Source organism: Erysipelothrix sp. strain 2 (EsS2-6-Brazil) (assembly GCF_016617625.1).
GTDB classification, from domain to species: Bacteria; Bacillota_I; Bacilli_A; order Erysipelotrichales; family Erysipelotrichaceae; genus Erysipelothrix; species Erysipelothrix piscisicarius.
This window is the reverse complement of record NZ_SBAR01000001.1, coordinates 57,672-115,342: the sequence shown is the minus strand read 5'-3', so window position 1 is coordinate 115,342 and position 57,671 is coordinate 57,672. Positions and strand designations below refer to the sequence as shown.

Below are 57,671 nucleotides of genomic sequence, written 5' to 3'. Positions count from 1 at the left end.
AAACTTTTCCAATAGCCCCAATATTATACTCAATTTCTTGCTCATCAAGGAGCTCCTTAATGGTTGTTAATAAATATATATTTCTCCCCAATATTGCTATTTCTTCTAATGGGATTCCATCATTTTGTAACTGACATATTTTCTTAAGGATTTCATCAGCTTCTTCTTCTTCATTTTCATACTGATTAAAAGTTACTTCGCCTTCAATAGGGAATTGCGCAAGACTTTTATCTGCACTGCCATTACTCAATTTGTTAATCATATCAACAATTTTTTTTGCTGATCTATAGTTTTCATTCAACGAAATCACTGAAGCATTAAAATCCTTCCGGAATTGTGTTAACATAATTTCTTTAGACGATCCCATAAACCCGTAGAGAGACTGGTCAGGGTCGCCTATCAACATCACATCATCTACTAATTTTGCCACACTTTTAATTATTTCGTATTGAGCTAAGTTTAGATCTTGAGCTTCGTCAATATACAAGTGACCATAAAGTCTTCGATAAAGAGACTGAGTTTCTTCAAGATTCAAAATTTGATAGGCATAATATAATAAATCATCAAAATCGAAGAGATTTTGGTTAAGCATGCTATTAACATAGCCATCATACACTTCATAATAAATTTTAGAATGCTTAGAATCTGATTCTTTAAAATATTCAGGGGGAATAAATTTATTCTTCTGAGTACTAATAAATTTTGAAATTTTTGTTAACTCATCCAATGAAAAATCATTTAACTTTTCCAACAGGTATGGCGATGCATTAATTACCTCTTTTATTATAAAAAGTTTATCTCGCTCTTCGGAGATTATTCTTAAGTTACCAGGTAGACCTAATTGATAACCTCTATTTAAAACAATATCTTGACAGAAACTATGAATTGTAGTGGCAATTACATTAGTTTTATCGGTGATTCGCTCTTGTAATTCAACAGCTGCTTTATTACTGAAAGTTAAAGCAATTATTTTCTTATTTGATTCATTTTGAACTTTCTCTATTTTTTTTGTTAGCGTAAATGTTTTCCCACTTCCTGGTGGTGCATTCACAACTAAAAAGCCTCTATAATCAATTATGTTTTTTTGTAACTTTGAAGGTAGGTTCATTGTTATACTCTCCTTAATGTAGAAATTAGAAGGTCTAATGATCGGATATTAAAATTAACATCCATCTTCATTGCCAAATAGTGAGGATATTGTGATTTATTGCCTTTGAAATATGTCAAAACCTGATTTTTTAATCTGTCTTCTTTTTTTAGGGTATCGATGTATTCTGAAGGGAGTGCTTTCATACAAGCAAAAGCATTGCTGCAAAAATCTAACTGTTCTTCTATTAGTTCATATTCCATATCAAGTTCTTTGGTGAAAATTAAGTTACAGGTTGAGAGATTTTTGTGTTGTAATGCATTAGGTACTGAATCTCTCGCATCTCCATCTGCGAAAATGATATTTTTAATTGAGTGTAATTCACAAAACTGTCTAAATAAAGGCAGACTATCTTTGCTATTAGTAGCGACGATAGATATCCCCAATTCAAAGGGTTTCTTTTGTAATTTCATTTTTAGATACTCAGTAATTATTATTTTATCTGATATTCCCTCGACTAGAATGACAATATTTGAGAATAAAATTTCTGTATAAAAAGGAAGTATAAAATTCATTATTTTATACCTATCCGTTTGACTGATATCTTTATTTACAGTTTGTAGTTGAGTACTCTCGTCATTAGAAACTCTAAATAGTTGGTAAATACCCAACTCAGAAACTATATTACTAGAGTGTGTTGTTATAAAAGTTTGAGCACTTATTTTATCTAGTTGTGAAACAACTTTATTTTGTGCTTGGGGGTGTAAATGCGATTCAGGTTCTTCTAATAAAACGATGGGGAAATAAGGCAAATTTTCCAGTTCGAGTTGCTTTCTAGTAGATTCAATATAAGATGATAAGGTTAAAATACTAACCCAACTACGTGTACCGTCACCAAACACACTAATGGGCAGATTATTATTAGAGTTTTTAACTTCAATTTCGACACCTTTATCAAGATCATCAAATTTATTTGGAATTGGAATTATACGAAGTTCGTTGATGTTCTCAATTGTAGTTGAAATTTCTGATAAATTATCCTCTATTTCTGAAATGGAAGGTAGTTTTTTACGAATCATTCGGTTAACAATTTCTAGAGCCCTTTCGATATTAGAGGAATCTAGTTCGTTAAGTTTGTAATTTGAGTTTTTCATTAGTTTGCTAAAATTCGAATTTCTGATCCTAAGTTCATCAACAATATCTCTGCTAGAGTCCAAATAGAAACTACCAATACATTTACTTAAATTTTTGGGAAGTCTCCTATTAATATCGGTAAATTCTTGTGATTCCCAATTTAGAATTGGGAATCTATTAATTTCTATTCTTTTAGAGGTGTGATTTTGACTAATGACTGTTCTAATAGAAAAACTCTCTTGATGATACTCATTTTGTACTATATTCTCACCAAATAACATTAACCAGTCTATATCAAATTTATCATCAGTGTTTGGTATCAGCATTATATCGATATAACACACATCATCTTCTTTCATACCTGAATAAAAGTCGAACTCGGAAGGTATATATCGAGGATTAAATACACAATTGATTGCTTTGTTAATGTTTGATTTTCCTGCATTATTTTGACCAACAAATACAGTTTTTTCATTAGTTACTAAAAAATCCATAAATTGTATAGACTTAAAGTTGCTAATTCTAATTTTTTTAATTGAAATCATTTAATAATTCCTTTCTTTAGAATACAAGTTATAATTCAAAGTAATTACTCAAAGAAACGTTGTCTACTATTATTATAGCATTTTATTGGAAAAGTGTAAGTGCTTACGAACAATGCAAATCTGACTATTAATATATAATTGATTTTTATTAACGATTTCAGCACAACAATGATTTCAACACAACTAATACTAATTATTTTAGTTTTTATTTGAATACAAGAATGGTAAGAAAAATAATAAATTTATTATGCAATATTATTAAATATGATTTGTATCATTATATTATTAATGCAAATATTTGTAAAAGTAAGCGTATTTCTGCGGAGGTGGTTAAGTGGGAAAGGTTTATTTGTAGAAGGACGTTCACAATGCTGCTATTGAAAGGTTTGAAGCAATATTTTCGGAAGACTTTGTTGTTTATCTCTCTTTTTCTGGAGGAAAAGATAGTTCAGTGATATTGCAACTCGCGAATATGGTTGCTAAAAAGAAAAATCGAACCTGTAGGTCAAGATATTAGTATTGAGTTAAACATGAAACCAAATTCTTAGGATGCAATTGTCAATAAGGATGACCTTCCTACCAATACGGTTTATACATGGAAGGAAGAAATTGATACTACTACACCAGGAACAAAGTAAGGAACAATTGTTGTTGATAAAACACCAAAAAATAGCGTTGATCCAAATACGCCAGGAATCTATCCAGGAGTCATAGAAATTATCTATCCAGACGGATCCAAAGAAACTAAGAACATTGACATCGTTGTTGAGGAAACTAAGAGATCAGAAGGACCATCTGTATATAAATCTAAAGTTGATACGAATGTTGAAGCCGATAAATTAGGTAAAGATTCTTCAGATGGTGAAATTAATCCAAATGACAAGGATTCAGGGGAAAAACCTAACAACATGCCAGAGATGGATATGAAGGATACATTACCGCAAACGGGTGTAGCAATGTCGAATTCAATACTTTATGGATTTATGATGACTATAATTGGTTTTGTTACTTTAGTTACTAAGAAATCTATGAAGCCAGAAAAATAATCACCAGTTTGATTTTCACTTAAACGAAACTTTATCAATTACTCAGATGAATAGACAAGGCCGCCATTTAATGAGCGGCTTTGTTTTTATTTAATAAGTTTTAAAGTTTATCAAAAATTTGTTGAGAAGTAAAAAATAGGTAAAATAATGTAAGAAAGATGCTTCTTATATTTTGAATGCAAAAGAGGTGTGAGGAGGAATACAATGCGACATACTAAATTAAAAGAACTAGGAATTACCATCATATTTTAGTGTGTAGTTTCTAAATGGAATAGAAATATGTTTATAATAAATCATGACTTAGTAGTTAATCGTTAAATCTTATTAGATATTTTAAGAAAAGAATAGTAGATATAGATACGATAATTATAGGAAATGTTTTGATTTATTTTTTAGTGAAAATATAGGGCTAAATTTGATTCTTATAAGGGAGGTATTCAACGTGAAGAAAGGAATCTTTAGTAAAGTATTATTCATAGCATTGGGAGCCATAATGATGTTGAGTTTAGGATCATGTGCTTCAAATGAAAAAGAAAAATCAAAAGATAGTAAGGAAGTAGTGGTTGGTTTAGACAATACATTTGTCCCCATGGAATTTTTGGATGAACAGAATGAATTAATAGGTTTTGATAAAGAACTTGCCAAAGAAGCGTTCAAAAGAACAGGCTATAAACCTCAATTTGAAAATATTGATTGGTCCATGAAGGAACAATCATTAAACAATGGAACTGTAGATTATCTATGGAATGGATACAGTATTACAGATGAACGCATAAAAAAAGTTGCTTTCTCTAAACCTTATTTAAATAATAAGTAAATAGCAATAACAATGGCTGAGAAACCCTTTAAAAATATAGAGGATTTAAAAGATCAAGCGGTCGGTAGCCAAGCAGCTTCTTCTGTATTAGGAGCAATAGAGAAGGATAAAGAGTTCTTAGCGAACATAAAAAATAAGGAACCAATAACTTATGATATATATGATAAAGCACTTAGAGATTTAGAGATTGGAAGAACTCAGGCAGTGATTGGTGATGAAGTTTTACTTAAATACTATATTAAGCAGAGAAATCCATAGAAGTATAAAGTGCTCGAAGGAGATTTAGGTACTGAAAAATATGCCGTGGGGTTCAGGGTCGATGATATTAAATTAAGAGAAACGATTGATAAGGCACTTGATGAAATAAAAGAAGATGGAACTTTCCAACAATTAGAAGAAAAATGGTTTTAGTAAAGGTAAGCAAGAAGTGGTTGGAGGAAGTCAATGATTGATGGCATTAAAATAGTTATAAAGTTATTTGTTTTCACAACGTTATTTTCGATACCTCTAGGAATTGTAATTGCTTATATAAGAGTTTCAAAAAAGTAAAATCGCAAGAACGGTCACAAGTTTTTATATTTGGATTATGCGAGGGAGTCCTTTATTACTGCAAATGATGTTTTTATATTACGGACTACCGTTATTAAGTGAAAAACTCGTATTTGACAGAATGCCGATAGCGATAATAGCGTTTTCGGTAAATCATGCAGCATACTATGCTGAAATATTTAGATCTGGTCTAAAATCTATCGATAGAGGGTAATTTGAGGCGGCTTATGTTTTAGGTTTTGACAATATCACAAAGTATCGCAGAATCATCTTTCCTCAGGTTATAAAGAGAGTGATTCCTCCCATATCAAATGAACATATTACACTTGTGAAAGATACATCCCTGGTATATATTTTAGGACTTAATGATTTATTAAAAATCGCAATAGGGGCAAGTAATAGAGATCCAAGCTTGATGCCTTTTGTATCTGCTGGATTGATATATATCTTGATGACGGCAATCTCAACTCAACTATTATCAGTGGCTGAGAAAAAGTTTTCGTATTATAGTTAGAGGTGTGAAATATGTTAAAGGTAATTAATTTGAAAAAGAAGTTTAATAGTACAGAAGTCCTTAAAGGGCTATCATTTGAAGTTAGTATGGAAGAAATTGCTGTCGTACTTGGGAAATCAGGAGCTGGAAAAACAACACTGATGCGATGTATAAACGGGCTTGAAGCGTTTGATAGTGGAAAAATAATTGTTGATGATATAGAAATTAATACCAGTTCTGATTATAAAAAAAATAAGAGGACAAATTGGAATGGTTTTTCAAAATTCTAATTTGTTTCCTCATTTAACCGTATTAGAAAATATTATTGAATCACCGCTCAATGTTTTCAATAATGATAAGAATGAAATTGTTGAATTAGCTGAGAAGCTACTTGAGATGGTTGATTTAGTAGCCAAAAAAGATTCTTATCCATATGAATTATCAGGAGATCAACAACAAAGAGTTGTGATTGCGAGAAGTTGTGCTCGAACACCGAAGATTTTATGTTTTGATGAACCCACATCTGCTTTGGATCAAAATAATATTGAAAAAATTATAGAAATTATAAATGTTTTGAAAAGAAAGGGATGGCTATATCGATTATCACGCACGATCCAGTATTTTCAAGAAGAATAGCTGATAAAACTATAAATATAGAGAATGGATTAATAATTGATAAACCCATGAATCCATAATTATTATCCTGAAATAAATAATAGAAGTCAAATTTTATTAAAAGCAGCTCCTTGTGTTGATAATGAAGGAGTTTTTTTAGTCTTGAAGTTTCCATCCACAAACTCATTGTAGTAATGATAAAGATTGGATATGCAACTTGGATACAGTTATTCATTTTAGAAGATATTGAATAGTTGAAAGTGAAGAAATCTATCAGTAAAACGACTTAAAAATGAGCTATCGTCATATTTTGAAGAGTATCCAATATATAAAAATAAAAAATAATTTTTGTATATTGGATAAGTCGATGTTATTGTTTTGTATTAAATTAAAATAGTTTAAGAGCTACCACATCAATAAATGACATAAATAAAAAAAGAAATTTGGGTAAAATGATAAAGTGATAGTGGAGGTGTAGTGATGGAACAATTTGTAATAGATAGAGCGTTTATAGACCGTGTGACTTATGCATTAAGTTTGAGTGCAAAGCATAATGTGATTGGCTATGAACTTTTTTTATATGGTAAAACATTGTTATATTATTGTGATATAAATTTAAGCATTGATAAAGCAAGTTGGATAGAAAGAAAACGAAATTCTTGTATTCAATTTGAAAATTCTACATTAGATTTAAATATCAAGAATAAGGGGGATTTATCTGAGTTTTATGATAAGTATGGTCTCAATACTGAGCATTATTGTTTAACACCGGGATCGGTCCCAATTTTCAATGAACATAATCATTGTGTTGGTGCGCTCACAATCACGGGTCTCACACCTGAAGATGATCATAGAATGGCTCTTAAAGTATTAGGCATAGAAGGAGGTTTGTAATGTTTAAATATGCACAGAAAACAATTGTAAATTATGGTGTCGGCAGTTTAGCAGAGATTGGTAGTTTAATATCGCGTTACGGTAAACGTTGTTTATTTATTAATAATGGTGAGTTATTTTTAGAACCTGCTTATAAAACTGTAAGATTATCATTAGTAGAACACGAAATTAGTTTTGATGAATTTTCCAATATTCAAGCCAATCCAACCGTTGAAAATATCTTAGAAGGGATTGCTTTAACCTTAGAAAATGATTACGATGTTATCTTTGGTTTAGGTGGGGGAAGTGTCATGGATAGTGCTAAAGCCATCTCATTTCTTGCGAAAGAGAGCGACATTGATTGGGATAATGTCTTTGCAACTTACACTTCACCCCATGCAGACTACGAAGATAGAAAAAATGTACTCCCACTCATTCTAACACCAACCACATCAGGGACAGGCTCAGAAATTACCCAAGCAGCTGTCTTGACGTATGGTGATGAGAAATTAAGTATCTTCCACCAACAAATTTTAGCTAAGGAAACCTTAATCGATCCAACGCTAATGTTGACCTTACCGGCATCTGTAACGGCGCATAGTGGCTTTGATGCGTTTACCCATGCCTTTGAAAGTTATGTCAGTTTAAATGCCAATCCCTTAGCGCAACTGGATGCATTAAATGCCATGAAAAAGATTGTCGATACTTTACCTAATTTAATGAATGACCTTCATAATCTTGAACTTAGAGAAGCAATGACACTGGCTTCACTTATAGCCGGTCGTGCCTTATCTAATTCAGGAGCTTCGATTCCACATCCCTTAGCTGAAGTCGTGGGAGGCTATACAAACAGACCTCATGGTGCCATTCTTGCTTCACTATATCCTTCCTATATTCAAACCTGTCAAAAAGAAAACGAAGAAGATTTTAAAACTATTTCTAACTATGTATTTGGAAATGATGATTTATATGAAAATGTTGTGAGTTTTTTAAAAGAAATTCAACTTGATGACTCATTAATGGATCTGGTTGAGCATAAAGAAACACTAGAAAAAATATTAGTACACCCAATAATGGAACATTTATCTTTCGCTGATACATCAACACTGAGAACCATCATAAAAAATGCCTAACATTATAGCAATTGATTTAGATGGTACCTTACTTGATTGTGATAAAAATATATCTCGGAAAAATCAAGAAGCAATCGTAAAAGCGTTAGATGCGGGGTATCAGATCTATTTATGTTCAGGCAGACCGGCTGTGTTTGTATCAAGGATTAAATCACTATTGGATCAGCGATTAAATATAATTGCATTTAATGGCGCGTACTATGAAAATGAAACAGAAATAAAAACATATCCATTACGTAATGAGGATTTGATTAAACTGGATGCACTCATAAGTGAAGATACACCATGTTTTTTTAAAACACTTGATACAGTATATTTCACCCATGAAGACAATCGTTTTTTTTATAAAGGAATGACTAAAAAACAAATTAATAATGTTAAAGAATTAAAGTTTTATGAAATTTTAAAAGTAGTGATACTTATGCAAAACCATCATGCCCAAACACTCAGAGAATTTGTACAGGTTTATGAGTATGGTAATTTTGGTATGGAACTTTCTTGTAAAGAAGTAGATAAAACTCTTCACTTTCAACAAAACAATTATTATGCGATTGGTGATGGTGTGAATGATTTACCTCTATTTAAAAATGCGGCCTATAGTTTTGCTATGAATAATTCCGATGAACGTTTACTTGAATATGCTGATGTAACTGTTGAAAATAATACTTATGAAGGAGTTGCGAAAGCGATTGAAATAATTTTGAACTTACCGCATTAATGGAGTACCTTATTATATGATAATAAAATGAAGAGCGATTATAATAACTATGGAGGGATAATTATGAAACATATTAAAATTGCTGCAGGCTTAGCACATGTTGACTATGGCCACATTGCAGATATTGTCAAGGAAGTAAGTGATGCAGGGGTCGATTATATTCACTCAGATGCCGCTGACATGTACGATTTACAAAACATGAAATTAATGGGAGGACATCAAGTAATTGCTGGTATTCGACCATATACCCAAGCACCCATTGAATGTCATATCTATACGGTGACAATGGACCGCATGTTTATTGAACAAATTGCAGAGGCAGGGGCACAAATGCTCATTATTCCTGCAGAACATTTTATTGGCGCACAACTCGCTTATATTATCAATTGGTGCCGCGAATTTAATTTAAAAATTGGCTTAACCTTGGGTTGCTATACACCGTTATGCTTTGTTGAAGAATCAATTTATGATATCGATCGCTTGCATATTGTGACCCATGGTGTTGATGAAACAGATGGAAAAGACAACTGGGGCTGGCGTAGAAGCGTGACTGACCTGGTCAAAAGAGCACGCGTTATGATTGATGAGAAAAACCCTGACTGTGAACTTGCAATCGATGGTGGTTTACGCCAAGACAACATGGATGAATTAATTGCATGTAATCCTGATGTGATTGTTTTATCATCAGCTATTTTCAAAGATCCACAAGGACCAGCAGCCGGTTACAAAAACTGCCGAAGTGCCATTGATGCAGCTGCAAAAAAATTCAATCTTGAATAATATTAAAACTTACTCAAAGACACTGGTAGTAATTGTACTGATATCCTTACTTACCACATTTGCAGTCAATTTCTTTTTTGTCTTTGATAATCTTGCACCAGGTGGTTTGACGGGCCTTGCCTTAGTCTTGTCACAAATCATTAACTTACCAATTGAATACATGGTTTTATGCATCACAATTCCTTTGTTAATTCTAGGATCATTACGTTTAGGCGCCTCTTTTGGTGCTAAGACTTTAAGTATTAGTCTTTTAACGTCATTAATGATGAGATTTGTACCTAAAGTTAATATATTATATTCAGTTCGCGCTTTCTCACCTATGTTGGCATTTGCCTTGTCAGCCCTTATTGCCGGTGTTTTAATAGGATTATCGATTAGTATTTCTATTAAAAATAAAGCCAGTACAGGTGGTACTGATTTATTAGCAGCCTTAATTAAATCGTTTTTTCATAGTGATTTACCCACCGCTAAAGTGATTGCCATTATAGACTCAATCATTATTATTTTAACGGGTTTAATCAATTACAATATTACGGTTTCTTTATGGAGTTTCATTTCATTACAAATAATCGTAAAAACGATAGAAAAAACGACCTAGATTAAGTGATGTTTTCCGGGTCGTTTTTCTTATTATAATAATCCAATATTTCATTTCTAAGAAAGTCAAGATCATCTTTAGAAGGCAGGGCAGTAATGCTTAGCATTGGTGTTTTATATTGTTTCTCTTTGTTTAATTGTGAGTTGATAATCAGTAAATCAGCATCATAATCCGCGTCTTTAAACTCATTATAGGGAATGATTTTATCAATAACAATTTCTGGAATACTGTGTTCCAAACGATACTTTAACAATTGTCCACCAGACGGGGCAATGGTACAAATTAAGATTGTTTTTAAAGGTTTTTTAAAGCGTTCAATCGCGGAAGCGAGATGAAGTGCTAAAAATCCCATCTCATTTTCTTCCAGTTGATTCCAAAAAGGATTATTAATTAGCGCAATGCTCTCTTTTACAATCCGAAATGTATTTTGATATTGTTTTTCTATATCAGGTAAAAGTGGATTTTGAATGATAATGTCATGTGCCAAACGAATCGCTGTTGGTTTAAGATGATTTAAAAGGTTTTGTATCAACTGTCCGTCTGCCACAAAGGCATGTGGTAAAAGTTCAGTCCAAGTCACAATTAACTTATCGACAAATTGTTCTACTTGATAATCATTGTCTTCTTTAGTGTTTAGGTAAGCTAATAAATAAACTTGTAAATAAAAACATTCATGTTCATGATACTTTCTTTTTTGAATCTTTTCTAGAAGCGCGATGATTTGTCGTGCGATATCAAGATAGGGCTTCTTTTGTAATGCTAATTTGAAAGTCTCTGAAATCTCAACAGTGGGATCAAAATTTTGACGTGACATCGTAACGAGAATTCTAATAATAAAATGCGCATAATTATTGATTGAATCAAACATAACAGAAAAATCAGGTAACTGTTCAATAAGATCAGCAATCTCATCATCAGTCATATCAAAGCCGGGATGTAAAAGATCACCTCCACAAGCACCTTTTTCTTTTTTTATAATTTTAAAAAGAAGATGAAGGGTCCGTTCTTTAGCTAATAAATCAAATATAGCATTTCGCAAGGAACGTTCTTTACCGGTTAAATAAAAAGTCTTATCTTCATATCGATGTAAAGTGATGTTGTAAAATAAAAATAACTTTTCAATCGATTTAATATCGCTATAAACACTTGATTTTGAAATATAAAAAAGATCTGAAAGGGCGTCCATCGTGTAATCTGTTTCAGTTAAAAGCGTTAGAGCAATCGCATCTTGTCTTATTTTGGGAGTTAAATCCGAATCTTGATTATATGACTCTAAGAGTATTTTTAACTGATATCGTTGTTTTTCACTACAATTAAGTAAGATACCATACCCTGTTTTTCTTTCTAGTGTCACATTATATTGGGCTAAAAAGTGTTCGACTAAGTCTAAATCGTTTCTGACGGTTTTATTTGAAACATTTAATTGCTTTGCTAATTGATTACTGGAAATGTAATTGTTTTGATCACATAAAATATTGAGTAACTGTTTGCGCCGTTGATGCATCATGGAACCTCCTATTGTTGTATCACAAAACCTCCTATTATTAATCTAATTATATCATATGAAAGGAAAACTATTTATGAATGAAAAAGAATTTCTTAATGATTTAGAAAAACTTATTGCTCAAAAATCAGTCCGTGATTTATCAACCCGCACAAATCAAGCGCCTTTTGGTCAAGGTATTAGAAATGCGATGGATGTATTTTTAGATGTTGCACAAAGACTTGGTTTTGAAACGGGTGATGTTGATGGTTATGCTGTTTATGCAGAACTTGGTGATAGCAAGCACGAACTGGGCGTTTTAGGACACTTAGATGTAGTGGAAGTCGGTGATTTAAAGGCATGGCGCCATAATCCATTCGAACTGAGTCGAGAAGGTGATGTGTTAATTGCTAGAGGCGTTAATGATGATAAAGGACCTTTATTATGTGCGCTTTATGCAGCCAAAGAAGCGTTTTATAAAGCACGGGAACCCAAAAGACGTGTTCGTATTATTGCCGGAGGTGCTGAAGAAACAACCTGGGAATGCATGGAGCATTATTTCAAACACCACCGACAACCTGAACTCGGCTTTTCACCCGATGGTAATTTCCCAATTGTTAATGGCGAAAAGGGAATTCTTTGTTTTTCACTCAAGTTTAAAAATGAAGGCCATGACGACATAAGCGCTGCACCACGAGTGAATTATATTTGCCATGATCTCAAATTTAATAATAAAACATACACAGGCGCACAGATTTTATCAAGAAACCCCCAAAGAGGCGAAAATGCAATTGATAAATTGATTGATGATTTTGATAATACAGAAATAAACAAAAGAACCTGGGCACAATTCATAAAAGAATATTTCTATAAAAACCCATACGCAAGACAAACAGGATTCTACACAGAACATGAATCGATGGGAAAATTAAGTGCTTGCATGATGTCTTTAAATAGTGAGGCAGACTACGTGATTTTAAATATTGATTTTAGATATCCAATATCAACCAATAAAGAAGCAATAATAAAGAAACTTGAAACCTTGAAGTCACGGTATGATTTTGAATATGAAGTCATCCGCGAGAAAAAACCGTTATATGTCTCAGAAGAAAATGAACTGATTCAAAAACTGAAGAAAGCCTACGAAATTGTAATGCATGAAAAGGCAGATGTCTTAACAAAAGGCGGTGCTTCCTATGCTCGAGTCATGGACTGTGGTGTTGCTTTTGGTGCTTCTTTTCCTTGGGATGATCCCAAACCCCATATGCCCAACGAACAAATGTCAATTGACTCGATCAAAAAAGCTTATGCTATCTATGTCGAAGCCATAAGAACACTGCTTGAAATTTAAACGCTTCCTTATTGATAAGGTACATCAATAATTGTGAAAGGGAACACATAGATTTAAAATATAAGCGAAAGGGGAGGATATCATGAAGAAACTTCAAGCAAAACTACAAACATTTTCAGGAGCAATGATGGTACCAATTATCTTACTTGTTCTTGTTGGTTTTTTTGTAGGTATTGGAAGTGCATTCACGAATTATATTCTTACAGAAGGTACAGTTTTACATGGTCTTTTTAGTTTGATTACAAGCTTAGGATTTATGTTTATGAATAATTTACCGGTTTGGTTTGCCGTAGCAATCGCATTTACCCTTGCTAAAAAAGAAAAGGGTTGGGCAGCCTTTGCTGGTATCGTACTTTACTTATCCTATATGACAAGTATTAAAAACTTCGCTGGACTTCAAGGATGGACAGCCGAAAGCACAAGTATTGAAGCATTGCTTAGCCAAGGTTATACAGAATTAGAAGCAATGAATTTCAATAACTTATGGGGCACTTCATTGGGCATCTTCACTTACAATATGGGTATTTTCTCAGGAATTGTAACGGGACTTGTTACAGCAAAAATCCATAACCGCTTTGTCGATACAGAACTTCCAGCAATGCTTGGCTTTTTTGCTGGAACCAAGACAGTTATTATTATGGTTGTATTTGCCTCTATTCCACTTGCAATAGGAACTTATTATATTTGGCCATTTATTGCAAAAGGGCTTGCAGGAATTACTGGATTTATTGGTAAATCTGGCTTGCTAGGAACTTTTGTCTTTGGTACAGTAGACAAAATGTTACTACCATTTGGACTACATCATTTGATTGCTTTCCCAATTGAATATTCTGCAGTTGGTGGCGTCATGGAAGTGGATGGCGTAGTCTATGAAGGAATTAAAAATATTATGAATGCACAAGCAGCTAGTGCAGGCGCATCTGGTTATCTTATAAGAAACTTTGCTTCAGGTAGAATTCTATTCCAACTTGCAGGCCTTCCAGGAGCAGCTTATGCAATGTATAAAGTTGCGAAACCAGAAAACAAAAAGAAAGTCGCAGCACTTTTGGTACCAGCGGTTATGACATTAGCACTAGTTGGTATTTCAGAACCAATTGAATATACATTCTTATTCTTAGCACCACAACTATACTTCTTCATCTACGCACCTTTATGCGGTTTAGCGTATGTGATTGCAGAGGTCTTCAAAATTTCTATTACTGGTAATGCTCTACTATTTATGATTCCAAACTTGTTTCAACCTCATAAAGTACATGCAATGAGTTTAATCTTCTTATTACCACTCACCTTTATCGTTTACTATTATGTATTCAAAGTCGCAATTGAAAAATTAGATCTCAATACACCAGGACGTAAGAGCTCTGATGCTGAATTAATGTCTAAGAAAGAATATCAAAAAATTCAAGCAGCCAGAGAAGTAGGTGGTGAAGAGCTCACACTTGAAGAAAAAATTATTGAAGCTCTTGGTGGCTATAATAATATTATCTCAGTGACAAACTGTGCATCACGACTTCGTGTCGAAGTTAAAGATGCAGATAAGGTATTAGATCGCTCTATTTGGGAAAATGAGCTCAATGCATCAGGTTTGATTCAAGCTAATAATAATTTCCAAATTATCTATGGCGTCCAAGTACAGTCTATCACCACGAAAGTAAAAGATTTATTAGGTATTGATTAGCTAGCAAAGGAACTTGAAGAAGAAATTAATTAAATCTAATATGAATAATTAATTTTAGGTAATTCAATCTGTTTCATTTATTAAATTTAGGAAAGATAGATCACTGATCTATCTTTTTTTTCAGTCTATATATTTTTTTCTTAATTCAAGTTTTAAATTATCATTTAAACATGTAAATATAAAAATTGAAATTGCTATATTGCCAAACTTAGTGAAAAAAGCACTTCATATTATTCTTTTTTATCCAATAAATTGTAGTCTTCTATTGTTTTAGTAGTCCAATCATTCAATTTATTTTATGAATTATTTAATAAAAAACGCAATAGAAAGCGCTTGCAAAATAATATTTGTATTGGTAAAATTTAAAAAAGAAAGGATGAAAAAATAGCATGAAAAGGTTCAAAAAAATCTTTTTGAAAACACTTATTGTTTTATTTTCAGGAATCTTCTCTTTTTTAGCAACAGCAAGTGTTATAGAGGCGGCATCTGCTACAAAGACACTCTGGGTTCCTCAATATTATCAAGGTGATACAAATTGGTGTTGGGCTACATCGGCAAAGATGGTGGGAGATTATCTATATGGTAGTAGAGGCAGTATATTAGATATCGTGTATAAAATTACAGGAAGTAGAGATGTATTACGAGCTGGCTCAAAAACAGAGACTCTAAAGGCCGTAAATTATGCAAGTAATTATGGAAACAATTATATCCTTGCTGATGAAAACCATTTAGGATATTGGAGATATGCTACATCAATAAATTATGGAAAGCCATATGTTCTTTTGATAGAAAATAATAGAATTAATAGAGGTCATGCAATCGTTGGAAGAGGGTATAAATGGGTAGAAAACGGAAATTCAAGTGATGTTCATTATATCTATATTAATGATCCTGCAAAGGGAACAAGTTATGTGAATTATGCACAATTTACTTCTGGAGTAGCAAGTGGTTATAGAAATTGGCAGATTAAACATAATATTATGGCAAATGGAAAATACTAGGAGGATTTATGAAAATTATTAACAAAAAATATAAATTATCGTTAATTATAATCTTTGTCTTAGTTGTTTTGTTTCCGATATTTTTGCTACTTACACCAATAAAGGCAGATTATTTAAATGAATCAACTGATTTGGATAATATTAGTATTAAGGAAGATGATTTAAATAATGTTGAAGAAAGTATTACATTCTTTAATTCTTTTGTAGATTCAAGAAACAATGGTTTTAGGACACGTTCTATTGGAGAAACTACTCCGCAAATAGCACCATTATCTGGATCAATGATTAAACTTATTTGTCTAGATACTGATATTATTGATCAGATTATTAATAGTGAACGAATTGATGTGAAAAATCAAACATTGAATATTTATTATCAATCATTAACTGAAACTAATCAACTTGTTGATTTTTCGGAATGGGAAGGTGAATACCAAGTAAGTAGTATTCAGGTCGATAATAATGGTCATTTAAATGTAGATATTCAATTTCTTCATAACATTAGTAATTCCAATAATATTCCATTAGATAATGTTCATTATATTGTTACCGAATATTTGCCGTCCTTGACATTTGTATATTTTGAAGGAGAGGATACAGTAATTCCATTTTATAACTTTTCTTTCGGTAACGATGTTATAGATGGAATTGAAGAGAAAAAAATTTATTCCGTACATGAACTCAAAGAACCTTTATCAAAATATGTAGAAAAAATAAATGCACTCAATAATTTTGATGATGAAGGTAATCGTCTATTTGGTGCATCTAATGAAAGCATTGTCTCTGATAAGAGACTACCAATCATTACATCATTAGTTACTGTAACTATGACAATCGGAGGTATATTTATCTACGAGCGACTAAAATCGTAGGATATTGGAACTAAATATTGATGATTATCAAGACATTTTGATTTATATAGTTATGTTGTATTGGATAATATTTAAATGATTATCTAAGAATCTCGAAGTTATCCAACTGGTTATGATACAAATCAAGATAATTAAAAAAAGAACTATTGCGAGAATAATATTTTTACTCTCGTAATAGTTTTTATTTTTTGTATATTTGTTTATTAGAATGAGATTATGACATATAAAATTTCCTAAGTCATGGCTGTGAACTTTGATGTTATGAATGTTATTTTGATGCTAAAATAGATATAAACAAAGAGAACTAGACTAGTATGGAGGGAAGAACTGTAGGAGACGATTGATATTCGTCTAATAAATTAAATCAGTCACTAATTATCTAAAATTGACCAATAAGAATAGTGGAAGGGGGTAAATGATGAATTCTAGACAGCGGAGAATCTTAGAATATCTTTCAGATAAAAAAATATGGATTAAGGGTAAAGAACTTTCACGTATTATGGGAGTAACTGATCGAACGATTCGCTCTGATATTGATTTATTAAATCAAGAACTTCCTGGAATTATAGAATCGAGTACCCGAGAAGGATATCAATTAAACTATAATAAATATCAGACTTATAAAGATTTAAATACAGATGTCATACCTCAAACTCCAGATGAGCGCAGTATTTATATCATAAAAATACTATTGTTTTCAAAGAAACGACAAAAAATTATGGATTTACAAGATGAACTTTTTGTAAGTGAACATACGATTGAAGGTGACATTAAACGAATCCGAGATTTAATAAAGCCATATGGGGGTTTAAAGTTAGTTCGAGAAAAAAATACAATATTCTTTCAAGGAAACGAACACCTTAAGCGGAAGATTTATCGTGACCTATTAACAAACGAGATTAAAGATAATTTTTTAAATATTAATCGTACAGCTCTTCTTTATAGTCGTTTTGATTTGGTACAGGTAACCAAAATATTTGAAGAGACTCTTAATAAATACAATTATTCGGTTAGAGAAACCGCGATTCCAATGATTGTGGTACATATGGGAATAACGATTGAGCGTATGTTAAGTGGTCATTATCTCACTGATGATTCTATTAATAAACAAGTGGATCAAAGAATTGAATTTGAAATATCAGAATATTTCTTTGAAAGAATTATACAGATAGTTCCAATAAAATATTCTATTACGGAAGTTAGAGGTTTTGCTAATATTCTTATGGGATATCAAAATGCTTATCACTTGAATGATATATTAGAATATAAAAATAAAATTGTAGATCTTTCAAAACTTCTTGATGAAGTTGTAAAAGTACTTTATGAGACTTTTGATTTAGACTTTTCAATGGACGAAGATTTTAAAAATGGATTGCATCTACATATTCAATCACTAGTTTTGAGAATGAAAAACGGTACAGTAATTCCTAATGCTCATCTACAAGAAATAAAAAAATCATACCCACTCATTTTTGAAATGGGATTGGTTATTGGTCGATTAATTGGAAATTCGTTTGGTTTTGAATTGTCTGAATCAGAGGTAGGTTTTATTTCACTACACATTGGAGCGGCATATGATCGTTTATCTAGTAAGAAAAAGCATCATGTACTATTAATTGCTCCGCATAATCGAAGTCTTTCAAAATTAACTAAAGGGAAGATTACGAACATGTTTAAAGAACGTATGGAAATTATAGCAATACACGAGTACTATGTTGAAAAAAACATCGAAAAGATGAATGTTGATTTGATAATTACTACGTTGCCTATCGATCATAATCTTGAAGTAAAAACAGTTCAAATTTCGATGTTTTTGAGTCACGAGGACGAAGGAATGATATTCAGGGCATTAAATGAATTAGATAAAGAAGAATTTAACCTTGAATTTGGCAATCAATTTGGCACTTTAATTGATGAACGTTTTTTCTTTAAAAATCTCGAGAAAGAAACACCAAAAGAAGTTATAGATTATATGAGTCAAAAGCTTTATGAGAACGGTATTGTTTCAAAGGACTTTAAAGATTCTATTTTGGATCGTGAAGCAATGTCGTCGACATCATTTAGTTATTCAATAGCAATTCCCCATCCTTTGGATCTCAAGAGCAAGCAGTCAAAAGTGGCTGTTGCATTATTAAGAAAACCAATACAATGGGGAAGTTATAACGTCAAACTGGTAATGATGCTTGCAATAAACGAAAAAGATAGCTCAACAATGTGGTTGTTTTTTGATTGGTTATCGGAAACCATAACAAATCCATCAAAAATGTCAAAGCTGTTACAATCAAAAAATAGAAATGAATTTGTTCATTGGATGATGAATGATTAGGAGGATACAATGACAGATATAGAATTAGTAAGTTTTAAGATAATTAGCGAAGTTGGTACTGCAAAATCCTTTTTTATGGAAGCAATTGCTTTTGCTCAAAAAAATAATTTTGTAAAAGCACGGAAATTGATTGAGGAAGGCGAGAATCATCGCATTTTAGGACATGAGACCCACTTTGAATTAATTCAAAAGGAAGCAAGCGGTGAACCGCTTGGGATTAATTTGATTCTAATGCATGCAGAAGATCAATTGATGGCAGCTGAAACAATTAAAATTTTAGCAGAGCAACTTATTAAGAGTTATGAAATAATTAATGAATTAGCGATACAAATCAATAAATAAAAACCTTTCAGTATAGAAAGGTTTTTATTTATTGATTCTAAAATTCTTACGAAAAGTATCTAGAGATATGTAATATAGGTGAATTTGAGAACTATCATCACATAGTCACGTAATTATGTTCCGTTGTCTTAGGAAACGATAATATAAGCAAGCGGTTACATTAGCGGATATAATGTAAGTACAATAAGGAGGGAGAAGATTTATGAAGAGAGTATATTTATTTTGTAATGCTGGGATGTCAACGAGTTTGTTAGCAAGCAAAATGCAAACAGTTGCAGACTCACATAAGTTACCAATTGAAGTAAAAGCATTCTCTGACTCGAAGATGGATTCTATTGTCCAAGAATTTAATCCGGATGTAATTTTGTTAGGGCCACAAATTAAATATAAATTTGAGGAAACTAAAGCAAAATATGCGGGATCAGGGGTACCTGTTGAAGTCATTGATTTAGAGGATTATGGCAAAGTTGATGGAGAACGTGTATTAAAAAAAGCAATTATGCTAATTAAGGGAAAGGGGAAATAAGATCATGTTTGATTGGTTAGAAAAAACGATGGCTCCAATTGCTGAGAAGCTAAGTACAAATAAAGTATTGGTTGCTATTCGTGACGGTTTTTTAGTTAGTACTCCGTTAATTATAGTTGCATCGATATTCTTATTAATTGCGAATTTCCCTATAACTGGATATCCGGAGTTTATGGAGGGAATTTTTGGATCAGGTTGGGACAGCCATTTATTGGTGGTATCAAATGCTACAATAAATATGATTGCACTCTTAAATGTTTTAGGTATTGCTTATTCATATGCTAAACAACTAAAAGTTGAACCTATTTCGGGAGGAGTGGTTGCGCTTGTATCGTATCTAATCATTACGCCACAAACACATGAATTGTTCCTAAATGCAGATGGAAAAGCATTTAGAGGGTTTGCTTTCTCAAATTTAAATTCTCAAGGTTTATTCCTCGCCATGATTACCGCGATTGTTGCCGTTCAAATCTTTGCATATGTAACGAAAAAAGGTTGGGTAATTAAACTTCCTGAAGGTGTTCCACCAGCAGTAATGGGATCATTTGCTGCTTTGGTTCCAAGTATGTTTGTAATGATTACGTTCTTCTTAGTGCGTTTATTATTTGTGAATACATCTTTTGGAAATGCACAGAACTTTATTTTTACAGTATTGCAAACACCTTTGATGGGACTTGGAACAAATAAGTTATTTGAAGTAATTTACCAGTTTTTATCAACTCTGTTCTGGTTCTTCGGTATCAATGGACCTGCAATTACAAATACCATATTCTCTCCAATTCATAATACGATGACTTATGCAAACCAGGCAGCCTACATTGCGGGTGAATCGCTACCATATATCTTTACGGGTCCATTCTCTGACTTTTTTGGAAACTACGGTGGTGGCGGAAGTACATTATCATTAGTCCTATTAATGGTCACAATGGGTAAATCGCAACGTATGAAACAATTAGGTCGCTTATCGATTGTTCCTGGAATATTTGGGATTAATGAAATGATTATATTTGGACTTCCAATCGTACTGAACCCAATAATATTGATTCCATTTCTACTTGTACCGGTTATGAATATAGCATTATCAACAGTTGCGACAATCATTGGAATCATTCCATATACAACGGGTATTGCATTACCATGGACAACACCAATTTTCTTCTCAGGTTGGTTATCAACTGGTAGTCTATTTGCTGGAATATTCCAATTAGGACTTCTAGCACTCGGTTGCTTAGTTTATTATCCATTCTTTAGAGTCTTAGATAAGCAATATCTCGAAGATGAAAAGAAACCACAAGATTTACAAGTGGATGAATTAGATGATATCTCACTCGATGATATTTCGTTTGATGACTTATAAGATTTAATATATAAAACACGAAGCGACTTGTGAAAGACCGATATGGACTTCATAAGTTTGCTTCGTTTTATTTAGGAGGACAATTATGAGAGTATTACTATTTTTTGATCAAACACAAGCTGGAGCTGGAGGTAAGGAAAGACCGAACGTTGAGTTGGCGGTGGAAAAAGGCGGAATTGGATCTTACCACATGTTTGAAAAATACATTAAACAAGAAGGGGGTCTCGTTCTAGCGACTATGTATTGTGGTAATGGTTATTTTTTCGACCATGAAGAAGAAGTGAAGCGTAAAGTTGCAGGACTTGCTACCAAATTAAAAGCAGACATTGTATTATGTGGTCCATGTTTTGATTATCCAGATTATTCAAGGATGTCAGCAATTCTTGCACAATACATTGAAAAAAACACTGATACAAAAGCAGTAGCAATGTTCTCAAAAGAAAATGAAGAAGTGATTGAACAATACAAAGACAGTGTGAGAATCATCAAAATGCCACGTAAAGGTGGAACAGGTTTGAATGAGTCGCTTGAAAACATGTCAAAAGTTCTAAAAGCAGTTGTAGAAGATCAGCCAAAATCAAGTTATGAATCGTTTATATATTAAGGAGTTGTAATTACAATGAATCGTTTACAAGAATTATGTGCATTACCTGGGGTATCAGGTGATGAGAAAGAAATTCGAGATTATCTCTATAATTTTTATATTGATAAAGATTTAGAAATCATTGAAGATCGTCTAGGATCCGTATTTGGTGTGAAAAATGGAAACTCTAATTACAATGTTATGATTAGTTCAAACATGGATGAGAGTGGACTCATGATTTCTAAAATTAATGATAACGGAACTATGGAATTTATTGTCGTTGGTTTATATATGAAAGCATGGTTGAACAATCAGTATGTAACACTCCTCGATCGCCATCATAAGAAGTTATCAGGAATCGTATTACGAAAAGACGATGACTTTGTTATTGATGCTGGATTTAAAACTAAAGAAGAAGCTGAAGGTGCTGGAGTTCTTGTTGGTAATTTTGTCATCGCTACACCAAGATTTGAGTTGTTAAATCAGAATGTTGCAGCCAATAATTTATCAAACAGAGCTGGTATCGAAGTCGGTCTAAAACTTTTAGAATCACTTGAAAATAAGAATTTAAACTTTAATCTCAATGTTGGAGGGATTTCCCATTCGGTCGTTGGACAACGTGGTGCTATTACTGCGACAACATCAGTGCATCCAGATCTTGCTATCGTTGTTGATGCCGTTTATGTTGAATCATGGGACGACAAATATATTTTTATAAGAAGCTTTGATAAATCACTATTACCAAGTCAAATATTAAAACAAGATCTTTATGAAGCAGCCAAAGCATGCGGTTTTATGCCTCAAGCTCATTTGACTGATCTTCCAACAGACGGTTCTTTTATTCATAAATCCTTATCCGGTACACCAACAGTCGTAGTGGTAATTCCACTTAAATATAAAGATTCGATTTACAATGTCATTGATACACAGTACCTCGATAATATTACTACTGTATTGAATCACTATTTAACAACTTTAAATTCTAAGCGTATTGTGGAAACACAAAACTGTAGAGGAACTCGTCATGAATAATCAAATTTATTGGAATGATTTATTAGAATTATCAGATATTTATGGTGTTTCTGGTATGGAATATCGAGTTGTAAAATATCTACAAGAAAAAATTAACTTACCACTTGAACAAGATGGTATTGGTTCAGCTCTATTTACTCAAAAAGGACATGGACTTCGCATCATGGTGGCTACACATATGGATGAGGTCGGTTTCTATGTGAAAAAGATTGATGAAGGTGGTTATCTTTTTTTACAACCAGTTGGTGGTATTTGGCCCCATGTAATCATGAACCAAGATGTTGTAGTTATTAATGATCATGATGAAGAATTCTATGGAATTATTGGTAGTAAAGCAATGCATGGAATGACGATAGAAGAAAAAAGTAAAACAATTCCAATTGACCGTGTTTATGTAGATATGGGTGTTTCTTCTAAAAATGAAATACTTGATAGGGGTATTAAAGAAGGGGATATGGTCGCGTTTGTATCAAAAAGTCGTATCATGAATGATAAAAATTATATTTGTGGTAAGGCCTTTGATGATCGCGCAAGTGTAGCGGTTGGAATGTGGTTAATGAATTCTCTAATTAATAAGCCAACAGATAATGAAGTTACTTTGGCAGCAACAGTACAAGAAGAAGTAGGACTTCGTGGCGCTCGAACCACTGCGGATTTGGTTTATCCCAATCTAGCAATTGTGATAGATACTACAGTTGCTGGAGATACTCCCGAGGATCATAATATCATTCGACTCGGTGGAGGAGTTACTATTAGTGTTATAGATTCTATGACTATACTAAATAGAGGTCTTCTTAATTATCTTGAAGGGATTTGTCGAACCAACAATATTCAATACCAATTAGGATGCTTCTTAGATGGCGGTACTGATGCGGGAAACATTCATAAATCACGTGAAGGAATTCCATCAATCATATTATCCATTCCAATGCGTTATATGCATACGCATCGAGGTGTCGTTCATAAATTCGATATCCAAGAAACATTACGATTAGTGGAATATATTGTCAGAGATCTAACAGTAGAAAAGTATAGAAAAATATTAAGTGAAAATTACAATTATAGAGAGTAGAGGTATAAACTATGTGGGGTATTATTGCTACGTGGCGAATGGCTAAAGAAGGTGTAGATAGTGCAGTTACTATCCTAGAAGATAATGGTAATGCAGGAGATGCAATTGAAACAGCAATTAAAGCAGTTGAAGATTTCCCATTCTACAAATCAGTCGGTTATGGAGGACTTCCAAATGAGGAAATGGAAGTAGAATTGGATGCAGCATATATGGATGGTACAACATTTGATATTGGCGCTGTCGCAGCAATTAAAGATTTTGCAAATCCAATTTCAATTGCACGTTCTTTAAGCCGATATAAAGTTAATAATTTATTGGTAGGTGCAGGTGCAGAGGCTTACGCTCATAAGGAAGGATTCGAACGTAAAAACATGCTAACCAATCGCGCCAAAATTCATTATCATAACCGCGTAAAAGATATTCGTGAAATCGAAATTTCTCCATATTCAGGTCATGATACGGTAGGAATGGTTTCGGTAGATAGCGAACAAAATATTATTGCTGGTACATCTACAAGTGGCCTTTTCATGAAGAAAAAAGGACGCGTTGGCGACTCACCAATCATTGGGTCAGGACTCTATGCTGATAGTCTTGTTGGGGGAGCTTCCGCAACAGGTCTAGGTGAAGACTTGATGAAGGGCGTCGTTTCGTATGAAGTTGTGAGACTAATGAAGGAAGGAATCACACCACAAGAAGCAGTAGAAAAAGTAACATTCGATCTTGATCGTGAATTGATTGAACGTCGAGGTGAAGCAGGTGATATTTCTATTGTTGCTATGAATAAAAATGGTGAATGGGGAGTTGCATCAAACATTGATAATTTTTCATTTTCGGTAGCAACTGAAAAGCAAGCGAATACTGTTTATATCACAAAGCGAGTAGGAGATCACATGATACATGAAATTGCCCCCCAAGAATGGTTAGATAAGTACTTAAGTGAACGTGTGAAACCTTTGGAGGGAAAATAATATGCTTAATAAAATTTATGCAAAAATGGATGAATTAATGCCAGAGCTTCTAAAATCAATCCAACGTCTTGTTGCTATTGAATCTGTTGAGGGGGTTCACACTGAGGATGCACCTTACGGTGAAATGCCTAAAAAAGCACTTTTAGAGGTGCTTAGCATTGCTGAAGAACTAGGATTTCATACAAAGAACATTGATAACATCATCGGTTATGCGCAGTATGGTGGGGGGGATGGCGACTATATCGGTATCTTTGGTCATGTTGATGTCGTTCCAGTAGGAGAAGGGTGGTCTTATCCACCACTTGGCGGTGTCATCGATAGAGGACGAATTTGGGGTCGCGGCGTCTTAGATAACAAAGGACCAATTCTTACAAATCTTTATGCGCTCTATGCTCTTAAAGAATTGGGAGTGACCTTTAATAGACCGGTTCGTGTTGTTTTTGGTACAAATGAAGAGTCAGGATTTGGATGTGTTAAACATTATTTGACCAAAGAAAATCCTCCGGTATTTGGATGGACACCAGATTGTAAGTGGCCAGTAGTTTACGGAGAAAGAGGTCGTGCTCTAATTCAATTTGTTAATCATGGCTCTCAAGAAGACTTTAATGAATTTATTAACGAATACATTCTGTCAAGTCCAAATAATGGTGTTAAGTTAGGTATTAATGTTAAAGATGAAGACTTTGGTGAAATGATTATGCGTGGTTATAAACTGGGTATGACTCATGATAACCTATTCTTCCAAATTTCATTAAGTTATCCTAAAGTAAAAACTGTGGATGAACTGGTGGAAATAATCCGTGAGGTAACTCCTGAAAGTATTGAAGTAGTTTGTGCTCACAACTGGAATCCTGTATTTTATGATAAAGAGTCACCAGAAATCACCTTATTAACTGATGCTTATGAAGAAGTAATGGGTGAACGTTTGGCTCCAGTTACAACAACAGGAGGTACTTATGCAAAAATTATTCCTAATATTATTGCATTTGGTCCAAGTTTCCCAGCTCAAAAAGATATTGCCCACTTACCAGATGAGTGGATGAATCTTGATGATATTTTGAATAATGCCAAAATTTATAGCAATGCTCTCTATAAATTGAAAGATCTATAAAAGTAGAATTATTCAAAAGAGTATAATCTGAATAAAAAGTGAGAACTTGAAGATGATCCCACTTTTTAATAAATATTGATACTGAAAAAATATTTAGTAGTAATGGAATTACAAGTTACGTCGTAAATGGTCTTGTAATAGTTCTAATAATTGTTTATCGATTGGCGCATCACTGATTCCAATAGATGGGAGTGTACTTAAGGATCTAAGTTTTCCTTCAAACGCTGCCTTATATACTTTGTTGGTATTTGTTGAAAAATATGATAATTCTATTGTTGATACATGATTAGAATTTAAGTTAGAAGGAACGACTGCATAAGTTGCTGTCTGTCCTGGAGCAAGTACTGTGTCCTTCATTCTAGTTGAGAATGGATTTTTATTTACAGTCAAGGCTGAATCTGTAGTCTCATCAATGCTTGCTTTTTCAATACGAGCTGAAGAATTGCCGAAATTTTTAATTACGACGTAAAAATGATCTCTATTCGTAATTAAAGGAGCAGTGTAAATTTGAAGATTAGCACGTGTGCTCTCTTCAATCATTTTATTTTGCTCTCTTGAATTTTTTCTAGACTCATATAAAGTCCATAAAAAAGCTGCTGTAGAAATAATTGAGGATAAGACAACTCCCAAAATCTGCCATATTTCATACGATATGTTTAGAAACATAAAATATACCTCACTTTCATAGTTATTTAACTTTATTGTATTCCGTTAAAAATTAACCTGTAATTAAATCTATAAGAGATTCTATAGTCGAGCAGGATACGAATTTGAATTCAAGTTGGGAGATGTCATACTTCCTTAGTGTCGCTATATGTTCTGGAAAGCAATTCAGTGTTGAATAGTTTAAATTTTGTTTTTCAAAACGTGTGGAAAGCAATTCAGTGTTGAATAGTTTAAATTTTGTTTTTCAAAACGTGATAGCAACAATCCTAATTCTTTTTTAGTCAAAGAGTTAATTATTTCAATAAAATATTGCTTAACTTCTTTGACAATTAATTCCTGTTTTAAGAGTATATCGTTCCATACAATTTCATCAACACCACCAATAGAAGCATAATTAGTTAAATCATCGGAAGTTAGAAGGATGGTTTTTCCATATTCTAAACCATGACTTCTCCAGTCGGTGCTTTTATTAGGAGGTAGAATGGGGACGAAATTAGCTCTACAATATGAGTGTAGAGGAATACATGCTACAAACGGAGTATCATTAATTAAGATAGATGCTGTATAATAATGATTTGCATCGAGTATCTGAGTATGACCTTTGTAGGTATACCTATTGCTTAATTCATCTATAAAATTTGTTGGCAATGTGATAATCATAGAATCTCTCCTTTGATAACAAAAAAAAGCACTTCCGAAGAAGTGCTTCCGAGTGCTTTCTTTTAATATTAGTGTTTTTTTGTCAGGGTACTCTTGTTGCAAAACAAACTACTTCCTTCTGAGATCATCTATAAACTCAGTATAATAAAGAAAGCACTATCTTTACGGCCATATTATACTTGATTCTATTTAATAAATCAAGATTGAAGAAAATTAATTGTGACGTTATTTTGTATTAGAAGCGTAGCGTGTGAATGTCATAAATCGTGTAACCGGCATTCAAGTCCCATTCTTTTGAATGAATAATGCATCGAGTTATTTGCAAGAGGGGCTTTGATTCCAAAAATAAAGTCTGATTGTTTTATATCAAATTTTGATTTAATAAATTCGATATAATTATTCATTTGCGTGACTGTAAAATTATCTAATTTAAAATATCGAACAGCAGCGGAAGTTTTTAATTTTTTTATTTTTGCACGATCAGAATTTTTTCCTGTGACAGATTTATTAATTGAAATTCCTTTACCATCATAATCTTTAAAAGTGAGTCCTTTCAACTCAGCTCGTCGAGCACCTGTAGAAAACGCGAGTAAAATAAGTAATTTGAAATAAATATTTACGAGGGTCTTTTCAGGGAGTTTTTTCCGAGCATCCATAAAAGTCTCATAATCCATAATATTGTATTTGGTCATATCTTCAAATAGTTTTTTAAATGGGGATAAATTGATAGAGACATCATTATATATATACTCCATCTTTACTGCATATCTGAATATCGATTTATAAAGTGCAATGATTTCATTTTTATATTTAACTGAATACGGTTTACCACCTATGGTTGAACCGTCTTTTTTATAGCGTATAGGCGTTTTAATCTCTGCCAATGAATTTATCCAAGCTAATGCTTTTCTTAGTGTAATGGATGCAATAGCTGTATCAGGGATAAATTGGTTTACTTTGTAAAGATTGGATTTATTTGTTTGTTCTATAACATCGTATTTTGATCATTCAATCATTTCTATTCCAATTTCCCTAATAGACATTCTCGATTTCGGTAAATCGTCCTTTTTCATCTCTTTTAAAAAATTTCGTTCTGCATTTATTGTTCTTTGTTTACAGTCAAATCTGCGTCGTTTTATCCTTCTTACTTTTCCCAAACTGTCTCGGTACCTGATATCAAAATACTAGGTATTTCGTTTTTGATCTTTATAAACAGGCATACTAAAATCATCCTTTCACTAGTTATGAGATCGTTAAAAGGTAGTTTGTTAAATTATCTTTTTGTTAGCTATAGCTATTAGTAATTTATAGAGTTAATGAGTCTTACTAAATCATCGCCATCCCAAAGTACAATGTTATTTGAATCTGCAAGTTCTCTTGCAGGTTTTCTAAAACTATTGTTTGTTACAACTACGCCAACGTGTGAGTCGAAAAATTTTACTCCGTAAATTATTTCTTTGACGGTACCATAGTTTATTGGAGCGTTATGAAATTTACATTGAAATGCAAATTTAACTTTATCTTTTGTTGCAATAAAATCAACACTTTGGTTATTGACGAGTGGTACTTTTTCAACAATTTCATAATCAAGTTTTGTCACAAGATCAATTATAAAATCTTCAAATTCAGTATGATTTTTAAGTGATTCAAATCTCCTTCGTGTTATTAAATCTTTATGTACTGTACGTGCATTTTCTATTCTTAAAATAATATCTGAAAGGTCAAAATGTTTATTAATTCGTTCGTTTTTGTAATCTATAAGTTGAAGCGTTCTTAGTGTATCTAAATATGAAGAGAGTGTTTTAAAATCAAGATCAAATTCATTTTGTAATTTCTTTTGACTAAAAGTACTCTCATGAATAACAAATTCAACGATACGAGTTAACAAGTCGTGGTCTTTCAAAACGTTCTGGTCTAAAGCTATTGCTTCGCTTAATTCATATTCTGATTGTTTCTTGGAAATTCTAGAATAAACTTTATTCTTTACTATTTTTTTTGTCATGTTTTCAGGAACTCCAATTTTACTATTATTTAGATTTTCATCTATAGAATCGCTTATCTTCTCTATATCAATATTTATAAATGAGTTTTTAGGTTCGTATTTGTCAGAAGAAACCAAATTATCATTGTTGATATGATTTCCTTGTGGATTTATATCTGAAGTCCTTTGTAGTTCTAATTTCTTAATTTCTTTTTTTAGGTGTAAATGTATGTATACAACTATAGCCGAAATTATTGAACATGTAAAAAAAGCGCTGCCGTTTTCTTGATCTTTAAAAAGAGAAAAGAGTAGGATAATTTCGCTAAATATACAAAATATCGCTACGACATTAACAAAAAAGTATAGCGCTTTGAGTAACAGAAATATGATATCTTTCATTAATATATTTAACTTTTTGATTAGATTATTTTTACGATTTAACATAATCCCCCCCATTTAAAATATTTTTGTTATTTAATATTTGCTTCTTCTAATATAGAGTCTATCGAAATATTATAGAGTTTGGAAATAGCTATCAGTTTTGATAATTTGATTTCATTTTTTCCTTGTTCCCAAAATTGAACAGATTTATGAGTAATATTGAGTTTATCAGCAACGTACTCTAGAGTCATATTGTTTTTAATACGGTATTTTTTTAAAATAAGTCCTAATCTATCTTTTTCATCTTGATTCATAATTAACCTCTATCTGAAATGGTATTTGTAATACCATTATAATATAATCAATAGAAATATCAATAAACCTCCTATTTGGTATTATAGATAATAAATAAGAGCGTGAAATGAATGAGATCAGTTATAGTTCGTCACGAAAGTCATCAAATCTTAAGCAATTGTAAATGGCATCCAAAATAGGTTTTGCTCAATCTACATACTCACAGAAGGAGGAGGGAACAGTTCTTGTGATTCGCAAAAGTCAGACCTGGAAGCTTTAAATCTATTATTGATGAGTATTGGGTATTGATATAAAGGCAATAAAGGAATGATACTATAAATATGGTGTTGATGACTAACATGAGTTTAAGAAGATATAGAACGAAGAACTAAAAAAAGAACAACGCTAGACTTTACACGCTGTTCTTAATAATTTATCCATTGTGACAATTTTCGCAGCAGTACATGCATCCATCAAAATCATGGTCACCGGTAAGTCTTTCTGCTTCTTTTATCGCATCATGACAGTTTTTTTGCTCATCGAGTGAAACACGGTTTTTCATATCAGGCAAATGATTACAGGTAGTAACATGTACCTCATGGTAAACACCATCAGTTTTACTTTTGTTGTATAGATACTTTTTCACTTAATCCCTCCTTTCCAACCACATCGTAGCAGTCTATAGGAATGATGTGTCAAAAGTTTATGAAACAGAGAGAACTTAATTTCACAAGATTTGAGAGAAGGAGAAATAAGATTGTATTTAATCTATCCTCGCACATGGGAATCTGTGATCATTTCAATATATTTGAGGAGGAAATGTCGTGAATCAAATCAAAGACTAATCCCTAAACAAACTTCTCAATGAAGCAAATAACTCGAATAGTTATGCTATTGATAGAATTCATAATTGGATTTCGGATCAAAACAATGAGGATTATTTACAGGGAGACTTCAGAACAGTAATAACTTAGCTAAATCGTTAAAGTATTGTGACTCGATAGTTTCATGAAGTGGCAAATACGGAATTTGTTCTAGTAGTCTAAAGTTGATACACCTTGGTTGAGAAATGGTAATATTAAATCGGAGAGTTTAACTTCGTACTATATATGAACAAATAAATATAAGGAAGTAGAAGACAGTCTTTTTCAAGAGTAACAGCAAAATCTATAGGTTATCTTTTAGTAGTCTAGATAATTTGTTTGAAGTGGTGTGCTGTCATGTTTTGATTCAAAATAAATTAAGATTTAAAGTTGAAATATACGAAATAATGTAATCGCATACAGGGTGTGATAGAATAATAAAGAATACACAATCTTTAGAGGGGCCTATAATGCAAATAGAATTATTATACATATATCTGTATTTATATAATTAATCAATTCTGTTAGTTGTGTATTAGCTGATTCCGGCAATTTTGGTTCGGACAATGGTTTGAAATAAAAAGATGAAATATACTTGAGTTCATGGAAGACAGTAAGTAATGAAGCCAGGGAGCTGCATGCTAAAAATATCATCTAGAAACAAACAGAAGCTCGTTTAGGAGCAACTACTGGAGCAAGTTTTGAGTATTATCATGTTGCATCGTGGGAAATTGGTAAGATACCTGAGGTTGCCCAACGTTTACGCTTATTGGGTGGGACTTTATACTCCTACGCTATTCTGCGTTATGAATAACCCGTACTTAATAAGTTTATTTAATGGTTAAAAACTAGCATAACATTTTAAAAAAGAGGGGAATTGCAATGTCATCAAAAATTACGAGAATCTTTACATCTGTTTTCATCGTCTTTATAGTAATGTTCTCAATCTTGTTAGTGTCCGCACAACAAGAAACGATGCTTAATGATATTTTTAAATCCGAATCCTATAAAAGTATTTATATACCAGATACTGCAAAAATATCGAAAGATGAGTTTATGAGTATCATCGGTTCTGCCCAAAAAAATCATGTTTATTTTGGAAAATACAGCGAGAAAATTCGCTATGTATCTGTTAATGACTTTAGCACTGACGTCAAAGAATTTTTAGGCGTAAGAATTCCGCCGGGAACATTAAGTTTATCAACTTTTGAAACGAATAAAAATCACGATTTTTATGTCAAACCACTAAACATTGGTTCAAACGAGCAACTTGAATTAACTTTTAAAAAACTTGATGAAAGTACCTTAGACGAAGAAGTCTACGGTTTTCTTGATCTCTATGCAAAAGATCAAGAACAGGCTGAAGTATATATCGAAGAAATTGCTCAGCGAGCGGGGTTAGATGCTGATGAAATTGTTCAGCAAAAAACAATCTCAAGTGATGCTGAGTTTTTCTTCTTGTTTTTGATGGTTGCAATTGTAATTTTTTCGATAAGTAATATGCTCGTAACGATTTTTAGTTTTGTAAAAAGAAATAAAGAAATCGGCGTATATAAATTACTTGGATTGTCTGATTTTTCGGTAGCGAAAAAAGGAATATCTAAATATATTTCGTGGTATATAGTTTTCTCGGTTATTGTAATGTTTGTGACATCATTAATTTTGAACTATTGGAATATTTACCTAATTAAAATTCAGATCACATATCTATCAGTATATCTACTGACATCGATTATTTTGATTATTACATCTTCAACTGTTATTACGCGAAAATATAGCATTGCTTCGCTTACAAAAAACCAAAAAACAACAAATGCGATCATAAGGATTTCGATGGTGTCTAAAGTATTATTTACAATTATACTGGGATATTTTTTACTCAATACGACTAATATGTTAGAGTCGCTTGCTGATCAACGCTATAAACTCAGTATTTTTGAAAACTATCGGGACACTTATGCTTTTACAAGTTATGCAAAAAACAGATCAGATAATAATTCTACAAGCAATAAGCGTGTTCCAAAAGGATATCCAGAATTTAATTATTCAGATTTTTATAAAAAAGTCGTCGCGGGTAATAATGGCTACTATGTTGATTTTTCCGCTTATTCTTGCCCTGATGAAACGAACGAACTAAAGTTAGCAAGAAATTGTTATGATGATCAGTATATTTTTGCTCTGGTTAATGATATCTATATAAACGATTATAAATTATTACCGATGGAACAAATTAAAAACGCCCTAAAAAAAGAAAAACGTGTCATATTAATACCGAGAGAGCTACAAGATTCTGAGAACTCGATACTTCAAGACTATAGAGAGTATTTCCAATCAACGAAAACAATCGTAAATGATTTGCAGATGGAATCAATAATCTATGAAGACTCAGATTTTTTCTCAATGAACAGTGAAGTGGTCGGTTCGGATTATCTTATCCATAATCCGATATTAATTGTATTTGATGAGAATACAGTTAAAGGGATTCCCGATTATCAACTCCGATTCTTTGGTTATGGAACATCAACGGCTGCGCAGTTTAGTCTGGACTCGACGGAAACAAAGGAAGTGTGGTATAAGAAGAATGAAGATGTTTTCAAAAAGTTCAATTTAGAGAATAATATTTCTGTTGAGCATTTTAACAACACTTCAAATGATCTAAATATAATGATTTCTATTTTGGAATTTTCTTTAAAAATCTATACAGGTATCCTGCTTATCTCAATTTTATTAATCAGTTTTGTATCTTTTAATATAACACATACGTATATGAGCGATATTCGAAAAGAAATCTTCGTTAGAAAACTAATAGGAGAATCTGATTTCAATATATTCAAACAATACATTCTTTTGTTATTCTTTACAGATTTACTTGCTGTTGTTATTGTTACTGTTATTTTGCCGGTGTTCTTAAAAACGACCATTAGTATTAAAGGAATTGGAGTTCTGTTTCTGTTAATTATAATGCTTGATATTATCGTATTTAGTATTGTGAAATCGAAATTTGTTAGAAATAATTCGAGTAATCAGATAAAGGGGGAATAGATGATGATTCAATTGAAGTCGGTAAGTCGTACATTTGGTAATCGCACACTGTTTCATGATATTAATGAAAAATTTGTGGTGGGTGAGTTGGTTGGGATATCTGGGAAAAGTGGCTCTGGAAAAAGTACACTATTAAATATAATCGGTTTAATTGATTCTGATTATGAAGGAGAATTATTAATTGATTCGATAGCTACTAAAAATATTAGCAAACGTAAAAAAGAGCAATTGGTCCGTGAGAATATCAACTATCTATTTCAAAACTATGCCTTAATTGATAATGAGAGCGTTCGGTATAATCTTGAGTTGGTACTTAAAAAGAAAGATGATAATAAGTTAGACGATGCTTTAAAACAAGTTGGACTCGATAGCGCAATATTAGAAACCCCAATCTATATACTTAGTGGCGGGGAGCAACAGAGAGTCGCATTGGCCCGGTGTATTTTAAAAAAAGGTAATATCGTTCTAGCGGATGAACCAACCGGTAATTTGGATCAAGAAAATGCAGAGATTGTGATGGGAATTCTTTCTGAGTTTACAAAGCAAGGGAAAGTCGTTGTGATTGTTTCTCATAGTAAAGAAATTATGCAATTATGCGATCGAGTTATAGAACTATAATAAGATGAGTAGTCTATTAAGGGCATTCGTAAATCTAGATCTTTAATTCCGAAATAATAGTAGTAATTTTTATATCTAATATTTCGTTGAATAAACCGAACGCCTAATTATGCATGTGGCTTTTCAGGCGGTTGATGTGTCACTTAAAATGAATCTATCTCGGAAGACAGATACCAATACACTTATTATTTTTTATTTTGACAAAGTGTCTTGATTATTGACCATGTTATGGTAATATCTGTGTAAGGGCTTTCTAAGTTGAAGCATGATTTTATAAGGTATAAATAATATCGGTAGATGCTTTTTCTATAATCAATATCGGAGTATTTCTCTGAAAAAAGAATCTACTAAAAACTATTAGATAGTAGCATTTTATTTTCAATTTCAACATTTATAACGTAACTAATGATCGAATGCATAATGAACAAGTTATCTAATCTTATAGATTCAAATCAAAAGAGCAGAAGGTATGTTTTGATGTAGTCATCGAATTGGCGTACCAGTACCTAGTCATAGTAGAAATGGGTACTCAGGGGATGATTTGATTATAATTCGTACTCCTTGGGTCTATTTGTATAATGTAAGTGCAGTGTTGAAAAAGGGAATTATATTCAAATATTGAGTGTAATTTATTATTAATAAAATTATGAGGGGGAATATTATGAATAAAAATAAACAGGCAATGAAACTTGGAGAAATATTATTTGGTGCTGGCTTTTTTGCTTTTGTTGTACTAAGAATCGCACATGTTTTTTATGCTGTTGATCGGGGTATAAGTGGAGACTCATGGAAGATGTTCTTACAATTTAAAGGACTTACGATGATTAATCTCTTATCATATGCATTAATTGTATTTTCGATAATAGCTTTTACTTATTCTTTGCTTAATATTGTTAAAGAATAGACCATTTATTTATGAAAACCAGATTCCTTGTGGATGATATTTAATTGGTAAAATACAATTCGTGTTTACATCATTTATCATAATGATAGCAAGATGGATATGAATCAAAAACATCAGAACAAATCTATCTATTTGGAAGAAATCATTTAGTTTGAATATCTACAGCCCTTAAAAATGAGTATAGCTTTGGTAGTGCGGTAGATGACCGCACTTTTTTATAAAAAATGAGTCAGATTCATTATGTAGAAATGCACTGTCTAACTCTTTGATGTTAGACAGTAAATAAGATGAAAATACTCTATTTATAAATCTTATGTTTAAGTAGTAGATTACTTAAATCGGAATAATCCTACATAGATTAAAGTTGATGAAAAACATGTATAATAAAATTAACAGGAGGAATTTGAATGAAAAGATTCATGATCGTATGGGTACTTGTTTTAACTTTCATTTCAGGTTGTGTTAAGCAAGACATGCTGAAGACAATGCAAGATGATATTGAGTTAAATGGTATAGAAAGTGTTCGCATAGAGAGACATATCGGTCCAACTGTTTTAGAACGTGAAGTGAATGCTGAAGATATCTCAGAACTCGTAGACGCATTAGATGAATTTGAGGTAGAGAAAATCTCTAAAAGTAAAATGGAAGTTATCTATGGTGGAATGATAGTACTAACAATAAATCTAAAGAGTGGAACTACTTACGAATTGAACAATGTAGGTAATTATTACTTGATCGTGAATAATGAGAATTATGTTATTAAAAATAATAGTTTTAAACCATTTGATAGGTGGGTCGATGCGGTATTGTAGCGATAAACTTTATACTGATTTAATACTTTCGAAAAATTATTGAGAATTATTGAATTAGGTATTACTCGATAAAAGAATATGTATGCAAAGTGCGAAATCATTCGCACTTTTTTGTCATTTAAGAGTAAAACGACAATTAAAAAAATTCCGTATCTAATTTAATACTGAGATATAAAATGGAAGTATTATATGCAATAATCTAAATATTTCCTAAATAAAATCGTGTCTTTAATACGAAATAGCGGAGTAAAATAGGGGCTTTTTTTGTGTTATATTTTATGCGTACACAAAAGAATAGGAGGGTGATTATGAGAAAAACATTTTGTGTATTGGTTTTTTTGATTTTTACTATGGTGTTAGGAAGCATCGTTGATTTATCCGTCCAAGCGAATGAACCTGCTGGACCAACGGACTATAATTGTTATTATTATGGTTTCGACGGTCGTGCAAATAGAAAAAGAGCGATAGTTTCAAGTGTCGTTGATAAAGAGACGTATAGCCCAAGTGGTATTGAATGGGATTATTCGTCTTTAAAAGGACTCAACATGTTTTTTTCGATTCATAATTCTAGAACGGGTAAGGAACAAAGAGAAGTTCTTTTTATGAATCATGACTCGGGTTGTTTTACAATAACAAATACCAATACAAAGAGAGGAACTCAATATGATTTACGAGCTCGCAGACAAAATATATGGGATAGTGGGTATACACAAGTTTCGGGATCTTGGAGACCGTAAGACTTTAAAATAGGATAGGAATTGTAAGATGCTTTCACGTAACGTAAGAAAAAATAGTGATTATCTACTAATTGTATTGCTTTCTACATCTGTATTCTTCATTTCTCTTGAATCTAATAATCACACGCTATCAACGCTTTGGGAAGGATTTCAGAATGGTTTTAAGTTTTCGGGAATCGATGCGTTGGAATTCGGTGGAGAGAATAATTGGTGGCCATTTTTTCATCAAAGTGTAGGGTCCTACATTAGTATGATGATCTGGGGCTCGAATTTATTTCAATTATTACTTCCTCTATTTATCACTATTGTTGGGATAAACATCTACCTAAAGAAGAACAATGAGTACTTTTTTGAGTGTTATCGTTTTGATTGTTATTCAAAATTCATACGGAAGAAGATTTTTGAAGAGTCGCTTAAAGTCTCAATAGCAATCTTCGTGGGTTATTTAATTTTCTATATATTCGCCTCATTGTTTGGAAGCAAAGTGAGTGCAGATGATATACAATTTAGTATTCCGGTAAAACTATTCATTGATTGGCTGCCGAAAGATTTCTTTTTAAACCACTGTAGGCTGTATCACTTATTATGGGGAATTTTTGTATTCTTTGTAGTCCCATTAATCTATGGTGTCGCATATGGTTTTGTAGTCCCTTATTTCCCAAATTTGCCTATGGCAACACTAGCATTTACGATGTATTTTATTTCTTTTTCAATCGCAAGTTCATTATTTATCCCTTATAACTCCGTTTTTAGATATATGTTCGATCCATCAGCTGTAATCGTTTCAGGAGCTTATAGTTATCCTAATACACTTATGTATCTATCGTCATTGCTGGTTCCGATTATCTCAGCAGTGGTATTGTACTTTATAAGTTGTCGTCGCTATGAAGTTTAGAAAAATAAAAAAATTCTTACCTTGTATGATGGTCCTCCCATTACTGACCATCACTTTTATACACTTATTAAACGTACACCTTGATACGGTACATGGATTCCAAATTTACGATGAATATAAGGTATATTTTATGAACTCATCTGCATTCATCAGAGTCGGACTCTATTTCAAAGACATAATAGTTTTTGGGGTATTGAATCTGATTGTGTATTACTTGTTTCTCTATACAGATACCGTAAGTGAACAAGAAACGTCAATTCATATGTTTATGATGTCACGATTTAAAAGTATAACCCGTTATTGGATCTATCTATTTTTAAAATATTTAATGAACTCCTTCGTGATAATTATGGGTTATGGAGCACTTTTAGTTGCTTTTTCGAACACTCAACACGTTCGTTTCGTTTTGTCTCCTAATAGTTTAGTTGAACTTTTTTTACAGGGCATCAAGATAGCACTCTTGATGGTATTTTTAAAACTACTTTATAATTTTATAAACATAGCAACAAAAAACGGTTCCCGATCAATTCACAAAATATTTACTGTATTTATGTTGTTGTTAGCAGATATAATCATCGGCAAGTATCATTTAATTGTAATGCCTGACACGTATGATATCAATTTACGGTATATCTCAATCTATATATGTTTCATTGTTATGACTTATTTTTTATACTGGGGTCATTCAAAAAAGATTGGAGAATATTATGATTAAGATAAGAAATGTATCGAAGCGATTTAAAAAAACAGAAATTTTCGAAGACGTCTCTTTGGAACTTCCGAAGGGAAAAATTGTAGGACTTGTTGGCGAGAATGGATCTGGAAAAAGCGTCCTAATGAAGATGTTATGCGGCTATTCTAAACCCAACACAGGAGCAATCAATGTGTATGGTGAAACATTAGGTGTAAACCGTGATTTTCCAAGGAGTGTTGGTGTTTTAATCAATGATTCGCATTTCATCAAAAATTACACAGGTATGGAAAATCTCGAGTACTTGATAAAAATTCGAAAACAAACGGATAAAAACTTCCTTAACGAATTAATTCAAATCTTCGATATGGAATGCAATGTTCACAAGCGCTATAAGTCTTATTCGTTAGGAATGAAACAAAAGTTAAGAATTATTCAAGCGTTCATGGAACAACCCAATCTCGTACTCTTAGATGAACCCTTTAATGCTCTTGATAAAAGGTCAACAATGGTACTCATTGACTTAATAAAAAGATATATTAATAAAGACCGAATCATTATCTTCACAAGCCATGAGTATCAACATATCGAGCACCTAGCAGATACCGTCTTAACAATACAAGATAAAAATGTCATTGTTGATTACGCATAAAAACCAATCAATTAAACATTGATTAAAAAACACGCTCATGTAACTGAATCTATGTCAGTCAAAGAGCGTGTTTTGTATATGATTGGGTACGTTAAATCTTAGAAATCTACTGAATCAGGATCGAGTGCTACTTTCGCGGTACCTTTTAACGAGTCGATGAAAGTCATTGTTTCTTGATCTAATTCAAAATCAAATACTTGATGGTTTTCAATAATTCTACTTGTAGTTACTGATTTTGGTAGAGGTAAGAAACCATGTTGAATCGACCAACGTAGAACAACCTGCGCTACTGTGCGGTTATACTTTTGAGCGATTTCTTGGAGTTCTTTAACCTCGAAGATACTGCCTGTTCCAAGTGGGCTGTATGCTTCGGTTAGAATACCATGTGCTTTATTGTATGCTACAAGTTCTTCTTGCATGTCACTTGGACTTAAGTAAATCTGATTCACACTTGGTTTAATCACAGCTGTTTTTAAAAGTGCGTCAAGGTGATGTGGGTGGAAATTAGATACCCCAATGCTCTTAACCTTACCGGCACGATAAGCCTCTTCCATGGCTCTCCACGCCTCAGCGTTTGCTTGTTCCCAAGTATCACGAAGTGGGAGTGGGTTGGGCCAGTGAATAAGGTAGAGATCGACATAATCCAATTGAAGTTTTTTCAATGATATATCCAAGGCTTCTAAAGCACCTTCGTAAGAGTGAGCGTCATTCCATAGTTTTGTTGTGATGAAAAGCTCCTCACGAGGAATGCCACTTTTAATAATTGCACGACCAACACTTTCTTCGTTACCGTAAACGGCAGCAGTGTCAATATGGCGGTATCCAGCTTCCAGTGCATCGAGTACGGATTGTTCCGCAATCTCACCATCTGGTGTTTGCCATGTACCAAAACCAATTACAGGAATTTCCAAATCATTATTTAAAGTATATGTATTTTTCATAGGTTCCTCCATGGATAAAGTATATCAGTTTTAAGTCTGATAACGCATGGATATACATCAATCTAAGATGAAATTAAGATGAACATCGACCTTGGTAATCAATTATGAACTTTATTGAATAAGCATCGATCGTGTATCGTATACATTGTTTTGAATCGGATGGGAGTCGATATGATATAATATGAATAAGAAAATTGAAAGTGGGAATTACATGAACGGAAAAAATCGTAGAGATATAACAATAGGCGCCCATGTTAATGTTGTGTTGAAACAAGACCAACGTACAGGGAAGCTTACAGAAGGGTATGTAGACCGTATTCTTACAAACAGTTCACATCATCCACATGGCATCAAAGTAATGTTAGCTGACGGACAAGTAGGACGCGTCCAAGAAATTTTAGAAGACTAAAAGGATTTCATTTTGAAATCTTTTTTTTATGATTTAAATTCTCGTTTTGTTATATTTTATCCATCGATAATATTTATTTGTTTTTACTTTGATTATGATATGATGGGTTTATAAGAAATCTGTCTATCGTAATTTTAGTATCAGGGTTTAAAGTGGTTTTTGACGACAGACATTACTAAGAGATAACAGGTGGGTATCCAATATGACAAATAAAAAGTATCGTCCGATTTTAAGGGAAGGTGAACATCTCGTTCAATCGAAAACGAATGAACATCGTGTTAGAGGCGTGAGCCAAGATAGTCATAATCGTGTTACAGATATTGTGGAATGGGAAGTCGTTGATGATGATTATGGATTCGATCATTCCTACTATGAATCGGATCATCTTAATCAAGCACGTGATGATTCAGTCAAAGAGAGCCTAATTGGGTTATTGTCTGTAATTGTGGCTGTTAAGGTGAGTGAACATATTATTATGCCATGGTGGACTAATAAGGCAAAACCCTTCTTTAAGAAGAAGTTCAATCGAAATGTGTCAACCGAATCGAAAAGCACAATAGAAATCGTTCCATCGGAATCCATTAAGGAGGCAGTAGATGTAATGATTGATCGATCGCAATACGAAATGAGTCATGATGCATACGAGGCACATTTACAGGAATTGGTTTTTGCGATGATGCGTTTTGCTTATGAGTATCGAATACTAAGTCAAGCGGTCGTTGTTGATTCTTTTCAATCAGAAGAGAATTTTAATATCAATCAGCAAGATTATTTTGAAGTTTCAGAAAGAATTATCTCGGAAGTAGATCGCTTGTTGGCACATGATTGTATTAATTTGAGTAACAACACAGAGAAAATATTTTTGGATAGTTTAGGAGGGGGCATTAAATCGGATGGCATTTACCTTCCAGTTCAAATCAATCAATTCCAACCAGAGGATATTAATCATCCTGGTGTCCTATTTTAAATCGAATAAATAAAAGATAGGGAAAAGGTATAAAAACTTATTAAAAATCTTTAATGGTTTATGTCGTTTTAATGGCACGGGCTATTTTTAGGAAACGCTTTTAAATGTGTATCATAGTTTCAATTCGTAATTATACAATTATAATAACTCTAAATTGAACACAGGGAGACAAATATGATGATAAAATATCGAAAAGTGAATTTTGAAACAATGCATGAAGTCAATCTGGATGCATTCGTTAAATTATCAGAAGAATGGGAACAGGAACAATGCAGTTCGGCTTATAGTGCCAATACTAAAGACTACTATAGGGATAAGGAATTATTTATGGCAATGGATGAAGCAAAGATTATAGGTTATGCATTGGGAACAATTAAAGAATTATCACAAGCGACATCGTACAATCAAGTTGGTGAACGTGTCTTCGAGCTGGATGAATTGTTTGTCTCGAAACCTTATCGAAATCAGAAGGTTGGGCAAGGATTGTTTAAGTTTGTGGAAGCGTGTGTGGCCTCACAGGTCGATTTGATTGGAGTGATTGCGAATGCATCGGATTACAAAAAACTATTAAGTTTATATATTGAAGATCTCGGTATGGATTTTAAACATGCTCTACTGATTAAGCGAACACATGATCATAATGGAAAGATATCATAATAAAAAACTCACGTCTCTGTGAGTTTTTTTTTCCATTTTCAGGTCTTTGTGTCACAATTTTTGGCGTTTCAAGACAAAGATTGAACCGCGCATGTTGGATATCTATAATAAAATAACGCTACAGAAATACTACCGATGTATTGTGAAATGTATTTTCATAGTGTGAGGTTCAATCACATGGTATTATCATCTTAATATACTACATTAAATTTTTAATCTATAGGTTAAAAACAGGAGGGGATTCTATGATTGAATTGATGAATAAATCTGAAAAATTTAAACTTGAATTATTGATCGTTTCATTGAAATCGGGTTCCCAAGAAACCTTCTATTCACAACGCCATGAAAGTCGTCTTGTTCAAGATGTTTTGCAAGATGTTTACGAAGTAACGGGAACTCAATATGAGAGTCTCGGTGCTCTTCAACAAGAAGAAAAGTATTATTTAAGAAATATTGCTTATAAAATGTTTGCGTTTTATGCGAGTCAAAGTAAGTGTGTGGCCATGATTTCGCAAATCTTAGAGGATTTTAGGTCGGATGGACACTGTCACCTAAATAAGATCGAAGACGCATTACATATTTCGCGCAGTACGGCCTATCGTCGCATTCAAGAAATTAATGATGTGTTTTCCAACTACGATTTGCGTTTTGATTTGAAAGAAAATTCAATTGTGCTTGCGGGTCATCCTTTAAATTGCTTGTATCACAGTTACCGCTTTATTAAGTTATTTACGCCACGTCAATTTACTTTGGCCGATCTAATGATGATTCAGTGTCATTACCAAAATGCGACATCGGTGTTGGGGCAATACTCACTTTTTATAAATACAGATAAAGCCTCTTTCATTAATATTCCAATCGATCAAGTTCTGCATGATACGTTCCAATTAAATCAAACATTATACAGTTCAGAAGTTCATGATCGTATTCTTAATTTGTACATGCAAACTGATATCGATCATGTTCATACTATGGAACGCATCAAACATCAAATTGCATCCTATTATGGTTGGACCAATGAGACGCTGGATGTGACTGAGTTGCTTGTGATTTACACGCTGTGTGAAAATATCGTGGTCGGAGAATCGATGTTGCATGAACAGCTTCAAACGCTATTTGAGTCAAATGTCCATGATATTAATGTTGAAGCGCTCTTGAGTTCGTATGAGCTCCCCCAATCATTTCTAAATTTTTTGGCCCTCACCATGCCTTTTAAACCCACTCATTTGCCAAAAGTATCGATTTATTTGGATTTTGCTTATGATTTTATTTTACGAGACCAAATTCAGGCGGAATTAAGTCATATCTACAATCCATCGTTGATTGAGTTTGTTTTTGAACCAACATCCGCCGCCCTTATCATTACAGACTCATTTACCGTTGGGGTGGACCGTCTGAAAGATACCGTGATAGTTTCAACTGTTACGGGCGGTCGTGTTTCCGCGTTAACTTCAATCAGTCAACTTCTAATTGAAAAACAAATGAGAGGGGGTCATTGATCATGTGAAAGGGGTTGTGTTTTTCAAAATGTGTTTTTTCGAAGCCAGGCTTTCTATTTGTATTGATGATATTTCTAATTAAAGTATAGAGGAGAATAATATATGATTAAAAAGAAGGTTATGATTGCATCTGCATTAAGTTTACTTGTCTCAGGGATTACCCCTTTAATGGCTTTGGAAGCTTCAGAAAACACTGTCACGCCTATTTTAAAAGCAGGAACGGTAGAAGATTTATTACCGGATGCTGCGCTCCGTGAAATCATTGCGGCAAATGTTAATGTTGCGGTTGAAGACTTAACCCCTAATGACTTATTAAACGTTTCGATATTAGACATTAATCAAGCGTCTGTAGCGGATTTAACGGGAATTGATCAACTTGTTAATGTTCAAACCATTACCATTCAAAATACAAATGTTACATCCCTTGAACCCATTAAAAATTTACCGGTATTATCAAATATCGTTTTGCGTAATAATGCGAATGCGATTGAAATTGGTCCAAATCTTGGAACCAATCCCGTGTTGAAAACGCTTGAGATTAAAGGGGATCATGTTACGGATTTAGAAACTATTGTCGATGCGAAGGCAAGCTTAGAATCCTTATCAATTACGTTTGCGGAAGCTCATTATGCCGGTGCTGATTTTAGTTGGATTGGTCAATTGGATAATCTTGAAACCCTACTATTAACAAAAAATGGTTTAACGGATATCTCGTTTGTTTCAAGCCTAGCTCATTTAAGAACGTTTGGTGCAGCACAAAATAAAATTAGCGATATTTCATTTTTAAATCAAATGCCACAAACTGAAATGGATATGATTACGTTAAGTGTCAATGAAATCGAAGACATTAGTGCACTTGCTCATTTTGATGCCATCGGTTACTTATCAATTGGAAACAATCCGTTAAGTTCAATTGCTGCTTTAGAAGGCAAGAAGATTTCAACGATAAACCTTGATAATTCGGGATTAAACAATGATGATATTGGCGTCATCTTAAGCATTGCGATTGCGCCAGATGGTCCTAATGTTGGTTATGCCAATAGTATCAGCCTCGATCAAAATCATATTTCTGATATTTCATCTTTAAATGATATTTTAGCACTTCGTCCGGGTGTTATGATTTACGTTAATGAGCAGGGAATTTATGAAGATGCCGTCGAACTTCAAGGTGATTCATATGCTCAAAAAATTGAACTTATCGATTATGAAGGTCAACCACTCGTGTGGGTCGATCCCCTTGGAAGTCATGCAACGGGAACATTTGATGACACGACATCCACGATGAACTGGACTAATTTTACGGTAGACACGGGTGAAATGATTACTGAATGGTCTTATCACCGTGTTTATAACGGTGGTGAACTTGAGTTTAAAGGAAATGTAATCACACCCTTTTCAAAAGTAACGGTAAAAATTGATGTTGAAGACAGTACGCTCTATGTTGGTGATACGTGGAAATCGGAAGATAATTTCGTCAAAGCAAGTGACTCTCAGGGAAATGAGATTGCCTTTGAGGATATTACTGTTGAAGGGGTTGTTGATACGACTAAGCCAGGTACGTATTTAATTACCTATCGATATGGATCCACTTCCTCAATTGCGACGGTTGTGGTCAAAGAAGACTTAACGCGTATTAACGCAAAAGACTCGACGATTCATGTTGGTGATACGTGGGATGCTAAAGATAACTTCGTGTCCGCAACAGACAAAGACGGGAATGCTATCGCGTTCTCACTGGATACTATTGACGTCAAAGGTTCCGTCGACACACAACAAGTAGGCGAATACACGATTATGTATAGCCTAAAATCTAAGACACGTAGTGATGAAAAGAATACTTATGCAGAGATAACAGTTCACGTTATTGATGATAATGCACCGGTAATTCCTGAGAAACCTGAAACACCTGAAACACCTGAAACACCCGATCCACTTCCTAATACAGGAATTTCAAAATCATACTATGGTGAAGCGGTCATTGGCTTCGGTGCTTTGTTACTTGTTTTAGAAGTGATAAAAGCAAAGCGTAGCGAACACTAAAACGTATGTTTTTCTTAAACAGGCATGAAAATTATCATGTCTGTTTTTTTATGTTTTCAGTACATGACGATTTTTTTATTTTAGAGTATATCCTTCAAATTTATATAAAAGAGGTTGACGAATCGCTAAAAATCGAATATTCTAAATGCGAATGCTTTGCATTTAGAATAAAGGAGATAGGATACCGTGAAGAAAAAAATTGTTGTTTTACTGTGTGCATTTATGTTTTGGTTTCAAATACCTGTACATGCTGCATCCATTATCCTCGAGGATGAAGGGATTCGAAATGCCGTCCAACGGGCATTGAAATCAAAAGAAAATGCCTTTGATTTAGAGTCTTTAAAGGGAATAGAGGATTTAAATCGATTTCCAGTTCGCAATACCAAAAGTCTAGATGAATTTGAATACATTCCAAACTTAAAGAAACTGATGATTATGAATTCAGGAGTGCAGGACTATACCCCACTCAAGCACTTAAATGAATTAAAGAGTCTCTTGATTACTCAGTTCAAGAAAAATGATACACAATTTGATGCGGATGTTCTGAAAAATTTTCATCTTACTCAACTTGGATTTCAAAATATTAATGTCGTTAATCCAGAGCGTTTGCCCAACACAATCCGTGATTTATCGATGGTAAATACCGGAATGGAAGATGCGAACTTTCTGAGAGGTTACCAAGAACTTGAGCGTCTTATCGTTCGGGATGAACGGATTAATCCAAGGACGTTGAGTCTTAATCATCCCCAACTCCAATATTTGACGCTTGAATCGTTGGGGCTTGAATCATTGCCAGATGTAGCCCAACTAAACCAACTTGTCTTTGCGAATTTCAAAAATAATGAATTGAAAAATGTAGATTCATTGAAAACGTTACCGCAACTGAAAGAACTTGATCTTTCCAAAAATAGAATCTCTGATTTGAGTCATATCCCAAGTTCAGTTACAGACTTGAAAGCATTTGACCAAGTTGCGGAAGTTGACCTTTCAGAACATGAAGGTGTGTACTCATTTAAGAATCCATTTAAGTGGATTGATGGAGACGTAATTAAGCCTGATATTTTCTCGGATAAAATCACATATGATAATGAAAACCATCAATTTACACTTAAAGATCTTGATTTAGTTCATGAGATTCGTTTCTTAAAAAAAGATTTGAGTGATGGAGAAAAAATGATGACGGGTCGCTTGAAAATTGGTCGTATTGTGAAAACGAACCCGCTTATTCCGCTGCAGCCAATGCCCAAAGTAAATTTACCTCAAGAATTTATGACATCTTTAGGAAATCCGTATTTGTTTGAGTCACTTTTAAAGGATCATCCAGAGATTCAAACAATGACGTTGGATGTACCTGTCGACTATGATGTTGAAGGTACGATCAAGCGCAATCTTAATGTCGTTTTTAAATCGGGACATATGGTTTCTCATCCAGTAACAATTGTAATCTCGTCAAAGATTTCGCAAGAGGAGAAGAACACCCCAAAACATGATTTAGATACTCAAAATCGACCAGAACAACACGAGGATAAATCCCACTCAGTGATGCCACCTGAAACAAAATCTACGAATAAATCCAAAACGATAACAAATAGTAAGGTAGAACCAAATACCTTGCCGTTGACGGGCGTTAGCGAACGTGATACTGTTTCACACTACTTAATTGTCTTTGGTATGTTACTTCTCGTTTGTCGATTTGTACGCCATCGCACATGTGAATAACTCATTTAAAATAACAAATTATTGTAGTTGAAAGTGAGTCATACCAATGACTTTTGACGAATTGCTGCCGTTCAACTATGAATGGTAGAGTTCGTGTTGAGATCATAAATTAGGTAATATAAGATTTATTTGTGAATGTATATAATCATAAATGTAGAGGAGGGTATGTGATGTTTAAGAAAAAACATTATTTTATGGTATTTATACTCATGACTGGTTTGATTCTAAACATTTTGGGGACCGCTTCAGTTCGAAATGTATATGCGGATAATCGTTATATTACCAAAATGACAATTACAGATAGTAAAGGGAAGCCACTTTCAAACATTAATCAATGGACTGATGTCCAACTAAATTTTGAGTTTGAACTTCCTAACAATACAGTGAAAAAAGGGGATACCACCCTTATTCAATTACCAAAATCATTACGACTTCTAAAAGATCAAGAATTTAATATTGAAAATAAAAAGGGCGATGTTATTGCTGTCGCAAAAGTGGATGCTCAAACTAAAACAATATTAATGACCTATACCGATTATCCCGAACATCATTCAGATGTCAGTGGAGGTCTTTTTGTAAATGTTCGCATTGATACACAAACCATTACTGAAAAGCAATCGGTTCCTATATGGATTGATATTGACGGTCAATCTTACTTTGTTGGTGATTTGGAATACGAAAAAGTTGGTGATAATCCTTCTGAAAAATTTACTAAATATGCTTGGTTTAATAATGATAACGGAACTGAACTCCGTTATGTCTTAAGAATCAATGGCTCAGCCGCAACGTATAATGATGTTCATGTTGAAGATTCATTGAAATCACCGGGATTAAGATATGATGTTTCAAGCTTTAAAATTACACAAGGTATTTGGCGTGTAAATGATGCAGGCTCATTTGTCTTGGACGAAAGTCGCGATGTAACGGATAAATTTCAAATATTGATAAATGAAGATGCAACCCAATTTTCTGTAGATTTCGGTGATATAGATAAAGTCGGTTATCGAATTGATTACAAAGTACTTTCGAACCATGATGCCTTAAATGGTGAATCGTTTGAAAACTATGCCGTTATGAAAGCCAATAAGGAGATAATTAGGGAACGAGATACGGAGCTTACATTTCAAACATCGGGAGGATACGCAAATGGATATCATTACACGATTCGAATTCTTAAGAAAAATGAATCGGGTACACCCTTAGCCGGTGCGAAGTTTGATGTCATCCGTGATTCAGTTGGGCAGTCAGTAGGTACAATCACAACTGATGAAACTGGGATTGGAGTACTCACGGGTCTTTTAAAAGATCACTATACAATAAAAGAACTTGAAGCTCCAAAAGGGTATATGCGACTAGATAAAGAACTGCGCATCACAGAAAATGATTTTGATGGGACGAAAGAATATTATACTGAGATTATTAATAAGCGTTTTATCGATACAATTTCAATATCGGGTGAAAAAATATGGGACGATGATTATAATCGTGATGGAATTCGACCCGATCAAATTGCGGTTCGTTTACGTGCAAACGGTGCAGACACGACTTATAAACAATTTGTTTCAGCCGAAACAAATTGGAAGTATACATTTTTAAATATTCCAAAGTTGGATGATGCTGGCAATGAAATTGTGTATACAGTCCATGAGGACGCGGTGCCGGGTTATGATTCTGTTGTTGAGGGCTTGACCATTACGAACCGTCATAGTCCAGAACAGATTGAAATTAAAGGTAAGAAATACTGGCATTTTGACACAAAAAGCGAAGCGGTGTCACCAAATACTCAACCATTCAATCAAAGTGTGGTTCCAAGTGAAATAACGGTTAATCTCTATGCAAATGGAACTAAAATTGAATCGAAAACTGTGACCAAAGATCAAGGATGGGCATATCAATTCCCAAATCTCCCGAAATTTTTGGATGGAAAAGAAATTCTCTATTCAATTGACGAAGATGAAGTGGCAGGATTCGATTTAACCGTAGATGGCTTTGACCTTCATAATCGTTATCAATCGAATACTATATCACATCAGGTTTTAAAGGTATGGGATGATGACAATAATCGGGATGGTCTACGTCCGCTATCGATTCAGGTGCAATTATATGCGAACCAAGTTCCTTATGGTAATCCAGTTAACCTTGATGGAAGTATGCAATGGATGTTTACTTGGAGTGATTTGCCAAGATTTGATTCAAACGGAGTAATAGTTGATTATCATGTTCAAGAGGTGTCGGAAGTTCCAGGATATCAAAGCAGTTCAGTGCTTGAAAATGGAACAAAATCAATTCTTACTAATACTCATGTTCTCGAAACTATTTCAATCCAAGGCCAGAAACTGTGGAACGATCAAAATCGAGAAACCATGAGACCAAACTCTATTTCGATTCGACTTTATGCTGATGGGGTTCATGTCCAATCGAAAGATGTTTATGCAAATGATGGATGGAAGTATTCCTTTGATATGTTACCAAAATACAAAGAAGGAAAACGTATTCGTTATACAGTTGATGAACTACCAATTCAAAATTATCAATCAACAGTCGACGGATTTGATATCACCAATCATTATCAACACCAATCCAAAACGAAGACTTTGCCGCAAACTGGAATTTCAGATAATCATATCGGATCAATCTTTGTTTTCTTAGGCATGGCATTGATGGCAATTAAAAATCGTGAATAGATCTTAAAGTTTTAGATTGAAAAAGCTCGTAAGCCTTTGCTTCGGGCTTTTTTGTATAAACATGTTGTTCATAATTGCTTTCTTTTGGATTTACACACAGCCTTAACCTATTTAATAGATGAAAATGATAAAATAGAGATAAAATAGAAGGAGTATTGTATGAGTCAATTAAAAGATGCATCACTAGAATTACATCGAAAACTTCAAGGGAAAATTGAAGTCGATATTAAACAACCGGTAACATCACAAGAGGACCTGAGACTTTTGTATTCTCCAGGCGTTGCAGAGCCTTGTCTTCAAATAAAAGAAGATCTCAATAAGGTCTATGACTATACATGGAAGGGCAATACGGTCGCGGTGATCAGTAACGGTTCTGCTGTCTTAGGGTTAGGTGATATTGGTGCGGAAGCGGGCCTGCCGGTTATGGAAGGAAAGGCAATGCTCTTCAAAGCCTTTTCAGGTCTCAATGCGATTCCTTTAGTGATTGATGCGCAAACACCTGAAGACATCATTGCATTTTGTGAGATGGTTGCACCATCATTTGGTGCGATTAATTTAGAAGACATTAAGGCCCCTGAATGTGTCCTTATTGAAGAAACATTACAGCGTTCATTATCAATACCTGTATTTCATGATGATCAACACGGGACCGCAATTGTTGTTCTAGCAGGACTAATCAATGCCTGTCGTCTTGTGGGAAAAGCGTTACCTGACACCAAGATTGTGATCTCAGGAACGGGTGCTGCAGGGAGTGCAATTATCAAGATGCTTTATGCATACGGTGCACGAAATCTTTATGCGACAAACAGCCAAGGCATCATCTCAACAACACAGGCATATGAAGATGATGCGGTTGTAGCGGATTTATGTCAGTATCTAAGCGATGACTTGGAAGCACAAACATTACAAGATTTACTTGTGGATGCAGATATTTTTATTGGTGTTTCCATTGCGAATTTATTGACGGAACAAGATATTGCGTCAATGCATAAAGATGCTATTGTTTTTGCACTTGCAAATCCAAATCCAGAAGTTCCTTACGACAAAGCAATTAAAGGCGGCGCACGTGTTGTTGGGACGGGACGCTCCGATTATCCCAATCAAATTAATAATGTCCTCGCCTTTCCAGGAATTTTTAAAGGTGCTCTCTCCGTTTATGCAACGGAAATTAATGCATCCATGAAACTTGCCGCTGCACAAGCTATCGCAAGTTTAATTACCGAAGAAGAACTGAGTGAAACATATATTATTCCAAGTGTACTTGATCCACGTGTTGTGGATGCAGTATCAAACGCAGTAGCTCAAAAATCCATTGAAACGGGTGTTGCAAAGGAGGACTAAATGTCAACATTTGAAGATAAGTTTGGACGTATTGAGATTTCAAACGATGCACTTTGGGGTGTTAATACCCAACGGAGCATTGAAAATTTTCCAATTGGTCAGGAAACCATGCCTAAATCCTTGATTGAATCATTGATTGTTTTAAAAAAAGTTTCGGCCCAAGTTCACCATGCTCATCATAAAATAGCGGAACACACGGTTCGTGCAATAACTGAAGCATGCGATTTTATCTTAGAAAATGATTTAGACGATGCATTTCCGCTTTCAATTTGGCAAACCGGAAGTGGTACCCAAACAAATATGAATGTGAATGAAGTGATTGCACACATTGCAAACACGCACTTTAAAGGGGAAGGCGTTCACCCCAATGACCATGTTAATTATGCTCAAAGTTCTAATGATATGTTTCCAACTGCCATGCATTTAAGTACGGTTTTGTTGATTAAAACTCGGCTCATTCCAAGTATGGAACACATGATTGAAACATTTGATCAATTAATCGCAGAATATGGATCTATAATGAAAACCGGTCGAACACATCTTCAAGATGCAACACCGATTACGTTTGGTCAAGAGCTTGGGGCATGGCGGCATATGTATCATGAAGGCCTTGAACAATTACATATGTGCTTAGAGTCTTTGCGATCTCTTGCAATTGGTGCCACAGCGGTCGGTACGGGTTTAAATGCTTACGAAGGGTTTGACCAAGCGGTATGTGATGCTTTGAATCAAATATATCACGAATCGTTTAGACCGACTCCCAATAAATTCCATGCCATCAGTTCTAAAGACAGTTTTGTTTTCTTACAAGGCGCCCTAGCCGCTATTGCTTCAAACAGTATGAAGATGGCAAATGATATCCGTTTTTTAGCCAGTGGACCGCGTTGTGGTTTGGGAGAAATCGTGTTGCCTGAAAATGAAGCGGGGAGCTCGATCATGCCTGGAAAGGTGAATCCAACACAGTGTGAAGCCTTAATGATGGTGTGTGCACAAGTTATGGGAAATCAAACTGCCATTACCATTGGTGCGGCATTGGGGAATTTCCAATTAAATACCTTTATGCCATTAATTATCCATAACACCAGTCAGTCAATTTGCTTACTTTCGGATGCTTTGAATTCTTTTAACCTTCGATGTTTAAAAGGGCTTGATGTTGATACACACCAAATGTCCGATAATCTGCATCAATCTTTAATGACTGCCACATTTTTAAATCGTAAGTTTGGTTACGATCAGACCGCGAAAATTGTGAATCAAGCTCATCAAGAGGGTAAAAGCATAAAAACGGTCGTAGTAGAACTTGGGGCAATGCGTCCCGATGAATTTGATGCATTTTTTGATTATCAAAAAATGATTAAACCTGACGAAGCCCAGTAATATTTAAATGAACTTAAAGACAAAATGGAGAACGGTATGAAAAACCAAAATGTTCGTATTGAATATGATTCTTTAGGGAGCGTTAAGGTTCCTAAGGATGCTTTGTATGGTGCACAAACAGTCCGTGCACTTCAAAATTTTCAGATAACAGGAAGACGTGTCAATGATATGATGTACCTAGCATTGGCTCAGGTTAAAAAGGCGTGTGCCCTTGCCAATAAATCAGTGGGTGAGTTGGATGGACCTCGCTGTGATGCAATTGTTTTTGCATGTGATGAGATTATAAGTGGTAAGTATAAAGATGCATTTATCACAGATGCGATTCAAGGAGGTGCGGGGACGTCCATGAATATGAATGTAAATGAAATTATCGCTAATCGGGCAGCCCAAATATTAAACCGGCCGATTGGTGTTTATGACTACATCCATCCCAATGATCATGTGAATCGGGCACAGTCTACAAACGACATCATTCCAACAGCTGGAAAACTAACGGTTTTAAATCTTGGGATGTTGTTGGTTGAAGAGATGACCTTTCTCGCAGATACATTTCATGCGAAAGCCCTGGAATTTAGTAAGATCATCAAAGTCGGACGGACCCATCTTCAAGATGCCGTTTTGATTTCAATGGGGCAAGTCTTTCATAGTTATGAGTCTGTAATACGCCGTGATATCCAACGGTTAAAACAGTCTCTGAGTGAAATGCAAGTTATTAATTTAGGGGCAACCGCAGTAGGGACGGGCATTAATTCAGTTGAAGGGTATCGCGAACAAGCTGTTTCGCACTTAAGTCGAATTACAGGAAAATCTTTTGTAAGTGCAGAAGACCTCGTCGATGCAACCAAGCACGTCGATGGCTTTGCGAATGTTCATAGTTCATTAAAGACCTTTGCGGTAGGCTTATCGCGAATTTGTAATGACATCCGGATGATGTTATCAGGACCCAAGGTAGGGTTTAATGAAATATTTCTTCCTGAAAAACAACCGGGAAGTTCAATCATGCCGGGTAAAGTTAATCCAGTGATACCTGAAGTTGTGAATCAAGTTTGTTTTCAAGTGATTGGTAATGATGCGACGGTTACTCTTGCCGCCGAAGCCGGGCAAATGGAGTTGAATGTGTTTGAACCCGTTTTATTCGATAACTTGTTTGAATCCTTGGAGATTTTACGCCATGCATGCGCAACGTTACGCATTCATGCAATTCAGGATATTAAAGTTAATGAACATCGCATTCAAGATTACGTGGAACACTCACTTGCGATGGCAACAGCATTGGTGAAATATTTGGGTTATGAGAAAGTTTCTGAAATTACCAGACAAGCCCTTAAAGAAAATAAATCACTTAAGACTTTAGTCCTTGAACAAGGCTTGATGAGTGAGGCTGAGGTGGATGAGGCTTTAAAACCCGAATCCATGATTCATCCACGGTAAGCCTGAAATAAACGTTTTAATTGAAAAAACACAGTAAAAATTCTGTGTTTTTTCGTAAAATAAGGGGGGATTTGATGCGTAAACTTGGTTACATTTTTACGATTTTAACGGCATTGCTTTTGTTTAATATTACGTTTACACAATTTGATCGAGGCTATAAAGCAAGTCAAAATTTGCTTTTTAAACAAGAACAGCTTAATGGGTCAATGAAGACAGTAACTATGAGTTTGAGTATGGAACGGTATCAAGGAAGCCAATCATCGTTTCTTGGCGAACTGATTGCGTTTTTTCAAAAATATAATTATGATGGTGTGATTAATATTCAAGATCGTTATACCAATAATTTCTATGTATATACGGATCAAAGTCAAGTTTTGAACCACTTAAAACTGAGTGACCGTATCGATGATTTCAATTTTAAATCTCAAGAAGAACAGCGCTTTATTTCAAACAATCCGCTTCAAAAAGATGCGACTGCGTACGTATTACCGTTTAATCGTAATGAAAACGCGCCAAAAAGTGATTCCTACAATCCAGAAATCAACTACTATCCGCTTCACTTTTTGGAAAATAGAGACAATCAGTCGGAGCATCTCATTGTTGGTCTTCAAGTATTTGTGCAACCGGAAAAGATGGGAACGTTTAAAGATGCATTTTATAACGATTTTCTGCAACCACTGATTCCCTGTGCGGATGTAAGTGATCACGCCTACTGTGGTATGGTGATTTCAGATGATTCTAGAGAAGTTGAAGTACTTGATCAACTCATGCAGCTGAACGCTTTCACCAATCCGTTTGAATTTCCCAATTCACTCTTAATTTTAACGATTGGGACGTTATTTACCATTCTTGTCATGATTAATTTGGAAGAAAATCGTGAAATCACCATTCGACACCTCCATGGCAACCGACCGATTCTTATCTTTAAGAAAATCTTTCTAAGACCCGTTTTAGGATATCTCGCTGTTTTCATAAGCACATTCATCGTGATGAGTGTGATAAACATTGGTTTCATTCACACGATCTCACTACGATATCTTCGTAATTTAGGCATACTTACAGCAATCTATTTTGGGTTTGTCATGGTTACAATAATCCTGTTTTTCTTATTTCAAACTTTTACTGTAAAAAGCATGTTTCTAAAGAGACGTACAAAATCTAGGATTATCCAGATTGTTATTCCATGGTTTAAAATCGTTGCGGTAGTAATCTTAGCGATTCCCTTGGTAGGAATCTATGATTCCTATCAAAACATTCGACAATATAAACATGTTGTTTCGAAGACCCCAGCATTGCAATCAGGATTAATGATCAGTTCAATTAACTATGGTTATGACACGACATCGAGTGAATCGGATGCGTTTAATATGAAGGTCTTTGAACTGGTAGAACATTATGGTTTATCGTATATCAATAGTGATTCAATGATAGATCGTCATGGAGACCTGGGATACATTATTACAAATCGGAATGCACTTAACGGTGAGTCAATTCTCACAAGAGAGGGTCATGTTCTTGATTTAAGGAGACTTGAAAGGAACACGATGCTGGTACCTGAAGGCAGTGAGGATATGCCAATACCACATTTTGAAGTGGATACCATCCCAGTCCGTCAAACACCAAACGTCGCCTCAACAACGTACCAAAATACCCGCAATAGCATTCGTAGGAACGTCCCCATCTTAATAGTAGTGACGCCAGACGCACAATTTGTGGAGTGGATTAGTACGAATTCAGTCTTTGCTTCACAATCGAAGGAAGCTTCTTTTAATCACGTTGTTCAAGAGATTTCAAAGTGGAGCGATATGCCTGAAATCACAAGATTAGAAGACGTCTTTGAAACAACGATGACACTGTATAAAGAAAATCAATTTAAATTTTATGTGATGTTCGGTGCAACCTTATCGCTCATGGTCTTGTTTTCAAGCTTGATTTTTGAGATGTTTATCGACCAAAAAGGTATGGAAGTTTCAGTACAGTATCTCCAGGGGAAACATCACATGGAACGCTATGGCGGCGTGATTGTGTGGAATATGATGTCTGTTGTGGTTGGCTATGTGATTGTGATTATGTATTCAACGAGGATGGCTTCAGAAGGGAGTCCAAAGATTTCGATTCAAAGTCTAACATTTCTATCATTTCTTGTACTCTTAACGGATTTTATCTGGATGATTTACCAAATTCGAAAATTTGAAAATGAACATGTGTTGTATTTCTTGAAAGGAGATTTAGGATGATTCAACTTGAAAACATTACCAAAACATTTGGAAATCGTGTAATTCTTAAAGATTATTCGCTTACGATTCCTCAAAACAGTTTTACGATTATTGCCGGTCCTTCGGGATCTGGAAAAAGTACGCTTTTAAATATCATGGGGCTTTTGGATGTTCCGGATAGCGGGGATGTCACAATTTTAACCCAGCGAAATCTTAAACCCTTTTCACGGAGGGCAACCACCATGTTACGCAATCATATTGGCTATTTATTTCAAAACTTCGCATTGGTTCCAGAAAAGACCGTAGCCTATAATTTAAAAATTGCGATGGAAGGGTTAAAGACTTCTCAAGATAAGATGGTTGATGCCTTGAATCAGGTAGGACTGCCCAATATTTTAGATCAACATGTTTATCAATGTTCGGGGGGAGAACAACAACGAATTGCGATTGCCCGATTACTCCTTAAACCTTGTGATCTGATTCTTGCTGATGAACCTACGGGTAGTTTAGACGCAGCGAATAAATATCTTATTTTTGATCTTCTAAAAGATTTACAGGCGCGTGGGAAAACGGTTGTTGTTGTAACGCATGATCAAGATTTAATCGCGCTCGCAGATCATGTTATTTATTTAGAAACTTAAAATAGACGTCATTAAGTGTCGTCTATTTTCGTTATAATTTTAGACAGGAGGTGGTTTACATGAATCTGGTCTTTGATTATGAGAAAGAGCCGTCACGCGATATATTATGCATTGATTGTAAAAGTTTTTACGCATCGTGTGAGGCCGTTGCCCGGGGTTTAAATCCATTAAAAACGAAATTAGTGGTGATGAGTTATCCCAGTGAGAGCGTTCGTGAACGTGGCAGTGGACTGATACTTGCTTCAAGTCCGATGGCTAAGAAAGCATTTGGAATCAGCAATGTAAGTCGTGCACGTGATTTACCGTTTCCATATCCTGAAGACCTCGTGATTGCACCCCCCAGAATGAATCTTTACATGGCCATTCACCGACAGATTAATGAAATTTTCCGATGTTATGTTGATGATCAAAATGTTTCAACATATTCGGTCGATGAGACATTTTTAGATGTTACGGATTCACT

General features: G+C 34.0%; 55 protein-coding genes and 1 pseudogene (2 of these 56 cut by a window edge). 46 read left to right on the top strand and 10 right to left on the bottom strand.

Annotated features, from left to right (window positions below; genetic code table 11):
* Both EPJ89_RS00495 and EPJ89_RS00490 read right to left on the bottom strand, forming a co-directional pair.
* Positions 1-1,108, bottom strand: partial view of an ATP-dependent helicase gene (locus EPJ89_RS00495; RefSeq protein ID WP_200548767.1) — the 5' portion only. Its footprint begins 668 nt before the window's first position; the window shows 1,108 of its 1,776 coding nt (coding positions 1-1,108); the start codon lies at positions 1,106-1,108; the stop codon falls past the left edge of the window.
* A 2-nt stretch (positions 1,109-1,110) separates the two neighbouring features.
* Positions 1,111-2,766, bottom strand: a complete 1,656-nt coding sequence (locus EPJ89_RS00490; protein WP_200548766.1) for an ATP-dependent nuclease — start codon at positions 2,764-2,766, stop codon at positions 1,111-1,113.
* A 554-nt stretch (positions 2,767-3,320) separates the two neighbouring features.
* Between EPJ89_RS00490 and EPJ89_RS08920 the strand changes: the two genes are divergently transcribed.
* From EPJ89_RS08920 to EPJ89_RS00425, 13 genes and pseudogenes are all read left to right on the top strand, one after another.
* Positions 3,321-3,404, top strand: coding sequence for a Rib/alpha-like domain-containing protein (locus tag EPJ89_RS08920; RefSeq protein WP_200548842.1), 84 nt, complete (start codon positions 3,321-3,323; stop codon positions 3,402-3,404).
* A gap of 270 nt (positions 3,405-3,674) precedes the next feature.
* Entirely contained in the window at positions 3,675-3,812 is a 138-nt protein-coding gene (locus EPJ89_RS08735) for an LPXTG cell wall anchor domain-containing protein (RefSeq protein ID WP_244660773.1), read from the top strand.
* Positions 3,813-4,254: 442 nt separating this feature from the next.
* Positions 4,255-4,629, top strand: a complete 375-nt coding sequence (locus tag EPJ89_RS08915; RefSeq protein WP_200548764.1) for a transporter substrate-binding domain-containing protein — start codon at positions 4,255-4,257, stop codon at positions 4,627-4,629.
* Positions 4,630-4,641: 12 nt separating this feature from the next.
* A complete protein-coding gene (locus tag EPJ89_RS08910) occupies positions 4,642-4,887 on the top strand; it encodes a transporter substrate-binding domain-containing protein (RefSeq protein ID WP_200548762.1) in 246 nt (81 codons plus the stop codon).
* 9 nt (positions 4,888-4,896) lie between these two features.
* A complete protein-coding gene (locus tag EPJ89_RS08905) occupies positions 4,897-5,040 on the top strand; it encodes a transporter substrate-binding domain-containing protein (protein WP_200548760.1) in 144 nt (47 codons plus the stop codon).
* 139 nt (positions 5,041-5,179) lie between these two features.
* Positions 5,180-5,692: pseudogene (locus EPJ89_RS08900) on the top strand (amino acid ABC transporter permease).
* An 11-nt stretch (positions 5,693-5,703) separates the two neighbouring features.
* Positions 5,704-5,961 carry an ATP-binding cassette domain-containing protein gene (locus EPJ89_RS08820; protein ID WP_200548758.1) on the top strand — a complete coding sequence of 86 codons (258 nt, stop codon included), beginning with the start codon at positions 5,704-5,706 and terminating at the stop codon, positions 5,959-5,961.
* On the top strand, positions 5,942-6,307 hold the full coding sequence (locus EPJ89_RS00450; protein WP_200548756.1) for an ATP-binding cassette domain-containing protein: 366 nt from the start codon (positions 5,942-5,944) through the stop codon (positions 6,305-6,307). The genes EPJ89_RS08820 and EPJ89_RS00450 overlap by 20 nt, the downstream gene beginning before the upstream one ends.
* A 459-nt stretch (positions 6,308-6,766) precedes the next feature.
* Positions 6,767-7,180, top strand: coding sequence for a heme-binding protein (locus tag EPJ89_RS00445; RefSeq protein ID WP_125164603.1), 414 nt, complete (start codon positions 6,767-6,769; stop codon positions 7,178-7,180).
* Positions 7,180-8,292: an iron-containing alcohol dehydrogenase gene (locus EPJ89_RS00440; protein WP_200548754.1), complete on the top strand. Its 1,113-nt coding sequence runs from the start codon at positions 7,180-7,182 to the stop codon at positions 8,290-8,292. Before EPJ89_RS00445 ends, EPJ89_RS00440 begins: the two co-directional genes overlap by 1 nt.
* Positions 8,285-9,010: an HAD hydrolase family protein gene (locus EPJ89_RS00435; protein ID WP_200548752.1), complete on the top strand. Its 726-nt coding sequence runs from the start codon at positions 8,285-8,287 to the stop codon at positions 9,008-9,010. Before EPJ89_RS00440 ends, EPJ89_RS00435 begins: the two co-directional genes overlap by 8 nt.
* 63 nt (positions 9,011-9,073) lie before the next feature.
* Entirely contained in the window at positions 9,074-9,790 is a 717-nt protein-coding gene (locus EPJ89_RS00430) for a ribulose-phosphate 3-epimerase (protein ID WP_200548750.1), read from the top strand.
* Positions 9,759-10,388 carry a YitT family protein gene (locus EPJ89_RS00425; RefSeq protein ID WP_207106274.1) on the top strand — a complete coding sequence of 210 codons (630 nt, stop codon included), beginning with the start codon at positions 9,759-9,761 and terminating at the stop codon, positions 10,386-10,388. The genes EPJ89_RS00430 and EPJ89_RS00425 overlap by 32 nt, the downstream gene beginning before the upstream one ends.
* Position 10,389: 1 nt before the next feature.
* On the opposite strand, the gene EPJ89_RS00420 is transcribed toward EPJ89_RS00425, so the two are convergent.
* A complete protein-coding gene (locus EPJ89_RS00420; protein WP_200548746.1) occupies positions 10,390-11,895 on the bottom strand; it encodes a BglG family transcription antiterminator in 1,506 nt (501 codons plus the stop codon).
* Between the two features lie 73 nt (positions 11,896-11,968).
* On the opposite strand from EPJ89_RS00420, the gene EPJ89_RS00415 reads away from it, so the two are divergent.
* The 13 genes from EPJ89_RS00415 (at position 11,969) to EPJ89_RS00355 (ending at position 26,090) form a co-directional block, all read left to right on the top strand.
* Positions 11,969-13,222 carry a Sapep family Mn(2+)-dependent dipeptidase gene (locus EPJ89_RS00415; RefSeq protein ID WP_244660772.1) on the top strand — a complete coding sequence of 418 codons (1,254 nt, stop codon included), beginning with the start codon at positions 11,969-11,971 and terminating at the stop codon, positions 13,220-13,222.
* A gap of 82 nt (positions 13,223-13,304) precedes the next feature.
* On the top strand, positions 13,305-14,900 hold the full coding sequence (locus EPJ89_RS00410; RefSeq protein WP_200548742.1) for a PTS transporter subunit EIIC: 1,596 nt from the start codon (positions 13,305-13,307) through the stop codon (positions 14,898-14,900).
* Between the two features lie 389 nt (positions 14,901-15,289).
* Positions 15,290-15,901 carry a C39 family peptidase gene (locus EPJ89_RS00405; protein ID WP_200548740.1) on the top strand — a complete coding sequence of 204 codons (612 nt, stop codon included), beginning with the start codon at positions 15,290-15,292 and terminating at the stop codon, positions 15,899-15,901.
* Between the two features lie 8 nt (positions 15,902-15,909).
* The gene (locus tag EPJ89_RS00400) at positions 15,910-16,773 is read left to right on the top strand and encodes a hypothetical protein (protein ID WP_200548738.1); all 864 of its coding nucleotides are present in this window, start codon (positions 15,910-15,912) and stop codon (positions 16,771-16,773) included.
* Between the two features lie 418 nt (positions 16,774-17,191).
* On the top strand, positions 17,192-19,099 hold the full coding sequence (locus EPJ89_RS00395; protein ID WP_200548736.1) for a BglG family transcription antiterminator: 1,908 nt from the start codon (positions 17,192-17,194) through the stop codon (positions 19,097-19,099).
* A 9-nt stretch (positions 19,100-19,108) separates the two neighbouring features.
* A complete protein-coding gene (locus EPJ89_RS00390; protein ID WP_200548734.1) occupies positions 19,109-19,441 on the top strand; it encodes a PTS lactose/cellobiose transporter subunit IIA in 333 nt (110 codons plus the stop codon).
* A 202-nt stretch (positions 19,442-19,643) separates the two neighbouring features.
* Entirely contained in the window at positions 19,644-19,967 is a 324-nt protein-coding gene (locus EPJ89_RS00385; protein ID WP_200548732.1) for a PTS sugar transporter subunit IIB, read from the top strand.
* Between the two features lie 4 nt (positions 19,968-19,971).
* Positions 19,972-21,324 carry a PTS sugar transporter subunit IIC gene (locus tag EPJ89_RS00380; protein WP_200548730.1) on the top strand — a complete coding sequence of 451 codons (1,353 nt, stop codon included), beginning with the start codon at positions 19,972-19,974 and terminating at the stop codon, positions 21,322-21,324.
* An 85-nt stretch (positions 21,325-21,409) separates the two neighbouring features.
* Positions 21,410-21,928, top strand: coding sequence for a GrdB-related putative oxidoreductase (locus tag EPJ89_RS00375; RefSeq protein WP_200548728.1), 519 nt, complete (start codon positions 21,410-21,412; stop codon positions 21,926-21,928).
* Between the two features lie 15 nt (positions 21,929-21,943).
* On the top strand, positions 21,944-22,939 hold the full coding sequence (locus EPJ89_RS00370; RefSeq protein WP_200548726.1) for a hypothetical protein: 996 nt from the start codon (positions 21,944-21,946) through the stop codon (positions 22,937-22,939).
* Positions 22,932-24,011 (top strand): M42 family metallopeptidase, encoded by a 1,080-nt coding sequence (locus tag EPJ89_RS00365; RefSeq protein ID WP_200548724.1) that lies wholly within the window; start codon positions 22,932-22,934, stop codon positions 24,009-24,011. Before EPJ89_RS00370 ends, EPJ89_RS00365 begins: the two co-directional genes overlap by 8 nt.
* An 11-nt stretch (positions 24,012-24,022) precedes the next feature.
* Complete coding sequence (locus EPJ89_RS00360; protein WP_200548722.1) at positions 24,023-24,979, top strand: N(4)-(beta-N-acetylglucosaminyl)-L-asparaginase; 957 nt, start codon at positions 24,023-24,025, stop codon at positions 24,977-24,979.
* A 1-nt stretch (position 24,980) separates the two neighbouring features.
* Positions 24,981-26,090, top strand: a complete 1,110-nt coding sequence (locus EPJ89_RS00355; protein WP_200548720.1) for a Sapep family Mn(2+)-dependent dipeptidase — start codon at positions 24,981-24,983, stop codon at positions 26,088-26,090.
* A 108-nt stretch (positions 26,091-26,198) separates the two neighbouring features.
* On the opposite strand, the gene EPJ89_RS00350 is transcribed toward EPJ89_RS00355, so the two are convergent.
* The 6 genes from EPJ89_RS00350 to EPJ89_RS00325 form a co-directional block, all read right to left on the bottom strand.
* Entirely contained in the window at positions 26,199-26,756 is a 558-nt protein-coding gene (locus EPJ89_RS00350) for a hypothetical protein (RefSeq protein ID WP_200548718.1), read from the bottom strand.
* 180 nt (positions 26,757-26,936) lie between these two features.
* Entirely contained in the window at positions 26,937-27,416 is a 480-nt protein-coding gene (locus tag EPJ89_RS00345; protein WP_200548716.1) for a hypothetical protein, read from the bottom strand.
* 257 nt (positions 27,417-27,673) lie between these two features.
* Positions 27,674-28,300, bottom strand: a complete 627-nt coding sequence (locus EPJ89_RS00340) for a hypothetical protein (RefSeq protein WP_200548714.1) — start codon at positions 28,298-28,300, stop codon at positions 27,674-27,676.
* Between the two features lie 413 nt (positions 28,301-28,713).
* A complete protein-coding gene (locus EPJ89_RS00335) occupies positions 28,714-29,841 on the bottom strand; it encodes a restriction endonuclease (protein ID WP_161636574.1) in 1,128 nt (375 codons plus the stop codon).
* A 26-nt stretch (positions 29,842-29,867) separates the two neighbouring features.
* A complete protein-coding gene (locus EPJ89_RS00330) occupies positions 29,868-30,092 on the bottom strand; it encodes a helix-turn-helix domain-containing protein (RefSeq protein ID WP_161636573.1) in 225 nt (74 codons plus the stop codon).
* Positions 30,093-30,505: 413 nt separating this feature from the next.
* A complete protein-coding gene (locus EPJ89_RS00325) occupies positions 30,506-30,718 on the bottom strand; it encodes a hypothetical protein (RefSeq protein ID WP_161636572.1) in 213 nt (70 codons plus the stop codon).
* Between the two features lie 1,099 nt (positions 30,719-31,817).
* On the opposite strand from EPJ89_RS00325, the gene EPJ89_RS00320 reads away from it, so the two are divergent.
* The 7 genes from EPJ89_RS00320 (at position 31,818) to EPJ89_RS00290 (ending at position 39,286) form a co-directional block, all read left to right on the top strand.
* Complete coding sequence (locus tag EPJ89_RS00320; protein WP_161636571.1) at positions 31,818-33,977, top strand: bacteriocin-associated integral membrane family protein; 2,160 nt, start codon at positions 31,818-31,820, stop codon at positions 33,975-33,977.
* Positions 33,978-34,595 (top strand): ATP-binding cassette domain-containing protein, encoded by a 618-nt coding sequence (locus EPJ89_RS00315; RefSeq protein WP_161636570.1) that lies wholly within the window; start codon positions 33,978-33,980, stop codon positions 34,593-34,595.
* Positions 34,596-35,256: 661 nt separating this feature from the next.
* On the top strand, positions 35,257-35,499 hold the full coding sequence (locus tag EPJ89_RS00310) for a hypothetical protein (protein WP_237558264.1): 243 nt from the start codon (positions 35,257-35,259) through the stop codon (positions 35,497-35,499).
* A 407-nt stretch (positions 35,500-35,906) separates the two neighbouring features.
* A complete protein-coding gene (locus EPJ89_RS00305; RefSeq protein ID WP_161636568.1) occupies positions 35,907-36,311 on the top strand; it encodes a hypothetical protein in 405 nt (134 codons plus the stop codon).
* A 308-nt stretch (positions 36,312-36,619) separates the two neighbouring features.
* Positions 36,620-37,048 carry a hypothetical protein gene (locus EPJ89_RS00300; protein WP_161636567.1) on the top strand — a complete coding sequence of 143 codons (429 nt, stop codon included), beginning with the start codon at positions 36,620-36,622 and terminating at the stop codon, positions 37,046-37,048.
* 28 nt (positions 37,049-37,076) lie between these two features.
* A complete protein-coding gene (locus EPJ89_RS00295) occupies positions 37,077-37,943 on the top strand; it encodes a hypothetical protein (RefSeq protein WP_161636566.1) in 867 nt (288 codons plus the stop codon).
* Positions 37,944-38,650: 707 nt separating this feature from the next.
* Positions 38,651-39,286 carry an ATP-binding cassette domain-containing protein gene (locus EPJ89_RS00290; protein WP_161636564.1) on the top strand — a complete coding sequence of 212 codons (636 nt, stop codon included), beginning with the start codon at positions 38,651-38,653 and terminating at the stop codon, positions 39,284-39,286.
* A 98-nt stretch (positions 39,287-39,384) separates the two neighbouring features.
* Here EPJ89_RS00290 and EPJ89_RS00285 read toward each other — a convergent pair whose 3' ends face one another.
* A complete protein-coding gene (locus EPJ89_RS00285; protein ID WP_272926438.1) occupies positions 39,385-40,227 on the bottom strand; it encodes an aldo/keto reductase in 843 nt (280 codons plus the stop codon).
* Positions 40,228-40,438: 211 nt separating this feature from the next.
* Between EPJ89_RS00285 and EPJ89_RS00280 the strand changes: the two genes are divergently transcribed.
* The 13 genes from EPJ89_RS00280 to EPJ89_RS00220 form a co-directional block, all read left to right on the top strand.
* Positions 40,439-40,636 carry a YwbE family protein gene (locus tag EPJ89_RS00280; protein WP_161636722.1) on the top strand — a complete coding sequence of 66 codons (198 nt, stop codon included), beginning with the start codon at positions 40,439-40,441 and terminating at the stop codon, positions 40,634-40,636.
* Positions 40,637-40,838: 202 nt separating this feature from the next.
* Entirely contained in the window at positions 40,839-41,603 is a 765-nt protein-coding gene (locus EPJ89_RS00275; RefSeq protein WP_161636562.1) for a hypothetical protein, read from the top strand.
* Between the two features lie 174 nt (positions 41,604-41,777).
* Positions 41,778-42,260: a GNAT family N-acetyltransferase gene (locus tag EPJ89_RS00270; protein ID WP_237558263.1), complete on the top strand. Its 483-nt coding sequence runs from the start codon at positions 41,778-41,780 to the stop codon at positions 42,258-42,260.
* 245 nt (positions 42,261-42,505) lie between these two features.
* Positions 42,506-43,759, top strand: coding sequence for a helix-turn-helix domain-containing protein (locus EPJ89_RS00265; protein WP_200542371.1), 1,254 nt, complete (start codon positions 42,506-42,508; stop codon positions 43,757-43,759).
* Positions 43,760-43,861: 102 nt separating this feature from the next.
* A complete protein-coding gene (locus EPJ89_RS08725) occupies positions 43,862-45,799 on the top strand; it encodes a bacterial Ig-like domain-containing protein (protein ID WP_200548712.1) in 1,938 nt (645 codons plus the stop codon).
* Positions 45,800-45,985: 186 nt separating this feature from the next.
* Entirely contained in the window at positions 45,986-47,518 is a 1,533-nt protein-coding gene (locus EPJ89_RS00255; protein ID WP_200548710.1) for a leucine-rich repeat domain-containing protein, read from the top strand.
* A 170-nt stretch (positions 47,519-47,688) separates the two neighbouring features.
* The gene (locus EPJ89_RS00250) at positions 47,689-50,202 is read left to right on the top strand and encodes a Cna B-type domain-containing protein (protein ID WP_200542374.1); all 2,514 of its coding nucleotides are present in this window, start codon (positions 47,689-47,691) and stop codon (positions 50,200-50,202) included.
* Positions 50,203-50,361: 159 nt separating this feature from the next.
* Positions 50,362-51,543 (top strand): NAD(P)-dependent malic enzyme, encoded by a 1,182-nt coding sequence (locus EPJ89_RS00245; protein WP_200548708.1) that lies wholly within the window; start codon positions 50,362-50,364, stop codon positions 51,541-51,543.
* Positions 51,544-52,920: a class II fumarate hydratase gene (locus tag EPJ89_RS00240; protein WP_200548706.1), complete on the top strand. Its 1,377-nt coding sequence runs from the start codon at positions 51,544-51,546 to the stop codon at positions 52,918-52,920. It abuts the gene before it with no gap.
* 36 nt (positions 52,921-52,956) lie between these two features.
* The gene (locus EPJ89_RS00235; RefSeq protein ID WP_244660771.1) at positions 52,957-54,351 is read left to right on the top strand and encodes an aspartate ammonia-lyase; all 1,395 of its coding nucleotides are present in this window, start codon (positions 52,957-52,959) and stop codon (positions 54,349-54,351) included.
* A 74-nt stretch (positions 54,352-54,425) separates the two neighbouring features.
* Complete coding sequence (locus tag EPJ89_RS00230) at positions 54,426-56,588, top strand: hypothetical protein (RefSeq protein ID WP_200548702.1); 2,163 nt, start codon at positions 54,426-54,428, stop codon at positions 56,586-56,588.
* Positions 56,585-57,208, top strand: a complete 624-nt coding sequence (locus EPJ89_RS00225; RefSeq protein ID WP_200548700.1) for an ATP-binding cassette domain-containing protein — start codon at positions 56,585-56,587, stop codon at positions 57,206-57,208. The genes EPJ89_RS00230 and EPJ89_RS00225 overlap by 4 nt, the downstream gene beginning before the upstream one ends.
* 59 nt (positions 57,209-57,267) lie before the next feature.
* A protein-coding gene (locus tag EPJ89_RS00220; RefSeq protein ID WP_200548698.1) for a Y-family DNA polymerase crosses the window boundary here: on the top strand, positions 57,268-57,671 show its start. It continues 985 nt past the right edge of the window; the window shows 404 of its 1,389 coding nt (coding positions 1-404); its start codon is at positions 57,268-57,270; its stop codon lies beyond the right edge, outside the window.

Bases quoted from the DNA above. Each gene is read 5' to 3' on its own strand.
- EPJ89_RS00490 (WP_200548766.1), bottom strand. From the start codon at position 2,766: ATGATTTCAATTAAAAAAATTAGAATTAGCAACTTTAAGTCTATACAA.
- EPJ89_RS08735 (WP_244660773.1), top strand. From the start codon at position 3,675: ATGCCAGAGATGGATATGAAGGATACATTACCGCAAACGGGTGTAGCA.
- EPJ89_RS08910 (WP_200548762.1), top strand. From the start codon at position 4,642: ATGGCTGAGAAACCCTTTAAAAATATAGAGGATTTAAAAGATCAAGCG.
- EPJ89_RS08820 (WP_200548758.1), top strand. From the start codon at position 5,704: ATGTTAAAGGTAATTAATTTGAAAAAGAAGTTTAATAGTACAGAAGTC.
- EPJ89_RS00450 (WP_200548756.1), top strand. From the start codon at position 5,942: ATGGTTTTTCAAAATTCTAATTTGTTTCCTCATTTAACCGTATTAGAA.
- EPJ89_RS00445 (WP_125164603.1), top strand. From the start codon at position 6,767: ATGGAACAATTTGTAATAGATAGAGCGTTTATAGACCGTGTGACTTAT.
- EPJ89_RS00440 (WP_200548754.1), top strand. From the start codon at position 7,180: ATGTTTAAATATGCACAGAAAACAATTGTAAATTATGGTGTCGGCAGT.
- EPJ89_RS00435 (WP_200548752.1), top strand. From the start codon at position 8,285: ATGCCTAACATTATAGCAATTGATTTAGATGGTACCTTACTTGATTGT.
- EPJ89_RS00430 (WP_200548750.1), top strand. From the start codon at position 9,074: ATGAAACATATTAAAATTGCTGCAGGCTTAGCACATGTTGACTATGGC.
- EPJ89_RS00425 (WP_207106274.1), top strand. From the start codon at position 9,759: ATGCAGCTGCAAAAAAATTCAATCTTGAATAATATTAAAACTTACTCA.
- EPJ89_RS00420 (WP_200548746.1), bottom strand. From the start codon at position 11,895: ATGATGCATCAACGGCGCAAACAGTTACTCAATATTTTATGTGATCAA.
- EPJ89_RS00415 (WP_244660772.1), top strand. From the start codon at position 11,969: ATGAATGAAAAAGAATTTCTTAATGATTTAGAAAAACTTATTGCTCAA.
- EPJ89_RS00410 (WP_200548742.1), top strand. From the start codon at position 13,305: ATGAAGAAACTTCAAGCAAAACTACAAACATTTTCAGGAGCAATGATG.
- EPJ89_RS00405 (WP_200548740.1), top strand. From the start codon at position 15,290: ATGAAAAGGTTCAAAAAAATCTTTTTGAAAACACTTATTGTTTTATTT.
- EPJ89_RS00400 (WP_200548738.1), top strand. From the start codon at position 15,910: ATGAAAATTATTAACAAAAAATATAAATTATCGTTAATTATAATCTTT.
- EPJ89_RS00395 (WP_200548736.1), top strand. From the start codon at position 17,192: ATGAATTCTAGACAGCGGAGAATCTTAGAATATCTTTCAGATAAAAAA.
- EPJ89_RS00390 (WP_200548734.1), top strand. From the start codon at position 19,109: ATGACAGATATAGAATTAGTAAGTTTTAAGATAATTAGCGAAGTTGGT.
- EPJ89_RS00385 (WP_200548732.1), top strand. From the start codon at position 19,644: ATGAAGAGAGTATATTTATTTTGTAATGCTGGGATGTCAACGAGTTTG.
- EPJ89_RS00380 (WP_200548730.1), top strand. From the start codon at position 19,972: ATGTTTGATTGGTTAGAAAAAACGATGGCTCCAATTGCTGAGAAGCTA.
- EPJ89_RS00375 (WP_200548728.1), top strand. From the start codon at position 21,410: ATGAGAGTATTACTATTTTTTGATCAAACACAAGCTGGAGCTGGAGGT.
- EPJ89_RS00370 (WP_200548726.1), top strand. From the start codon at position 21,944: ATGAATCGTTTACAAGAATTATGTGCATTACCTGGGGTATCAGGTGAT.
- EPJ89_RS00365 (WP_200548724.1), top strand. From the start codon at position 22,932: ATGAATAATCAAATTTATTGGAATGATTTATTAGAATTATCAGATATT.
- EPJ89_RS00360 (WP_200548722.1), top strand. From the start codon at position 24,023: ATGTGGGGTATTATTGCTACGTGGCGAATGGCTAAAGAAGGTGTAGAT.
- EPJ89_RS00355 (WP_200548720.1), top strand. From the start codon at position 24,981: ATGCTTAATAAAATTTATGCAAAAATGGATGAATTAATGCCAGAGCTT.
- EPJ89_RS00350 (WP_200548718.1), bottom strand. From the start codon at position 26,756: ATGTTTCTAAACATATCGTATGAAATATGGCAGATTTTGGGAGTTGTC.
- EPJ89_RS00345 (WP_200548716.1), bottom strand. From the start codon at position 27,416: ATGATTATCACATTGCCAACAAATTTTATAGATGAATTAAGCAATAGG.
- EPJ89_RS00335 (WP_161636574.1), bottom strand. From the start codon at position 29,841: ATGTTAAATCGTAAAAATAATCTAATCAAAAAGTTAAATATATTAATG.
- EPJ89_RS00330 (WP_161636573.1), bottom strand. From the start codon at position 30,092: ATGAATCAAGATGAAAAAGATAGATTAGGACTTATTTTAAAAAAATAC.
- EPJ89_RS00320 (WP_161636571.1), top strand. From the start codon at position 31,818: ATGTCATCAAAAATTACGAGAATCTTTACATCTGTTTTCATCGTCTTT.
- EPJ89_RS00315 (WP_161636570.1), top strand. From the start codon at position 33,978: ATGATGATTCAATTGAAGTCGGTAAGTCGTACATTTGGTAATCGCACA.
- EPJ89_RS00310 (WP_237558264.1), top strand. From the start codon at position 35,257: ATGAATAAAAATAAACAGGCAATGAAACTTGGAGAAATATTATTTGGT.
- EPJ89_RS00305 (WP_161636568.1), top strand. From the start codon at position 35,907: ATGAAAAGATTCATGATCGTATGGGTACTTGTTTTAACTTTCATTTCA.
- EPJ89_RS00300 (WP_161636567.1), top strand. From the start codon at position 36,620: ATGAGAAAAACATTTTGTGTATTGGTTTTTTTGATTTTTACTATGGTG.
- EPJ89_RS00295 (WP_161636566.1), top strand. From the start codon at position 37,077: ATGCTTTCACGTAACGTAAGAAAAAATAGTGATTATCTACTAATTGTA.
- EPJ89_RS00290 (WP_161636564.1), top strand. From the start codon at position 38,651: ATGATTAAGATAAGAAATGTATCGAAGCGATTTAAAAAAACAGAAATT.
- EPJ89_RS00285 (WP_272926438.1), bottom strand. From the start codon at position 40,227: ATGAAAAATACATATACTTTAAATAATGATTTGGAAATTCCTGTAATT.
- EPJ89_RS00280 (WP_161636722.1), top strand. From the start codon at position 40,439: ATGAACGGAAAAAATCGTAGAGATATAACAATAGGCGCCCATGTTAAT.
- EPJ89_RS00275 (WP_161636562.1), top strand. From the start codon at position 40,839: ATGACAAATAAAAAGTATCGTCCGATTTTAAGGGAAGGTGAACATCTC.
- EPJ89_RS00270 (WP_237558263.1), top strand. From the start codon at position 41,778: ATGATGATAAAATATCGAAAAGTGAATTTTGAAACAATGCATGAAGTC.
- EPJ89_RS00265 (WP_200542371.1), top strand. From the start codon at position 42,506: ATGATTGAATTGATGAATAAATCTGAAAAATTTAAACTTGAATTATTG.
- EPJ89_RS08725 (WP_200548712.1), top strand. From the start codon at position 43,862: ATGATTAAAAAGAAGGTTATGATTGCATCTGCATTAAGTTTACTTGTC.
- EPJ89_RS00250 (WP_200542374.1), top strand. From the start codon at position 47,689: ATGTTTAAGAAAAAACATTATTTTATGGTATTTATACTCATGACTGGT.
- EPJ89_RS00245 (WP_200548708.1), top strand. From the start codon at position 50,362: ATGAGTCAATTAAAAGATGCATCACTAGAATTACATCGAAAACTTCAA.
- EPJ89_RS00240 (WP_200548706.1), top strand. From the start codon at position 51,544: ATGTCAACATTTGAAGATAAGTTTGGACGTATTGAGATTTCAAACGAT.
- EPJ89_RS00235 (WP_244660771.1), top strand. From the start codon at position 52,957: ATGAAAAACCAAAATGTTCGTATTGAATATGATTCTTTAGGGAGCGTT.
- EPJ89_RS00230 (WP_200548702.1), top strand. From the start codon at position 54,426: ATGCGTAAACTTGGTTACATTTTTACGATTTTAACGGCATTGCTTTTG.
- EPJ89_RS00225 (WP_200548700.1), top strand. From the start codon at position 56,585: ATGATTCAACTTGAAAACATTACCAAAACATTTGGAAATCGTGTAATT.